General features: G+C 69.4%; 52 protein-coding genes, 7 pseudogenes and 2 CRISPR repeat arrays (2 of these 61 cut by a window edge). Of the genes and pseudogenes, 32 read left to right on the top strand and 27 right to left on the bottom strand.

Annotated features, from left to right (window positions below):
- The 4 genes and pseudogenes from casB to IE326_RS20300 all read right to left on the bottom strand — a co-directional run.
- On the bottom strand, nt 1-198 hold the start of the coding sequence (gene casB / locus IE326_RS20315) for a type I-E CRISPR-associated protein Cse2/CasB (RefSeq protein ID WP_190042511.1). Its footprint begins 519 nt before the window's first position; only the first 198 of its 717 coding nucleotides appear in the window; it begins with the start codon at nt 196-198; the stop codon falls past the left edge of the window.
- A complete protein-coding gene (casA, locus tag IE326_RS20310) occupies nt 195-1,883 on the bottom strand; it encodes a type I-E CRISPR-associated protein Cse1/CasA (RefSeq protein WP_229915527.1) in 1,689 nt (562 codons plus the stop codon). Before casA ends, casB begins: the two co-directional genes overlap by 4 nt.
- Nucleotides 1,876-4,734, bottom strand: a complete 2,859-nt coding sequence (cas3, locus tag IE326_RS20305) for a CRISPR-associated helicase Cas3' (RefSeq protein ID WP_506417385.1) — start codon at nt 4,732-4,734, stop codon at nt 1,876-1,878. Before cas3 ends, casA begins: the two co-directional genes overlap by 8 nt.
- A 643-nt stretch (nt 4,735-5,377) precedes the next feature.
- A CRISPR array of direct repeats spans nt 5,378-6,023; the repeat unit is 29 nt; unit sequence GGGGCCATCCCCGCGCGAGCGGGGAGCAG.
- A 596-nt stretch (nt 6,024-6,619) separates the two neighbouring features.
- A pseudogene (locus tag IE326_RS20300) lies at nt 6,620-7,623 on the bottom strand (IS5 family transposase).
- Between the two features lie 100 nt (nt 7,624-7,723).
- On the opposite strand from IE326_RS20300, the gene IE326_RS20295 reads away from it, so the two are divergent.
- On the top strand, nt 7,724-8,893 hold the full coding sequence (locus tag IE326_RS20295) for a hypothetical protein (protein WP_190042509.1): 1,170 nt from the start codon (nt 7,724-7,726) through the stop codon (nt 8,891-8,893).
- Here IE326_RS20295 and IE326_RS20290 read toward each other — a convergent pair.
- The gene (locus tag IE326_RS20290) at nt 8,802-10,211 is read right to left on the bottom strand and encodes an NsdA family TPR-like regulatory protein (RefSeq protein WP_190042508.1); all 1,410 of its coding nucleotides are present in this window, start codon (nt 10,209-10,211) and stop codon (nt 8,802-8,804) included. The genes IE326_RS20295 and IE326_RS20290 overlap by 92 nt on opposite strands.
- Nucleotides 10,212-10,476: 265 nt before the next feature.
- On the opposite strand from IE326_RS20290, the gene IE326_RS20285 reads away from it, so the two are divergent.
- The 6 genes and pseudogenes from IE326_RS20285 to IE326_RS20260 all read left to right on the top strand — a co-directional run bounded on the left by IE326_RS20285 (nt 10,477) and on the right by IE326_RS20260 (nt 16,875).
- Nucleotides 10,477-10,980, top strand: a complete 504-nt coding sequence (locus tag IE326_RS20285; protein WP_190042507.1) for an RpiB/LacA/LacB family sugar-phosphate isomerase — start codon at nt 10,477-10,479, stop codon at nt 10,978-10,980.
- Between the two features lie 2 nt (nt 10,981-10,982).
- Entirely contained in the window at nt 10,983-12,194 is a 1,212-nt protein-coding gene (locus IE326_RS20280; RefSeq protein WP_190042506.1) for a DegT/DnrJ/EryC1/StrS family aminotransferase, read from the top strand.
- 16 nt (nt 12,195-12,210) lie between these two features.
- Nucleotides 12,211-14,010: a B12-binding domain-containing radical SAM protein gene (locus IE326_RS20275; protein ID WP_190042505.1), complete on the top strand. Its 1,800-nt coding sequence runs from the start codon at nt 12,211-12,213 to the stop codon at nt 14,008-14,010.
- Entirely contained in the window at nt 14,007-14,795 is a 789-nt protein-coding gene (locus tag IE326_RS20270) for a nucleoside phosphorylase (protein ID WP_229915526.1), read from the top strand. Before IE326_RS20275 ends, IE326_RS20270 begins: the two co-directional genes overlap by 4 nt.
- Nucleotides 14,796-14,873: 78 nt before the next feature.
- A complete protein-coding gene (locus IE326_RS20265; protein ID WP_190042504.1) occupies nt 14,874-15,746 on the top strand; it encodes a glycosyltransferase family 2 protein in 873 nt (290 codons plus the stop codon).
- 320 nt (nt 15,747-16,066) lie between these two features.
- Nucleotides 16,067-16,875, top strand: a pseudogene (locus IE326_RS20260) (transposase family protein).
- Here the strand turns inward: IE326_RS20260 and IE326_RS20255 are convergent.
- The 4 genes and pseudogenes from IE326_RS20255 to IE326_RS20240 form a co-directional block, all read right to left on the bottom strand.
- Complete coding sequence (locus IE326_RS20255; protein WP_229915525.1) at nt 16,867-17,244, bottom strand: hypothetical protein; 378 nt, start codon at nt 17,242-17,244, stop codon at nt 16,867-16,869. The pseudogene IE326_RS20260 and the gene IE326_RS20255 overlap by 9 nt on opposite strands.
- Before the next feature lie 186 nt (nt 17,245-17,430).
- The gene (locus IE326_RS20250) at nt 17,431-18,282 is read right to left on the bottom strand and encodes an IS5 family transposase (RefSeq protein ID WP_190043429.1); all 852 of its coding nucleotides are present in this window, start codon (nt 18,280-18,282) and stop codon (nt 17,431-17,433) included.
- Between the two features lie 76 nt (nt 18,283-18,358).
- A complete protein-coding gene (locus IE326_RS20245) occupies nt 18,359-18,940 on the bottom strand; it encodes an HNH endonuclease signature motif containing protein (protein WP_190042503.1) in 582 nt (193 codons plus the stop codon).
- A 75-nt stretch (nt 18,941-19,015) separates the two neighbouring features.
- Nucleotides 19,016-19,568: pseudogene (locus tag IE326_RS20240) on the bottom strand (hypothetical protein).
- A 542-nt stretch (nt 19,569-20,110) separates the two neighbouring features.
- On the opposite strand from IE326_RS20240, the pseudogene IE326_RS20235 reads away from it, so the two are divergent.
- From IE326_RS20235 to IE326_RS20225, 3 genes and pseudogenes are all read left to right on the top strand, one after another.
- Nucleotides 20,111-21,351, top strand: a pseudogene (locus tag IE326_RS20235) (IS110 family RNA-guided transposase).
- A 52-nt stretch (nt 21,352-21,403) separates the two neighbouring features.
- The gene (locus IE326_RS20230; RefSeq protein WP_190042502.1) at nt 21,404-21,697 is read left to right on the top strand and encodes a hypothetical protein; all 294 of its coding nucleotides are present in this window, start codon (nt 21,404-21,406) and stop codon (nt 21,695-21,697) included.
- Nucleotides 21,698-21,742: 45 nt separating this feature from the next.
- Nucleotides 21,743-22,477 (top strand): transposase, encoded by a 735-nt coding sequence (locus IE326_RS20225; protein WP_190043428.1) that lies wholly within the window; start codon nt 21,743-21,745, stop codon nt 22,475-22,477.
- 74 nt (nt 22,478-22,551) lie between these two features.
- On the opposite strand, the gene IE326_RS20220 is transcribed toward IE326_RS20225, so the two are convergent.
- Entirely contained in the window at nt 22,552-24,009 is a 1,458-nt protein-coding gene (locus IE326_RS20220) for an NF041680 family putative transposase (RefSeq protein ID WP_190042501.1), read from the bottom strand.
- A 224-nt stretch (nt 24,010-24,233) separates the two neighbouring features.
- Here IE326_RS20220 and IE326_RS20215 point away from each other — a divergent pair, with 224 nt between their 5' ends.
- Nucleotides 24,234-24,911 (top strand): hypothetical protein, encoded by a 678-nt coding sequence (locus IE326_RS20215; RefSeq protein ID WP_190042500.1) that lies wholly within the window; start codon nt 24,234-24,236, stop codon nt 24,909-24,911.
- Here the strand turns inward: IE326_RS20215 and IE326_RS20210 are convergent.
- Both IE326_RS20210 and IE326_RS20205 read right to left on the bottom strand, forming a co-directional pair.
- Nucleotides 24,903-25,711 (bottom strand): annotated as a pseudogene (locus tag IE326_RS20210) (transposase family protein). The gene IE326_RS20215 and the pseudogene IE326_RS20210 overlap by 9 nt on opposite strands.
- A gap of 92 nt (nt 25,712-25,803) precedes the next feature.
- Nucleotides 25,804-26,553, bottom strand: a complete 750-nt coding sequence (locus IE326_RS20205; protein ID WP_190041439.1) for a transposase family protein — start codon at nt 26,551-26,553, stop codon at nt 25,804-25,806.
- A 94-nt stretch (nt 26,554-26,647) separates the two neighbouring features.
- Between IE326_RS20205 and IE326_RS20200 the strand changes: the two genes are divergently transcribed.
- Complete coding sequence (locus IE326_RS20200; RefSeq protein WP_190042499.1) at nt 26,648-26,842, top strand: hypothetical protein; 195 nt, start codon at nt 26,648-26,650, stop codon at nt 26,840-26,842.
- A gap of 74 nt (nt 26,843-26,916) precedes the next feature.
- Here IE326_RS20200 and IE326_RS20195 read toward each other — a convergent pair whose 3' ends face one another.
- Entirely contained in the window at nt 26,917-27,666 is a 750-nt protein-coding gene (locus IE326_RS20195; protein WP_190042498.1) for a transposase family protein, read from the bottom strand.
- Nucleotides 27,667-27,782: 116 nt separating this feature from the next.
- Here IE326_RS20195 and IE326_RS41505 point away from each other — a divergent pair, with 116 nt between their 5' ends.
- Nucleotides 27,783-27,917, top strand: a complete 135-nt coding sequence (locus tag IE326_RS41505) for a hypothetical protein (RefSeq protein ID WP_268983031.1) — start codon at nt 27,783-27,785, stop codon at nt 27,915-27,917.
- A gap of 290 nt (nt 27,918-28,207) precedes the next feature.
- Here IE326_RS41505 and IE326_RS20190 read toward each other — a convergent pair.
- The 10 genes and pseudogenes from IE326_RS20190 to IE326_RS20145 all read right to left on the bottom strand — a co-directional run.
- Nucleotides 28,208-28,561, bottom strand: a pseudogene (locus IE326_RS20190) (VOC family protein); the annotation flags it as partial.
- Between the two features lie 200 nt (nt 28,562-28,761).
- A complete protein-coding gene (locus IE326_RS20185) occupies nt 28,762-29,991 on the bottom strand; it encodes a Fic family protein (RefSeq protein WP_229915524.1) in 1,230 nt (409 codons plus the stop codon).
- Between the two features lie 679 nt (nt 29,992-30,670).
- Complete coding sequence (locus IE326_RS20180) at nt 30,671-31,708, bottom strand: SGNH/GDSL hydrolase family protein (RefSeq protein ID WP_190042496.1); 1,038 nt, start codon at nt 31,706-31,708, stop codon at nt 30,671-30,673.
- 140 nt (nt 31,709-31,848) lie between these two features.
- A protein-coding gene (locus IE326_RS20175) for an IS5 family transposase (protein ID WP_190042495.1) occupies nt 31,849-32,663 on the bottom strand; the annotation gives its coding sequence in 2 pieces (ribosomal slippage) (nt 31,849-32,321 and nt 32,321-32,663; 816 coding nt in all).
- 290 nt (nt 32,664-32,953) lie between these two features.
- The gene (locus tag IE326_RS20170; protein WP_190042494.1) at nt 32,954-33,145 is read right to left on the bottom strand and encodes a hypothetical protein; all 192 of its coding nucleotides are present in this window, start codon (nt 33,143-33,145) and stop codon (nt 32,954-32,956) included.
- A gap of 560 nt (nt 33,146-33,705) precedes the next feature.
- Nucleotides 33,706-34,266, bottom strand: coding sequence for a hypothetical protein (locus tag IE326_RS20165; RefSeq protein WP_190042493.1), 561 nt, complete (start codon nt 34,264-34,266; stop codon nt 33,706-33,708).
- Between the two features lie 1,304 nt (nt 34,267-35,570).
- A CRISPR array of direct repeats spans nt 35,571-35,904; the repeat unit is 29 nt; unit sequence GGTCCATCCCCGCGGACGCGGGGAGCAGG.
- Between the two features lie 460 nt (nt 35,905-36,364).
- A complete protein-coding gene (locus IE326_RS20160; protein WP_190042492.1) occupies nt 36,365-36,778 on the bottom strand; it encodes a DUF6093 family protein in 414 nt (137 codons plus the stop codon).
- The gene (locus tag IE326_RS20155) at nt 36,778-37,182 is read right to left on the bottom strand and encodes a DUF6093 family protein (RefSeq protein WP_190042491.1); all 405 of its coding nucleotides are present in this window, start codon (nt 37,180-37,182) and stop codon (nt 36,778-36,780) included. The genes IE326_RS20160 and IE326_RS20155 overlap by 1 nt, the downstream gene beginning before the upstream one ends.
- Nucleotides 37,183-37,336: 154 nt before the next feature.
- Nucleotides 37,337-37,876 carry a GNAT family N-acetyltransferase gene (locus IE326_RS20150; protein ID WP_190042490.1) on the bottom strand — a complete coding sequence of 180 codons (540 nt, stop codon included), beginning with the start codon at nt 37,874-37,876 and terminating at the stop codon, nt 37,337-37,339.
- On the bottom strand, nt 37,873-39,147 hold the full coding sequence (locus IE326_RS20145; RefSeq protein WP_229915523.1) for an NsdA family TPR-like regulatory protein: 1,275 nt from the start codon (nt 39,145-39,147) through the stop codon (nt 37,873-37,875). The genes IE326_RS20150 and IE326_RS20145 overlap by 4 nt, the downstream gene beginning before the upstream one ends.
- Before the next feature lie 201 nt (nt 39,148-39,348).
- Here IE326_RS20145 and IE326_RS20140 point away from each other — a divergent pair, with 201 nt between their 5' ends.
- From IE326_RS20140 to IE326_RS20070, 15 genes are all read left to right on the top strand, one after another.
- Nucleotides 39,349-39,888: a hypothetical protein gene (locus tag IE326_RS20140; RefSeq protein WP_190042488.1), complete on the top strand. Its 540-nt coding sequence runs from the start codon at nt 39,349-39,351 to the stop codon at nt 39,886-39,888.
- A 314-nt stretch (nt 39,889-40,202) separates the two neighbouring features.
- A complete protein-coding gene (locus tag IE326_RS20135; protein ID WP_190042487.1) occupies nt 40,203-40,787 on the top strand; it encodes a class I SAM-dependent methyltransferase in 585 nt (194 codons plus the stop codon).
- A gap of 131 nt (nt 40,788-40,918) precedes the next feature.
- Nucleotides 40,919-41,116 carry a DUF5999 family protein gene (locus IE326_RS20130; protein WP_190042486.1) on the top strand — a complete coding sequence of 66 codons (198 nt, stop codon included), beginning with the start codon at nt 40,919-40,921 and terminating at the stop codon, nt 41,114-41,116.
- The gene (locus tag IE326_RS20125; RefSeq protein ID WP_190042485.1) at nt 41,106-41,630 is read left to right on the top strand and encodes a GntR family transcriptional regulator; all 525 of its coding nucleotides are present in this window, start codon (nt 41,106-41,108) and stop codon (nt 41,628-41,630) included. The genes IE326_RS20130 and IE326_RS20125 overlap by 11 nt, the downstream gene beginning before the upstream one ends.
- Nucleotides 41,631-41,754: 124 nt before the next feature.
- Nucleotides 41,755-42,306: a DUF6082 family protein gene (locus IE326_RS20120; RefSeq protein ID WP_190042484.1), complete on the top strand. Its 552-nt coding sequence runs from the start codon at nt 41,755-41,757 to the stop codon at nt 42,304-42,306.
- On the top strand, nt 42,299-42,511 hold the full coding sequence (locus IE326_RS20115) for a helix-turn-helix domain-containing protein (protein WP_190042483.1): 213 nt from the start codon (nt 42,299-42,301) through the stop codon (nt 42,509-42,511). Before IE326_RS20120 ends, IE326_RS20115 begins: the two co-directional genes overlap by 8 nt.
- A gap of 75 nt (nt 42,512-42,586) precedes the next feature.
- The gene (locus IE326_RS20110) at nt 42,587-43,606 is read left to right on the top strand and encodes a thymidylate synthase (protein ID WP_190042482.1); all 1,020 of its coding nucleotides are present in this window, start codon (nt 42,587-42,589) and stop codon (nt 43,604-43,606) included.
- Nucleotides 43,603-44,643 (top strand): nucleoside-diphosphate kinase, encoded by a 1,041-nt coding sequence (locus IE326_RS20105; RefSeq protein ID WP_190042481.1) that lies wholly within the window; start codon nt 43,603-43,605, stop codon nt 44,641-44,643. Before IE326_RS20110 ends, IE326_RS20105 begins: the two co-directional genes overlap by 4 nt.
- Before the next feature lie 13 nt (nt 44,644-44,656).
- Nucleotides 44,657-45,832, top strand: coding sequence for a radical SAM protein (locus IE326_RS20100; RefSeq protein WP_190042480.1), 1,176 nt, complete (start codon nt 44,657-44,659; stop codon nt 45,830-45,832).
- Nucleotides 45,829-46,431: a 3'-5' exonuclease gene (locus IE326_RS20095; protein ID WP_190042479.1), complete on the top strand. Its 603-nt coding sequence runs from the start codon at nt 45,829-45,831 to the stop codon at nt 46,429-46,431. Before IE326_RS20100 ends, IE326_RS20095 begins: the two co-directional genes overlap by 4 nt.
- Nucleotides 46,428-47,018 (top strand): AAA family ATPase, encoded by a 591-nt coding sequence (locus IE326_RS20090; protein WP_229915522.1) that lies wholly within the window; start codon nt 46,428-46,430, stop codon nt 47,016-47,018. Before IE326_RS20095 ends, IE326_RS20090 begins: the two co-directional genes overlap by 4 nt.
- A gap of 2 nt (nt 47,019-47,020) precedes the next feature.
- Nucleotides 47,021-47,788, top strand: a complete 768-nt coding sequence (locus IE326_RS20085; protein ID WP_190042477.1) for an aldo/keto reductase — start codon at nt 47,021-47,023, stop codon at nt 47,786-47,788.
- On the top strand, nt 47,785-48,303 hold the full coding sequence (locus IE326_RS20080) for a hypothetical protein (RefSeq protein ID WP_190042476.1): 519 nt from the start codon (nt 47,785-47,787) through the stop codon (nt 48,301-48,303). The genes IE326_RS20085 and IE326_RS20080 overlap by 4 nt, the downstream gene beginning before the upstream one ends.
- Nucleotides 48,300-48,590: a hypothetical protein gene (locus tag IE326_RS20075; RefSeq protein ID WP_190042475.1), complete on the top strand. Its 291-nt coding sequence runs from the start codon at nt 48,300-48,302 to the stop codon at nt 48,588-48,590. Before IE326_RS20080 ends, IE326_RS20075 begins: the two co-directional genes overlap by 4 nt.
- Nucleotides 48,591-48,704: 114 nt before the next feature.
- A complete protein-coding gene (locus IE326_RS20070) occupies nt 48,705-49,340 on the top strand; it encodes a helix-turn-helix transcriptional regulator (protein ID WP_190042474.1) in 636 nt (211 codons plus the stop codon).
- A gap of 834 nt (nt 49,341-50,174) precedes the next feature.
- Here IE326_RS20070 and IE326_RS40775 read toward each other — a convergent pair.
- Nucleotides 50,175-50,840: a hypothetical protein gene (locus IE326_RS40775; RefSeq protein WP_229915521.1), complete on the bottom strand. Its 666-nt coding sequence runs from the start codon at nt 50,838-50,840 to the stop codon at nt 50,175-50,177.
- Between the two features lie 618 nt (nt 50,841-51,458).
- Here IE326_RS40775 and IE326_RS20060 point away from each other — a divergent pair.
- The 3 genes from IE326_RS20060 to IE326_RS20050 all read left to right on the top strand — a co-directional run bounded on the left by IE326_RS20060 (nt 51,459) and on the right by IE326_RS20050 (nt 54,805).
- Nucleotides 51,459-52,199 carry a hypothetical protein gene (locus IE326_RS20060; protein WP_190042473.1) on the top strand — a complete coding sequence of 247 codons (741 nt, stop codon included), beginning with the start codon at nt 51,459-51,461 and terminating at the stop codon, nt 52,197-52,199.
- Between the two features lie 283 nt (nt 52,200-52,482).
- The gene (locus IE326_RS20055) at nt 52,483-53,454 is read left to right on the top strand and encodes a protein NO VEIN domain-containing protein (RefSeq protein ID WP_229915520.1); all 972 of its coding nucleotides are present in this window, start codon (nt 52,483-52,485) and stop codon (nt 53,452-53,454) included.
- Nucleotides 53,455-53,512: 58 nt separating this feature from the next.
- Nucleotides 53,513-54,805: an IS256 family transposase gene (locus tag IE326_RS20050; RefSeq protein ID WP_229915230.1), complete on the top strand. Its 1,293-nt coding sequence runs from the start codon at nt 53,513-53,515 to the stop codon at nt 54,803-54,805.
- A gap of 15 nt (nt 54,806-54,820) precedes the next feature.
- Here IE326_RS20050 and IE326_RS20045 read toward each other — a convergent pair whose 3' ends face one another.
- The 3 genes from IE326_RS20045 to IE326_RS20035 all read right to left on the bottom strand — a co-directional run bounded on the left by IE326_RS20045 (nt 54,821) and on the right by IE326_RS20035 (nt 56,571).
- Nucleotides 54,821-55,795 (bottom strand): IS481 family transposase, encoded by a 975-nt coding sequence (locus IE326_RS20045; protein WP_190042471.1) that lies wholly within the window; start codon nt 55,793-55,795, stop codon nt 54,821-54,823.
- 23 nt (nt 55,796-55,818) lie between these two features.
- On the bottom strand, nt 55,819-56,046 hold the full coding sequence (locus tag IE326_RS20040; protein WP_190042470.1) for a hypothetical protein: 228 nt from the start codon (nt 56,044-56,046) through the stop codon (nt 55,819-55,821).
- A 72-nt stretch (nt 56,047-56,118) separates the two neighbouring features.
- A complete protein-coding gene (locus IE326_RS20035) occupies nt 56,119-56,571 on the bottom strand; it encodes a hypothetical protein (protein WP_190042469.1) in 453 nt (150 codons plus the stop codon).
- A 200-nt stretch (nt 56,572-56,771) separates the two neighbouring features.
- Between IE326_RS20035 and IE326_RS20030 the strand changes: the two are divergent.
- Nucleotides 56,772-57,093 (top strand): annotated as a pseudogene (locus IE326_RS20030) (transposase); its annotated part runs 501 nt beyond the window's last position; the annotation flags it as partial.

Below are 57,093 nucleotides of genomic sequence, written 5' to 3'. Positions count from 1 at the left end.
GAGGTCCCACAGGTCGGGGAGCTGTCCGGCGGGCCTGCCGGCTCCGCGGCGCAGGCGGGCCAGGGCGCCGACGGCCTTGGCTTCGTCGTTGAGGTATCCGCGCTGCCATCGGCTGAGGTGTTCCTGTGCGAGCCGGGTGACTAGGTCGGTCACTGACTCCGTACGCGTACTCGTACTGCTACTCGTGCTGGTGGTCATGCGTGCACCTTCGGGGAGGGGTCCGCCGCGCTGTCCGTGCCGGACGGCTGGTCGGAGGAAGAGGGCTGGCCGATGTTCTTGCGCAGGCGTGCCCTGAACCATCGGTCGGCCAGGGCGGAGTTGAGCCATACGCTGCCCTGCTTGGCGGGGATCGGGCGGCCCTGCCAGGCCGCGTCGCCGGCGTCGGCGACCATCTGCCGGCCGAGCCGGGTGATGATCGTGTGGACCTGGGCCTTCCACGCCTCACGCTGCTCGAAGGGGTCCTCGGCCTGGCCGAGGTCGGTGAGCCAGGCGCGGTAGGGGCCTTCGAGCTCCGCGAAGGCGCGGTCGCGGGCGGTTAGGCGGGGGCTTTCGTTCTCCGAGCCGGCGGCTCGCTCGAGGTCGGTGGCGAGGTCACCGAGGGTGTTGACTGCGAGTTCAGCGTCCTTGACAGCGTCGATGGCCTGGGTGGCGTAGTCGCGGTCCTGCTCGTGGAGCAGGATCACGTCCATGGTCAGGTGGTCGTCGACGACCTCGTCGACGACGGACTGCTGGGTGCCGTAGACGGTGCCGATGATGCGGGCTCGGATGAGGAATCCGCGCTGGAGTTTGCGGCGTGTGACCAGGCGGGCGGTCCAGTCGAGGATCCCGGGCCGCAGCTGGGAGGGCGGGTCGGAGCCTTCGGGCCGGTTCTGTTCGCGGTCGGCGACCAGGGAGGCCAGGCCGCGCCAGGCGGAGCGCTCTGGGGCGTGCTCGCGCGGCAGGTAGACGAGGGGTTCGCCGTGTTTCTTCTCCTGGGCCAGGCTGCGGCGCCAGGCGGTCATCGGTTCGCGGGTGTGCATGTTGCGGGAGGTCAGGGGGTCGCCGTAGCCGAGGACCACTCCGGTCACTCCGTCAGCGTCGGCGTGCAGGCGCAGGCGTCGGCTCTGCCAGGTGTACAGGTCGCACAGGCCGTCCGGGGGCCGCTCGGCTCCTTGGGGGCCGTGCTCGCGTCTCCAGGCGGGCAGGTCCCGGCGTCCCTTCGCGCCGAAGTCGACCGCGTCGGCCGCGACCAGGTTGAGCAGCAGGGTCTCGCGCAGGTTGCGCCCTTCGGCGAACACGCCGCCGAGGTTGCCGGCCCAACCCACCCCCAGGGGGTAGACCTTGCCGCCCTTGGACCGCGGGTCGCCCGCCATGGCGCTCTTGATGCCGGAGGTGTCGTAGGCGTGGGCGTGCACCACCCACCTGGCGGCCTCAGCGAATCCCAGGCGGCCGACCGCGGGCAGGCGGGCGGAGAAGAACGGCTCGCCGTTGGGCACGTCCGCGACGATGCGGTTGAGCGAGGCCACTTCATTCTTCTCAGTGCGCAATCCGGCCGTCTGGAAGAAGGGCGTCTGCTCGTCGAGGAGGTCGAAGCGGCCGCGGTGGTCTTCGAGATAGCCGGCGATAGGGGCGAAGCAGTGCGGATCGCTCCACAGCCGGGCCCAGTGCTCGATGTCGCGGGGACCATCGAGGGCGTCGTGGGCGATGGCCAGCAGGAGACGCAGCAGGGCGAACTCCTGCGTGGGCAGGTCGCCGGTGATCCGGCGCACGTCTTTGGCCTGCGCGAACACCTCGCGCAGCGACAGTTCTTCCTGCGTGCCGTTGGGGCGGAGGACCCCGATCCACGGCTGCCGCGTCAGGTCGAACGACAATGGTTTCTGGTCCGCCTCGTGCGTCTCAGGCACGGGTCACCTCAAGTCCGTCGGTCGTGGAGTACCGCAGGGCGAAGCCTGCCAGGCGGGTCTGACAGTCCTGGTCGAGTGGGAGGATCAGTTCGCCGGCGAGCCAGGAGCTCTCCTTCGTCTGCCAGGCATCGACGACGAGTTCTTCGAGTTCGGTGATGGCCCGGTCCATCACCTCGCCGGAGAACTCCTGCGGCAGACGCAGTCCGCACGCTGCGGCCGCGCGCGCGGCGAAGGCCACCGGCACCTGGTCCCGCGGCAGGTCCAGTCCGCCGAGCCGGCGGCCCTTGCGGTCCTGTCCCAGCCACGGAACGGTCGTCAGCCCCCCGTCCGCCCGTTTATGGACCACGATGACCTCCAGGCTCTCCTGGCTGTCGCGGACCTGGGCCCGGCCCGCCGGGGTGTCGTCCGCGTCCCCGGTCCCCGCGGCGACCCATCCGAACAGGGGCTCTCCCGGCCCTGCGACGTCACCGAGCCGGAACGTGGCCGCCTTCTGCTGCTGCCGGGCGCGCTGCGCCTCGTGACGGCGCCGGGCATCGTCCAGGGCCTCCTGCCACCCGGCGGGGGCCTGTACGTCGTCGGCGTAGGCACCCTGGACCAGCGGGCTGATGTCCCAGGGCAGCCGCACAGGCCTTTCGCCGCCCGTCTGCAGATGCGGCAGCAGGACCGCGGCCGACCTGAGCAGCGGGTACTTCTGGTAGACGGCGACCGATCCTTGCACCGGCACCGGCACGGGCGCCGACCAGTCGGCCCCCGTCACCAGGCAGCGGGGACGGCGCAGCCGGGCAGGCCGGTCCTGCTGACCGGTTCCGCGCTGGTGCCGGTGCAGACGGCCCATACGCTGCAGCAGCAGGTCGACCGGGCACAGGTCGGTGACCAGCAGGTCGAAGTCCACGTCCAAGGACTGCTCGGCGACCTGGCTGGCGACCACGACGTGACGTCCCGCAGGGCGGTCGACGGCTGGTCCCGGCGGCCCGAAACGCCGCAGGAGCTCCTTGTCGTTGGCCGCGCGGTCCACGTCGAGGAAACGGGCGTGCGCGACGGTGACGTCGTCGCCGAACCGCTGCCGCAGCACCCGTGCCGTCTCCACCACCCGCTTGACCGTGTTGCGCACCACCAGCGCGCACCCGCCGTCGGCGAGTTCGGCCTCCAGGCGGTCCGCCAGCACGTCGAGATCGTCGTCCAAAGGCTCCAGCTGCACCGACACCGCCCGCCCGGACGCCGCAGGCCGCCGCACCAGCGGTGTCCCGCCGGGCGTCACAGCGGTCAAAAGCGGGTACTCCCCCGCAGCCGCGACCTCGTCGAAAGCCGCCCCAGCCTCTTCAACGGTGCCGGCGTAGGCCTCGACGAGCTCGCGCCGGCGGGCCGCCGGGAGCGTCGCCGACAAGATCACCACCGGCACCCCGTAAGCACCCAGCCACGACAGGACACGGTCGAGGTAGACGCTCATGTAGGTGTCGTAGGCGTGGGCCTCGTCGATGACGACGACCTTGCCGGCCACCGCGAGGTGACGCAGCGCCAGGTGCTTGCTCTTCAGCCCGGCGAACAGCAACTGGTCCACGGTCCCGGCTACGAACGACGACAGCATCGCCTTCTTGCGGCCCCTGAGCCACGTGTGTGCCACCAGCTCGGCAGGGGCTTCACGGTGTCCCAGGGCCTGCTTACCGTTGCGGACGGCGTCCACGTCCACGCCCGCCACCGGCCCGGCGCCCCGCATCAGATCGGTGAAATCGTCGTTCAATGCGGCCTTCGAGTGCGCCAGCAGCACCGAATGAGGCCGCCCCTCCAAAGAAGGCAGCCGCTTCAGCCACTTCAGCAGCCGCGGGAACATGGCGTTACCCGTGGCCATCGTCGGCAGGGCAAAGAAGACACCCCCTGCGCCGGACCGGGCTGCGAAGATCTCCGTCACCGCCAGAGCGGCTTCGGTCTTCCCCTCGCCCATCGGCGCCTCGATCACCATCAGGCCCGGCGCTTCCATAGACCGGGCCAGCTCCACCGCCTCCGCCTGCACAGGCCGCACCGACGACCCCGCAGGAAGCGCGAACCTGGACTCGAACAGCTCCTGCACCGTCCCGTCGGGGTCGACGGGACGCCAGGCACCGGGCAGATCGAGCTTCTGCCACGCCGCATCCGCCCTCGCCGCACCGAAACACGGCACTTCCATCGGGTGGTAGGGGAACAGGTCCGGGTTGCTGGCGATCCAGTCCGCGACGATCACCAGCGCCGTCAGCAGGACCTGCACTGGCTGCGGCAGCTTCACCTCCCGCCACAGCCCCAGCCGCCCACGCACCCCATACTCGTCGGCGCACGCCTCCAGCAGCTCCGTCTGCACCCCCTGCCACACCGCCCGGCTTCTGCCCGGCGTCCGCAGCAGATGCCCACGGCTGTCCAACGCGTAAATCTGGGAGTCCTCCGGCGGGATCCCGTGATGACCACCCGCCACCACCGTGAACGGCCAGCACTCCTCCGGGTCCCAACCGCACGCCTCCTCCAGCCACTCCCCCAGCAGCACCTGCCCGGCCAGCGCATGCGGCGCAATCGCCCGGTCAGGTCCCATCGCCGTCCGCGACCGCATCTCCAGCCCCGCAGCACGCATCCGGTCGGCCAGCCCCTCGACCTGGCAGGCGAACGCCGGAGTCGCTTTCCCGATGTCATGCACCGCAGCCAGCCACACCGCCAGCAGACGCCCGTCCCCTTCACCCCCCGGCAGCGCCCGCCCGATCAGCCGGCGCACACTCCACGGCAGCCACCGATCCCACAGCATCCCGGCCACCGCCGCGCTGTCCTCCATGTGCTGCCATAACGGCAGCCACCCGTCCGAGTCCCGATCATGCTTGCCCCACAGCTCAAGCACCGGTCCCTCAAGACGGCTCCGAAGGCCCGAACGGCCCTCCCCCTCACGTGCCATGGAAGAGGAATACACCCCACCTCCACACCACGGACACAAGATCCAGAAACAAGACCAAAAACCCCAGCAGATCCCACGAACAACACCGAACACGAAGCCCAATGACGTAACGTCATGCAGTTGCCGACCAACCCGGACACAGCACGAAAACAAGAAACACAGCCGACCCACGCAAAGACCACCACAAGCCCACCCCAGCACGCCCGCAGAACAACCCGCGCCGGACAAGACCCGACCGGCGAAACCAAAGCCACCCGCCTGGAGACGAGAAACAACACGACCGACTGCCACCGAGCGACACACATGAAGAACAACCAGGACCCCCAGGAACAGCGAGCAAGATTCCGACTCCATCCCCGCAAGCGCGGGGAGCAAAGTGTTGGCCCTGTCTCGTTGGTCCAGCCACTGGGTCCATCCCGCCCAGGCGGGGAGCAGCCGAGCCCCGGTGACCAGGTGTTCGAGTGCTAGGGTCCATCCCCACGCAGGCGGGGAGCAGGATCTCGGCGAACATCCCGCGCTCCTGCCCGGGGGTCCATCCCTGCGCAGGCAGGGAGTAGTCGGCCCGCTCCTCGACGAGCTTGTGGCCGCCGGGTCCATCCCCGCGCAGGCGGGGAGCAGCGCCCCGAGGGCTACGGCAGCTTCGAGGCCTGGGGTCCATCCCCGCGCAGGCGGGGAGCAGGCACGCGTGGCCGTCGCCGTCGCGATGGGCACGGGTCCATCCCCGCGCAGGCGGGGAGCAGCTGCTCACGGCGGAGCTTGTCGGTCCGGGCCCAGGTCCATCCCCGCGCAGGCGGGGAGCAGACGACGACGCCGTCACCGCCCCTCGACTCGACGGGTCCATCCCCGCGCAAGCGGGGAGCAGCGAATGCTCGTACCGGCCGCCCACCCGGGAGAGGGGCCATCCCCGCGCGAGCGGGGAGCAGGCGGTCAGCCCCGACCGGAGCCGGGCGTAGATGGGGCCATCCCCGCGCGAGCGGGGAGCAGCCGCGGTAGGCGTAGTGGCGGTGGTCGACGAGGGGGCCATCCCCGCGCGAGCGGGGAGCAGGACGTCCCCGAGCCCGTCCTCACGGAAGCGCAGGGGCCATCCCCGCGCGAGCGGGGAGCAGATGGAGACAGCGCCCGTCCCGTCCGCGCGGCGGGGGCCATCCCCGCGCGAGCGGGGAGCAGCGTCCTCCTCCGCGAGGGACTGATCGGGCTGCTGGCCCGGGGGCCATCCCCGCGCGAGCGGGGAGCAGTCTTGCTGACCAGCAGTTCTACCTCACACCAGCCCCCTCCCAAGCAACTTTCACCGAAACAGACAAACCACCCACCCTCTCCAAAGGCCCCGAGCGGCCCCTACCAGCCCCGCGCCACCCCCGGCCCTCTTGGGGCCCGGGCACGTCGCCGGCCGTTCGCTGGAGCTCCCGGTGGCCTTGAGAGCCGCTCCCGCCAAGGAGAACCGGGCGGACGGGGAGGCTGACCGCGCCCCCGCCCGCAGACCTGAGCGGCACCACCCTTGGATGTTCATGTGTGGTGGACGGAGGCAACCTCAGCCCCGGGTGCTGTTGCTGAAAAAGTAACTGCAGCGCTCAAGGGATGTCGCCTGACCGGCCACGAGAGGGCGGAAGGGGCGGGAGAACGCGCCGCTCCCCACGCTGGTGCCGCCCTCAGCTCCCTCCTCCAGCGCCTGGCCGGCTTGTTGGCCGTGGGGCGCTGTACAGCTTCCTCGCGACCTTGGAGGCCGCGGCGAGAGGCAAGGGTTGGCAGAAGGTGCGGGTGGGCTTTCGAGCGGTGCTGAACGGCCCGTCGCAGAGGTCTCGGAGACGGGGCTAGGGAGCGTATTTGGTCGTGATCAAGGGATGGCCTTGGTGAGGTCCTTGATCCAGATCATCGATGCGCGGAGGTGGAGGCCGGCGAGGTAGCTCTCGGGTGCCTTGTCGAACCGGGTGGCGATGCCCCGCCAGGCCTTCAGCTTGTTGATCAGGCGCTCGACGGTGTTCCGCTCTTTGTAGAGCTCGGCGTCGTGGGCGACGGGCCGGCCGCCCCTGCTGCCCTTCTTCTTTCGGTTGGCGGCTTGGTCCCGCTTCTGCGGGATGACGGCCTTGATGTCCCGTTCGCGCAGGTGAGAACGGTTCCCGCGGGAGGAGCAGGCCTTGTCGCCGGCTACCGCGTCGGGCCGGGCGCAGGGTCGGCCGGCGGGCCCGCGAACCCGGACCTTCGCCAGCACGGGAATGAACTGCGGGCTGTCGGCGGCCTGCCCCTCGGTCAGGACGATTGCCAGCGGGCGGCATTTGCGCTCGCCGGCGATGTGGACCTTGCTGGTCTGCCCGCCTCTGGACCGTCCGAGCAGTGCCGCCTTCAGGCGGAGCTTGCGTCTGCGTCGGACCCGTCGCCGCTCGTCCCGTTCCGGGTCGTCTGCGGTGTCCTGCCCGTCTTGTTCCTTCGGGTCGCCCCCTTTTGCCGGGCCACCTCCGCCTCCTCGGCGGCCTTCTCCAGGTCAGCGAGGGTGTCGGGGCCGAGGTGCATTCCGGCGGCGTCATGGTGGGCTCGGACGGTGGTGGAATCCACGCTGACCAGCGACAAGTCCACCTCACTCCGTTTCGCGGCCTCCGCGATCGCGCCTTCCAGCAGGGCCTCGAAGACCCCGGCATCCCTCCACTGCCGGAAGCGGTTGTGGACCGTCGACCAGGCGCCGAATTCCTGGGGCATCTCCCTCCACTGGCCGCCCGTCCGAAACCGCCAGATCACGCCCTCGAACTGCCGGCGCAGCCGCCCGGGGTAGGGGCCGTACTCGCCGATCGGCAGGTATGGCCCGATGAACTCCCACTCTGCGTCAGTCAGTTGCACTCGCGTCACACAACATGATCTACCGGATCAGGCGCGACCACGAGGGCGCAACCCGCAAATTGATCACAACCCGATACGTGCCCTAGACCTCGACGACCGCGGCCGGCCGGTGGAGTGCGCCCAGGACGACGAGGAGGGGGAGGACCTGGCGCGGATGCTGATCGCGGCGGCCTGGTGTCAGGTCCATACCCGCAGTCCGCTCGGGTTCGCCTACACGCCGCTGTCGCTGTCCGCTCACGAGGATCCTGCCGGCTTCACCCTGGAGCGGCTTCTGGCGCTCCCGCATCCGGACATGGTCGAGGACGTTGTCGCGCAGGTGTACCGGGCGGCGGACAGTGCGCTGGCCGGTCTGCGGGCCCGTACGTCCCCGCGGGCCTGCACGGCCGGGCCGACCTTCCCCGACTTCGGGCGTCGGCTCACGGCGGACGCCGATCTCGCCGCCGACGATGTCCTGCTCGATTTCAAGTCCACCCGCTATCCCCAGACCCTGCGTCAGGCCGATGCCTGGCAGTTGCTCGGTTACCTCCTCCTCGACGCCTCCGACGGTTACCACGTCGATGCGGTCGGGGTGTGCTTCACCCGCAGCGGGGTGCTGGCCACCTGGAGCGTGGAGGAGTACCTCGACCTCCTCGGCATCTGCCGGCGTAACCTTGCCGAGCTACGCGCCGTCTTCGCCCGGCTCCTCAACGGCTGCACCGCCGGCCTCGAACCCTGGGAGCCCGACGACATCAACCGCGTCCAGCGTCTCCTGGCCGAACTGGAACCCCAGGCCGCCCCCGACCACTGCCTGGTGTGCACCCGGCCTCTGCCCGCCGGCTCTCGGAAAAGTTTCTGCACCGCCTGGTGCGCCACCCGCGCCGCCACCCTGCGCAACCACGGACACCTCTCCCCCACCCACAGCCCCGTCCCGCCCGAACACCATTGCCGGCCCGCCGAACCGGGCCCGGAATGGGAAGTCGTCAGCATCACCCGGTCACACACATCCGGCGCACCACCGGACCGGAACAGCCCGCCTCCTGGAGCGACAGCCCCGGCCTCCCCCAGCGGTGAAGCCAGAGGAAGGAACGGGGCCGGGCCGCCCCTCTGGCGGCCCATCAGGAACTGCGCCCCGGGTGCGGAGTTCGTACGGTCGCGGTGGGGCGGCGTACAGGACCGCCGCCCCACCGGCCGGGGCCGGGCGGTGAGGGCTATTTGTGCGGTGAGCCGACCGCAGCGTGTACACGTACGGCGAAGTCCCGCACGCGGGGGTCGCGTGGCCATCGCTGGAGGTCGGCGGTGACGGTGTGGAGGTAGGTGTGGGCGCGGGTGGACTGCACGGTGCTGAGGATGCCAAGCGCCCGGTCTGCTGTGGTGAGCGCGCGGTCGAGGTCGCCCGCGTGGATGTGGCTGCTGGCCAGGACGGCGTGGCGGATGCCGACGGCGCGGGTGAAGCGGTCGGCGGGCATGGGTTCGGCGAGGCGGTTCCAGTTGAGGGCGGCCTGGGGCTGGCCGAGGTCGCGGTGGATCTCGATCGCGTCGGCCGCCAGGCGTTCGGGGGTGAAGTAGGCCAGGTGCTGGGGGTCGTGGGCGCCGGGCTGGATCGTGTCGAGGAGGAGTTCGGCCTGGGCCAGGGCGGCGCCGGCGGCCGCTCCGTCCTTCATGCGGCCGTGGGCGCGGGCTTCGGCGAGTTTGGCGAAGGCCAGGACACGGGGGGCGGCGTGGCCGCGGCCGCGCTCGTAGGCACCTTCTGCCATGTCGGCGGCCTGCTCGGGAAAGCCCCGGAGCATGGCCTGGAGGGCCATGGTGGTCAGGACGTAGCAGCCGGTCTCGATGTCGCCGGCAGAGCGGGCGAGGCTGAGGGCCTGGATGAAGTGGCGCTGGGCGACGTCGTGGTGGCCGGCGTCGAAGGCGGCCCAGCCCACGACGCGGGAGAGCTCGGCGGTGGCGGCGAACAGCTCGCGGCCGACGCTCTCGGTGTAGGCGCCGCGGAGCATGGGGGCGGCCTGGGTCTGGAGGCAGCGGGTGACCGAGCTGTTTTGCCAGTGCCCGCCGCCGAAGCGGGAGTCCCACACGCGGGCCTCCTCCGATGCGGCCCACAGCCCGTCCAGGTCGGTCTTCCCCACCCGGCGCGTGCCGGGACCGGTAGGCATGCTGGGCGGGGTGGTGGCGGTGGCGGGTTTGGCGAGCCAGCGGGTGACGGGCATGGTGTAGGCGCCGAGGGCGAACCCCGTGGTGAGGAATCGTCTGCGGCTGTCCACGGGGGTCCTCCAGTACGTTGACGCGACGCGTACGGCATCGACGGGGTCGCGGGGGAAATCCAACCCCATGGTCGGCACTGGCGTTGACGTCGTGGACATGTCGATGTCGTCGGTGCTGACGGGCCGTCCGAGGCGTTCTGCCAGGACAGCGGCCACGAACTCCGGCGTTCGCCCGCGCGGGACCATCCCTGAATTCACCCATCTGGTGACACTGGTGTGCTCGTAGCGCAGGACGATCCCGGCCAGCCGCCCGCGCTCGTTCACCAGCCGGGCCAGAGCCTTATGGCTCAGGTGGGCCTCGGCGAGGAGGCGGGCCAGGTCCGCGTTCGGGACGGCCTGACGCCGTGAAGTTGCTGCCACCGCGACCTCGCGTTCAGCCGGTCGCCGCCGTCCCCTTCGGCGGCAGGGAAGACGAGCGTAGGGCCGGGAAGCCACCGGCTGGAGACGAACGGATTTGTTCGCCCCCCGAGTTCGCCCCCTGGAAGTTCGCCCCCCGAGTTCGTCTCCCCGCGGCGGGCGAGCGGCGCTTTCCTGATCCCCCCGCCAGCGAGCCGGACGTCGGCTCGCCTTCCCCGGCCGGCTGGCCGGACGGGAAGAAGCGGTCGGTCTCCCCTGGAGGTAGTCCATGCCCCACGAGCCTGAGCAGCTGCGGATCGTCGTCGGCTCCGACGACGCGGGCCGCCCGTACAAGGATCTCCTCGCCGAGGCGATGCGGACCGACGGCCGTGTGGCGGAGGTCCGGGACGTCGCAGGCGGCCTCCCGGCCGGGGCCGCGTATCCGGCCGTCGCGTTCGCCGCGGCCGAGCGCATCGCGGCCGGGCGCGCGGACCGGGCGCTGCTGGTGTGCCACACCGGGCTGGGGATGGCCATCGTCGCGAACAAGGTGCCCGGTGTGCGGGCCGTGACGGCGCACGACGTAGTGTCGGTGCGGGCGTCGGTTCTCTCCAACGACGCTCAGGTCCTCGCGCTCGGGCAGGGCGTCATCGGTCTCGCCCTGGCGAGGCGTCTGGTCGGCGAGTGGCTGGCCCACCGCTTCGCGCCCGGCACCTCGGCGGAGGCGAAGCTCGCGGCGATCCGCGACTACGAGCAGCACCGCGCGAGCACCGCGGTGGCGGGGCGGGGGTGCTGACGATGGCGGTGGATACGAGCACGGTCCCGGACGTCGCACCGGAGCTCCTGCGGTGGCCCATCGAGCCGCAGCAGGGCGGCTGGTACACCGCCGCCGAGCACGCGGCGCTGGCCCGGGTCATCGAGGAGTCGGATGACTGGCGTACCGGCTGGCGGCAGGCCGCGTACCTGGTCCGGTTCGAGGAGGCGTTCGCGGCGTACTGCGGCGCCGGGCACGCGGCCGGGTTCAACTCCGGCGGCACCGCTCTGGAGATGGTCCTGCGCGCCTTGGAGCTGGAGGCCGGGGACGAGGTGGTCTCCTGCGCGGTGAACTTCGTCGGCCCGCACGTCGCGGTCGTAGGGCAGGGCGGGCGCCTGGTGCTGGCCGAGCCCGACCCGACCACCCTCGGCCTCGACCCCGCCGACACCGAGCAGCGTCTCACGGCGCGCACCCGGGCGATCTTGCTGACGCACTGGAACGGGGCCGTCGCGGACGTGGCCCGGTTCGTGGAGCTGGCCGCGCGGTGCCCGCACCCGGTGCACGGGCCGCCGAAGGTGATCGTGGACGCCGCCCGCGCCTGCGGCGGCCGGACGCCGAGCGGGGCGCGGGTCGGTGCCGAGGGCTGGGCCACGGTCTTCTCCTTCGAATCGAAGAAGCTGATGACGACCCTCGGGCAGGGCGGGATGGTCACCACGAGGGACCCCGCGCTCGACGAGCGGTTGCGGCTCCTGCGCGGCTACGGCGGCCTGGGGGAATCCTGGGGCACCAACCAGATGCTCTCCAAGGCCCAGGCCGCGGTCGGCCTGGTCCAGCTCGGACGGCTGGACGAGATGAACGCGGCGCGGATCGCCCGCGCGCACGCCCGTACCCGGGCGCTCGCCGATGTTGCCGAGCTGACGCTGCCGCCGACCTGGGAGGAGGGGCGGCACCTGTACTACCGGCACAACCTCCTCGTGCCCAACGCGTGGGCCGGGGCCGGCCGCGACGAGCTGATGCACGTGCTCGCCGAGCGGTACGGCGTCGGCAGCATCATCAGCGACCCCGTCACCCCGCACAGCAAGACCCTGATCCGCCGCCATACCGCCGGCCAGGACGTTCCGCGCGCCGAACGGCTTGCCGCACGGCTGCTGTGCCCGGTCTTCCACCCGAGGATCAGCGACGCCGACGAGGCCGCCATCTGCGACGCGATCCGCCGGGCCGTCGCCGACGTCGCCCGCACCCACCCCACCATCTGACCCGGAGGAGGCCCCGATGTCCCTTCTGACGCAGGAGACCGCCCGCATCCGTGCGGACGAGATCTTCCTCGCCGACCCCTACGAGCCGAAGGACCCCGCCGGCCGGCTCCGGGTCGTCCTGGCGATGCCGTACGGGCACGCCTACAGCCTGATGTGCAGCGGCCCGATGGCCCTGTACGACCTGATCAACCGTGACCCCGGGGTCCCGGCCGTCGCCGAGCGGGCCGTCGAGTACGAGGGCCTCGTCCGCGACGGCGCCCGGCTGCGGCCGCCCGCCGGGGAGGCGTACCGCAGCATCGAGTCGGCCGCGCCGGTCGCGGGCGCGGATGTCCTGGGCGTCTCGGTGACCCACGCCGGTGGCCTGCACCAGGTGCTGCGGCTCCTCGACCTCGCCGGGATCCCTCGCCGCGCCGCCGACCGCGTGCCGGGCCGTCACCCGCTCGTCGTGGGCGGCGGCCCGGGGCTGACGAACCCCGAACCGCTCGCCGCTTACCTTGACGCCGTCGCCCTGGGCGAGGCCGAGCGGTCCGTCCCCGAGCTGCTGCGCGTGGCGCACGCGCACCGTCTCGACCCCGGCCCGGTGCCGCTGCACCAGCAGCTCGCCCGGATCCCCGGCCTGTACGTTCCCGCCGCCTACGAGCACGACCCGGCGCCCGGCGGCGGCGTGGCCGCGGTGCGGCCCGTGGCGCCGACCGTCCCAGACCGCGTCCACGCCCCCTACCTGTCCGTCGCCGAGCTGCCGGCCGCGCACTTCTGCTCCCCGGTCAGCGACGGCAGCACCGCCGTCATCACCCCGGTCCTCGGCTGCCTGCACGACTGCCACTTCTGCACCCTGGGCGTCCCCGACTTCCGCCAGGCCCCGCTCGACCTCCTCACTGGCTACATCGACCGCCTCGAAGCCCACGGCATCCGCCAGATCATCATCAGCGCCCCCACCTTCACCCAGTACCGGCACAAGCAGGCGCTGCTGGAGCACATCCGGGCCTACGCCGACCGCGCCGCGGCCAAGGGCGAGAAGGTCACCGCGATCATCGGGTCCGTCCGCGCCGACGAGATCACCGCCGACTACCTGACGGCCCTCCGCGAGCTCGGGGACTTCGGGCACCTGTTCACCGAACTCGCCCTCGACCGGCCCCGGGGCATCGTCACCATCGCCCCCGAGTTCGCCGCCCCGGATCTGGTCGCCCTGTACGGCAAGACCCTCAAGCGCGAGCGGGTCGACAAGGCGATCGACCTGTGCCGCACCAGCGGGCACGTCAGCGCGGTCATGCTCTACTTCATCGTCGGCGCCCCCGGCGAGACGGCCGCCGACCGGCACGCCATCGCCGACTACGCCCGCGACGTCCGCACGCGCCTCGGCGACGGCGACACGGCCGTCATCGTCAAGCTGACCCAGTTCCAGCCCACCCCCGGCACCCTCGGCCAGCGCCTGGCCATGGCCGACCCTGACACCGTCCAGGAGTACGTCCGGCAGATCACCGAGACCTTGCGCGACCTCGTCGGCCCGGCCGCCTTCGGCCGGCACTACCGCGTCGAGGGCCCGTCCGCGGCCCGCATGCACCTGGAAGCGGTGTGCCTGCGCGGAGACTGGCGCGTGGGCCACGTCCTGGAAGACCTCTACGACACCGGCACCGACCCGGCCACGATCACCCGCGGCCGTCTCGCCGCCGCGCTCGCCGCGCACGGCCTGGACTACGACCACCACCTGCGGCACATGGACGAGCCCGTCCTGCCCTGGCACACCGTCGACTCCGTCAACCGCGACGCCGAGCAGCAGCTGGCGAACGCGCTCGCGAAGCGGGAGGCCCGCCCGTGACCCACCCCGTCCTGCCGCTCCACCCCGGCAAGCACGCCCTGCCCGCCATCCCCGACCCGGCCGACCACGCCCGGCACGTCCGCAGCCGCGCCCCCGGGGCGACCCTCGCCGACCACGACGGAGCCGTCCTCGTCTACCAGGACCGCGTCCTGGCCCATGCGGTCGCCAACTACGGCGGCCGTCGCACCGACTGGGTCCGCGGCAACCTGCGCCTGCTCGAACGCCGCGGCCGGCGCCTGGCCGTCTGCGGCGGCTTCGGCCTCGGCGCACCCGCCGCCGCCCTCGTCCTCGAACAGCTCATCGCCCTCGGCATCCGCCGCGTCGTCACCGTCGGCACCGCCGCCTCCCTGCACGCCAGCCTCGCCCCCGGCAGCCTCGTGGTGTGCACCCGCGCCCTGCGCGACGACGGCCTCTCCCATCACTACCTGCCGCCCGCCCCGTACGCCGAGCCCTCACCCGAGCTGACCCGGCACCTGACCGGGGCCCTGGCCGCGCGGGGCGCCGACACCCGGCAGGGCAGCGGGTGGACGACGAGCGCCATCTACCGCGAGACGGCCCCCGAGGTCGCCCGGTACGGCGCCCTGGGCGCCCTGACCGCGGACATGGAGGCCGCCGGTGTCTTCGCGGTCGCCGAGCACCGCGGCATCGACGCCGCCGCGGTGCTCGCCATCGCCGACAGCCTCGCCGACCGTAGGCCCCGCCGCGACCACCCCCGCACCGAGACCACCCTGCACACCGCCGTCGAGGCCGCGCTCGCCGCCCTGACCACCGCCGCACGCGAGTAACCGCCCGGCTAAGGTGGGCCGTCCCCCAGGTGACGAGACGGCGACGGGCAGGGGCCCGGCGCGGAAGAGGACCGGACCTTGAGCACTGGCGCGCCCCGCGTCGGGGCGGTCGTTCTGACAATGAACGACCGCCCCGACGAGTTCCCCAAGGCCATGGACTCCCTCCTCGCGCAGCAGGGCGTCGACCTGGACGTGGTCGTCGTCGGCAACGGCTGCACCCCCGCCCAGGTCCCGGCCGGCGTGAAGACGATCGCGCTGGCGGAGAACGTCGGCATCCCCGAGGGCCGCAACATCGGCGCCAAGGAGGTCGAGGGCGAGCTGCTGTTCTTCTTCGACAACGACGCGGTCCTGCCGCACCCCGACGCCCTCGCCCGCCTCGCGGCCGCCCTCCTGCGAGAGCCCGCCCTCGCCTATGCCCAGCCCAGGATCGCCGACCCCGACACCGGCATCACCGTGCGCCGCTGGGTCCCCCGCCTGCGCGCCGGCGACCCAGCCCGGCCCGGGATCGTCACGGTCATGGCCGAGGGCGTCGTCATGATCCGCCGCAGCGCGTTCGACGCCGCCGGCGGCTGGCCTGGCGACTTCTTCCTCTTCCACGAGGGCATCGACCTCGCCTGGCGGCTGTGGGACCAGGGCGGCATCGGCCGCTACCTGCCGGACATCATCGTCCATCACCCCGCGACCAACCCGGCCCGCCACGACCGCTTCTACCGGCTCAACGCCCGCAACCGCGTATGGCTCGCCCGCCGCAACCTCCCCGCCCCCCTGATCCCGCTGAACCTCGGCGCCTTCATCCTGCTCACCCTGTGGCGCTTCCGTGACCGGGCCGCGCTCCGCGCCACCGCAGCGGGCTTCCGCGAAGGTCTTAGTGGTGGCCACGGCCTTCGCGCGCCTATGAGCTGGCGCACCGTCGTCCGCCTGACCCGCGCAGGGCGCCCCCCCATCGTGTGACCCGCCCGACTCGTATCGCTTAGGCAGCCTCGACACGAAGCCGGGCGCACGGTCGCAAGTTCCCCGCGAGGTACGTTTCCAGCATTCTCAGGCGCGCGAGGCCCGGCGGAAGCCTGTAGCCCAGAGCACGCTTATCGCGCTTGTGTTCGAGCTTAGGTTTCTCGGTCCTCCCGTCGCGAGCACGAGGGACCCGCCATGACGACGCCCGCCCCCCCTGGGCCGCCCCCGCGTCCGCCACTGAGCCTCTTTCATCCTGTGCTGGAGGGTGAAATGGGCTGGTCAGCGCGGGTGGTGACGAGACAGGGCCCCTGGTCGTTGGCGTGGTGATCTCACTCAACACGCCGGCGACCGAAGGGGCCCTGAAGGTTTCCGTATCCTGCCACGCTCGACGTCCCGCACGAGCTGGTTGAGCATGTTTCCTGGCTGCTGCACGAGCACCGCCGGGCCCGCAACACCCGCTGGCGCAGGCTCGGCTGCTTCCAGCAAGCGCTCCTTACGCTGGTCCATCTACGGAAGAACGAGACGTTCTCACAGCTCGGAGCAGGTTTCGGAATATCGCAGGCCACTGCCTGGCGGTACGTGGACGAGACCCTGGACGTGCTGGCCGGCTGGGCGCCCGGCCTTCATGAAGCGCTCACCGGCCTCGGTGAAGGCGATCACGTCATCGTTGACGGCACCCTGATCCCCATCGACCGGATCCGCGCCGACGAGCCGTACTACTCGATGAAACACCGCAAGCACGGCATGAACGTGCAGGTCATCGCCCGTCCCGACAGCACACCGCTGTGGTTCTCCCGCGCGACACCGGGCCGCACCCACGATCTGACCGCGGCACGCACCCACAGCCGTCGTCCATGCCTTCCTGACCCGGCAGATCCTCGTTCTCGCGGACCGCGCCTACCAGGGCACCGGTGCGACCTTCCGCACCCCCTATTACCATCACCGCGAACAGCCCGAGCACTATCAGCAGTTCAACCGCGACCACGCCCGGCTCAGAGCCCCCGGAGAACGGGCCTTCGCCCAGCTGAAGTCCTGGCGGATCCTCCGCCGGGCCCGATGCTCCACCCGCCGTATCAGCATCATCGTCCGAGCCGTCCACGCGCTGCTGACCTGCAACTATTCAGGATGAAAGAGGCTCAGTGGGCTCTGGTATTGCCCGGGAGCTGGAGGTGAACTGTTCGCCGATGTTGTTCCACATGAAGCCGTCCTGCCAGTTCGGCTTCGCTGCTGCCCACCCGAGCAGCGCCGCGAGGACCTTCTCCTGGGAAACGGTCATGGTCTGGAAGTGCTTCTCGGCCACGCCGTCCCGGTATTCGAGCTGGTAGGCGTTGTTCTCACGCAGCAGGACCTGGATGTACCAGCTGCCGGACAGTTCCTCGTCCACCCGCTCCACGATCAGGTGGGCGTTGCCCCGGCGCAGGTTGGCCAGCATCGTTCCGATGGCGGGCTTGGTGGCGCGTTTCACCACGTGGCCCAGCTCGTTGGTTGCTATCAGCATGGCCGGATCATCCACCAGGAGACTGACACCGCCCCCGCGAGGCTCTGGCCTGGGCGGTCAAGGTTCGATGGCACGAACCGCCAGCGCAAAGCCCACGCCGACGGCACCCTCCCCGACCAGCACGTGCACGCCCTCGCTGCCCTCGGCAGCCGCTGGACCCGCCCTAAGAGGGCATCTGATCAACGTTCACGCCGGTGTGGGCGGGATGCCCGTTTCAATTCGCCAGGTTGGTGCAGATTCTCCGGTGAGTTCGCGGCTCATTTTGTTAGCCATCGCCCAGTGGATCATCGTTCGGGATCTCTGCGGCAGGGCTTCGTAGTCGCGTGCCAGGCGACGGTGCTGCATGAGCCAGCCAAAGGTCCGTTCGATTACCCACCGTTTGGGCAGCGGCTGGAAGCCCTTCACGCGCGGTCGCTGCACCACCTCCACATCGATCCCGAGGCCGGCGCCGTGCTGGATGACGCTGGTCTGGTAGCCGCCGTCGGCCCACACCTTGGTCACGCTCGGATGGGCCGCGGCCAGCTCGGTCAGTGCCTGCTTGCCGCCGGCGGAGTCATGCACGGAGGCAGCGGTGACCAGGACGGTCAGGACCAGGCCGAGGGTGTCGGTGATCAGGTGGCGCTTGCGCCCTTTGATCTTCTTGCCGGCGTCGATGCCCTGACTGGCCTCGGCGACATTGCCCGAGGTCTTCACGCTCTGCGCGTCCACCACGGCCGCAGACGGCTCCACCGTCCGGGCGTTCGCCCGGCGGGTCCTGTCCCGCAGCAGGTCGTGGACCTGCTCGGTGGTGCCGTCCGCCTCCCACTTGGCGTAGTAGTCATAGACGGTCTTGAACGGCGGGAAGTCGTGCGGCAGGTACTCCCACGGGATCCCGGTGCGGTTGACGTAGAGGATCGCGTTCACGATCTCTCTCAGGTCGTGCACCCGCGCTGCCGTCCCGGGCCCTGACCGGGCGGCCCGCCAGGCGGCGAACACCGGCTCGATCAGCGCCCATCGGGCATCGGAGACGTCACTGCGATACGCACGTCGAGGTGTCACGTCCCGGACAACGAGCACGACGACCTGCCGTCACAAGAACATCCCAAAACACCAACTACATAGATCAGATGCCCTCTTAGAGCGGCTCGGCCGCAACCATTCGCCGGATGAGTTCAAGGCCCTTGCCCGTCAATGCAACCACCCCTCCCGGCGGAGCGCCCTCAACTCCCGAATAGTAAGGGGTGATTGTGACGATTTCGTCGTCAATGAGATTGGACAGAAGCCACCACATTCCATCACTGACCGAGATATCACCGAAGCCGAACGTGTGATGGTTTTCGCCCATTGCCTCACGGAACAAATCCAGAAGCGAGCCCTTCTCGGAATGCGCCTCTTCCATCGGCACCCACATTTTGGCGTAGACCTTCAGAACCTGACGCTCGACTTCCGTGTACCGACCGTTCAGCACCGCCAAATTCTGTTTGTACTGAAGCATGGACTTTCGGTCGATCTCCTTGGTGTTGTCGTAACGCGCATGGCACGTCGGACAAACCACGATGATGTTCTCGAACGTATGCTCAAGCACCTGTCTGTACGGCTTGATGTGCGCGAACTCGGTCGGCCACTGCCGACAGGTTGGGATGGCGCAGCGATGCCCCGCCTCGACAAGTAGGGCTCTCTGCAGGGGCATTGGGATGTCCGGTCTTCCTTCAGCCATAACGCAGAGCATAAGGGCTGTCCCGCAAAGATCTTGGCTGCGGGTCCGGAGCGGTCTGAACAGCTGGCGGGGTGCTCAGATGGTGGTTCGTGAGGTGCTCAGGGACTGGGCGAAGCCGGCGAGCGTGTGGAAGTCGTTCTCCCGGAGGCCGATCCGTGGGTTGACGTGGTGCAGGAGCCCGGTTCCCTGGTGGTGGGCGGTCACGTACGTCTGGTCCAGCTCGCTCTGCTCGTCGTCCACCCAGGCAAAAGGACGGCCGTCTGCGTAGTTCACCAGTGGTCCGGTCTTCCAGTGGACTCCATCGGGGCGTTCTTGAAGTAGAACGTCACCGAAGTCGACGAAGGGAAGTTCCGGAAGGCCGAGGACCGGCGCGATCCATCGGTTGGCGTCGTCCATCCATGTGGTGGCCCAGCACAGCTCGAAGCCGAGCTGGAGCAGATTTCGCCCGTGCTCCGGGTTGAGCCAGACTCGCAGGGGGCGCCGTCGGGACGAGAGGCCCGTGTCGTGCCCATGGGCGTCGTTCCTGGGGACTCGGATTGTGGTGTAGCCGTCGGGGGCGTCTCTCCGGCTTGGCTGCGTAAGGGTTGAGCGGCCCGTCCACGTCGAGGAACAGCAGCGGTCGGTTCATGGTTTCCCCCGGTCTCACTCACTGTGGACTGCCCTGGTCAGGGTAGCTGCGGGATTTTCACGGCATGGAGTCAGCTCGGGTGATGATCATGAAGTGGCGAGTGTGATCACGGCGTCGGAGCCGTCCTAATCCGGTGGTAGCGACAGCCCTGAGGGGCGTACACCGTGGCTGTTCGAGCAGCCACGGTGGTCGCGATGGCGGTCACGTGAGTGTCGGGCTGACGCCTTGAGTCGTCCTGGGACTTGATCCCTATATCCAGAGCGGTGATGCCCGACGCTCTCGTGACCACCATCATCGTCAGCCCTGCCCGCTTGATCACTCGTTGGTGTCTGTGGTGCGAGCCCGCTGCATGGTGACCCCTCGTGATGCCCGAGCCACTTCAGCTCTAACGCAGACCGGGGCCCGTGCAGTGAACTGGTGCCACGAACAGCTGCTGAGGTGGCGGACCGATCTCTTATCGAGTCCTTGGATTAGGTCGCTGCGTGGTTCCGCATGAGCTCGTGACCAGTACGAAACACCCGAGCACGGGGAGGGGAAAGACCTTGATCTACTGCGGCATCGACTGGGCGGAAAAGACGCACGACGTCGCCCTGGTCGACGACAGCGGCCAGTTGGTGGCCAAGCGGCATATCACCGATGACGCCGCTGGCTACAAGATCCTGCTGGACCTGCTCGCTGAGTACGGCGACACGGCGGAGGCCCCGATCCCGGTCGCGATCGAGACGTCCCGGGGCCTGCTGGTCTCGGTGCTGCGGACCGGCAAACGACAGGTGTTCGCGATCAACCCGATGGCCGCGGCCCGCTACCGAGACCGGCATTCCGTCTCGCGCAAGAAGTCCGACCCGGGCGACGCCCTGGTCCTGGCCAACGTGCTGCGGACCGACATGCACGCTCACCGGCCGCTTCCACAGAACAGCGATCTGGCCCGGGCGGTCGGCGTTCTCGCCCGCCTTAGTAGGACGCGACCTGGAACCGCCAGCAGATCGCCAACCAGCTCCGCTCCCTGCTGCGCGAGTACTACCCGGCCGCTCTCACGGCCGTCGAATCCTGGAAGAACGGGCTCTGCCGACCCGAGGCCCACCAGCTCCTCAAGCTGGCCCCGACGCCAGCCAAGGCCGCTCGCCTCACGCGCACACAGTTACAGACCGCCCTCAAGCGGGCCGGTCGTCAGCGGGGCATCGCCGCCGACGCCGAGCGGCTCCGCGAGGTCTTCCGAGCCGACTGGGCTCACCAGCCGCAGCTGGTCGAGGACGCACTCGGCAAGCAGATGCTTGCTCTCCTGATTCAGCTGGAGGCCGCCTGCACAGCTGCCGACAGCCTCGCTGAGGCGGTCGAAGAGGCATTCCCGCAGCACCCGGACGCTGAGATCATCCTCAGCTTCCCCGGCCTCGGCACCCAGCTCGGCGCCCGGGTACTTGCCGAGATTGGGGACGACCGACAGCGATTCGCCGACGCCCGCGGCCTGAAGGCCTACGCTGGCGCCTCGCCTACCACCCGGGCGTCTGGCAAGAAGTCCAGCGTCACCCGACGCTGGGTGAAGAACGACCGCCTCAACCATGCCGGATACCTCTTGGCATTCTCCGCGATCACCGCCTCGCCCGGTGCCAAGGCCCACTACCGGCGACGACGCGACAACCACGCAGACTGGCACGCCTCCGCCCAGCGCAACCTCTTCAACCGCATGATCGAGCAGCTCTACCACTGCCTGCAGAACGGCGAACGGTTCGACGAGCTGGCGGCCTTCCCCACGCCATCCCCGGTGACGGAGACAGCTGCCGCCTGACCTGTGGCAACGCCCCTTGATCTGGTCGCCCACAGCGGTCGATCATTCACAGATGAGACCCGAAGTTCAGACGTTCGTCGCCGCCGGCCCCCTCCCTGACTGGGACGCCGACGAGGAGGAGATCGACCGCCGAGTCAACCAACTCGAAGCCATCTCGGCGCCCGTCACAGCCGACGAGGCGCATGCTTTGGCTACCTGTTTCGGCCCCGCCGACTGCTACGGCGTCGCCTGGTCGCTATTGCACCTGATCGAAACCAGCCCAGGACCGGTGCCGCCGGTGACGCTACCCGGAGCCGATGCCACCGAGTGGCATCACACGCTCTGGAACCGCTGGGGAAACCGGTGAACTCAACGATGGGGACTTGACGCGTTAGCGCCCTGAGGTGTCTGGATAGCCCCGTTCGCGGGACTGAGCCCGCGCTGCTTCGGCAAGCTGCTGACCATGCTGCGTCGGGATGGAGCAGATGTGGTCCACCGAGGCCGGCCGTGGAGTCTGCCGCTGGAGGACAGGGTTCTGCTGGTCACGGCATACTGGCGCACCAATCTGACGTTGCGACAGCTCGCCCCCCTGTTCGGCATCGCGAAGTCCACGGCCGGCCGGGTCATCAACCACCTCGGCCCCCTGCTGGCGCTCCGGTCTCGCGAGCGGTTCGCCAAGAACACCGTGTTCATCGTGGATGGCACCTTGGTCCCCACCCGGGACCACACCATCGCCGAGCGGTCGAAGAACTATCGGTACTCCACCAACCACCAGGTCGTCATCGACGCCGACACTCGTCTGGTCGTCGTGGTCGGCTGGCCCCTCGCCGGGAACCGCAACGACTGCAAGGCATGGGAGGAATCCGGCGCCAAGGCCGCCGTGGGCAACACTCTCACGATTGCCGACGGCGGCTACCCGGGCACCGGACTCGTCATCCCGCACCGTCGCAAGAGCGGCCAGACTGAACTGCCAGCCTGGAAAGAGGAACACAACAAGTCCCACAAGCAGGTCCGCGCTCGCGTCGAGCACGTCTTCGCCCGCATGAAGACCTGGAAGATACTCCGCGACTGCCGCCTCAAAGGCGACGGCGTCCACCACGCCATGCTCGGCATCGCCCGTCTACACAACCTCGCCCTCGCCGGATAGGTCGCACGCGGCACGGTGAGCCGCTACGTCCGGCAACTCCAAGATCCTTAACAGGACAACCCTTAGCTTGATCTTTAACCTGTGCGGCGGGGCCGTGGGGTAGTCGATTTCTTCTTCTGAGACGTGGTGGTACCCGTCTTGTGGATTGTGTGGACGTCGTGGCGTGGGGTGGGCCGGCTGTTCTTTCGACCCGGTGGCCTGCCGGGTCCGGGGCGGACGTATTTCGGTGCTTGGGCGGGGCAGGCGGCCTTCGGGCGGATGTGCCGAAAGTCGCGGCGGACACGTGCGGGCGTGAGCCTGTCGGCGGGAACGGGCCTCTCCCAGGGGCGGCGCCGATCGGCCGCCAGCGGTCGGGCCAGCCGCAGTTGGGTGTAGGCGGCCAGGATCAGCCAGGTCCATCGGTCGGCCGCCTCGGGAGTGCGGATCTTCGGGCAGGTCCAGCCGAGGGTCTGCTTGAACAGGCGGAAAGTGTGCTCGATGTCGAAGCGACGCAGGTATGCCTGCCAGAGCCGGTCGGTGTCCGCTGCGGTGGCGTCGGTGCCCGACCACCACAGCCAGACCGGCTTCGGGGTGGCTCCGCTGGGCAGATGGTCGATGTCCAGGCGGATCACGGTGCCTTCGACGATCGGGAGGGTGCCGTCGGCCGCGGCCCAGGACGAACGGTGGGTGAGCTTGGGGTGGAGGCGGTCCCAGGAGCGGGCCAGCGCGGTGCCGTAGAGGCGGGTGTCGGTGACGGTTTCGGTGTCCGGGGTGCCCCAGGTGCCGGGCTGTCCGAAGACGAACTCGCCGCCGTGCCGGGGCGGCCGGCCCTTGGTGTGTGGCTCCCGCGGCGGTGCCGGCCTGCGCAGGACACGGTCTGAGCGCATCCTGGACAGCACCTGCACCGGCAGGTCCTTCAGCAGGAAGGCGAGGCGGGGTGCGTCGTATCCGGCGTCCGCGATGATGAGGATGTCCGGGTCGCCGGTCTGCCACTGACCTGCGGTGATAAGCCGCTCGACCAGGTCGCGCAGCTGCCGTGCGGTGACGGTGGCCGTGTCGTCCCCAGGCGCCAGACGGCGGGCATCCAGGGGCGCGGTCCACGAGCTGCGGCCCGGTTCCAGCGCGCAGATGATCGAGTAGGGCCAGCCGGGGACCGGGATGTGCTGGTCCTTGCCCCGGCCGTAGGTGTGGCAGAGGATCCGCTGAGGTGAGGTGTGGGCGTCCGGCCGCAGCCAGCAGGTGACGTCGACGGCCAGGACCAGCCGGCCGTCGACCGACCGAGGCAGCGGCACCGATGTCAGAGCCTGCCGCATCCGGTCTGTGTCGACCCGGCCCTCGGCGAGGGCGGCGTAGAGCCCGCCATGCCCGCGGCGGTGTTCGCCCACCAGCGACAGCTCGGCCAGTGATCTCACCGGCCCGTTCCCGCACAAGACCGCGTCGGCCAGCTCGAACAGGGCATCCGAACGAGCAGTCAGGCAGGAGTAGAACTCGCCCCGGAAGCGTGACAGTTCCGCCAGATGCGCTTGCCGGGCATCGTGATGTTGCAGACTCATCCTCACGGCCTTCGTGCTGGACGTGTGTGTTCCTTGGTCGGAGCACATGATCCAGACGAAGGCCGGTTCCATGTACGGCGGATACCGAACCGGGTGATCAAGTACGACGCACCGTTCGACGGCGCACGTTAAAGATCAAGTTAGGGGATAACCCTCAGAATGTGTGCAGCGGTTGTGGGTATGTAAGCGGTAGATGAACCCTGCTTGCTCCGAGGAGGCTTGGCGTGCCGTCACCCCGCGTTGCAAAATCTTTTGAAGCGGCGTTCGAGGCATTCAAGAAGCACTGTGAAGGCGAAGCGGAGAACCTCGGTCACCGCGCTCGACTGGAGGCTGATGCCAGACGAGTGCAGGACGCTGCGGGGCGACTGGAGGAAGATTCTGGACGACTGGAGGTCGTCTTTGAGGTGATGGCCACTGCGGGCTTCAAGCCGTACTTTCTGATAGCCCTCAGGGGAATGAATCCGTGGGGAAGAACTTTCTCTTCCTACGAGGGCCAGACGGTGCTCTCGATACAGGAGCCCGTGTTGACGCCGGGAGTTCCGCAGGGCGCCCCCTATCTGACTGTTATGGGGGGAGCCACGCCGGAATGGAATGCCGGGGACGTTCTCGGAAAGCTGGCGGCAGATGCTCGCGCTGCCGGCGTCCCCCTTCGCGAGGACCTGCCGCTGAGGACGCTCACCGCGGGAGGGACGGAGCTTCTGTGGCGTGAGGTTCAAAAGCACCATCACCTTGCCCAGGGCGAGGAGTTCCAAATAAAGTGCCGTGAAACGATCACCACAAAGGGTTGGTTTCAGAAACCCAAGACCCGTCACGCCATCTACTACCGCGTTGCTGCAACGGAGGGCGGATATACCGACCACGGATCCAGCTGGAACGACCACAATGAGCCTCTTTCATCCTGAATAGTTGCAGGTCAGCAGCGCGTGGACGGCTCGGACGATGATGCTGATACGGCGGGTGGAGCATCGGGCCCGGCGGAGGATCCGCCAGGACTTCAGCTGGGCGAAGGCCCGTTCTCCGGGGGCTCTGAGCCGGGCGTGGTCGCGGTTGAACTGCTGATAGTGCTCGGGCTGTTCGCGGTGATGGTAATAGGGGGTGCGGAAGGTCGCACCGGTGCCCTGGTAGGCGCGGTCCGCGAGAACGAGGATCTGCCGGGTCAGGAAGGCATGGACGACGGCTGTGGGTGCGTGCCGCGGTCAGATCGTGGGTGCGGCCCGGTGTCGCGCGGGAGAACCACAGCGGTGTGCTGTCGGGACGGGCGATGACCTGCACGTTCATGCCGTGCTTGCGGTGTTTCATCGAGTAGTACGGCTCGTCGGCGCGGATCCGGTCGATGGGGATCAGGGTGCCGTCAACGATGACGTGATCGCCTTCACCGAGGCCGGTGAGCGCTTCATGAAGGCCGGGCGCCCAGCCGGCCAGCACGTCCAGGGTCTCGTCCACGTACCGCCAGGCAGTGGCCTGCGATATTCCGAAACCTGCTCCGAGCTGTGAGAACGTCTCGTTCTTCCGTAGATGGACCAGCGTAAGGAGCGCTTGCTGGAAGCAGCCGAGCCTGCGCCAGCGGGTGTTGCGGGCCCGGCGGTGCTCGTGCAGCAGCCAGGAAACATGCTCAACCAGCTCGTGCGGGACGTCGAGCGTGGCAGGATACGGAAACCTTCAGGGCCCCTTCGGTCGCCGGCGTGTTGAGTGAGATCACCACGCCAACGACCAGGGGCCCTGTCTCGTCACCACCCGCGCTGACCAGCCCATTTCACCCTCCAGCACAGGATGAAAGAGGCTCAATAAGGATCTTCAGCGTCGTCTCTCGAGGGTGAGGACGGCCTTGGCGATTGACGTGAGCCGGTTCGGGCTGATCCGCGCTTTGCGGAAGATCCGCCAGGCCTTGAGGCGGGCGAAGGCTCGCTCGACGGGGAAGCGGAGCCGTGCGTGTGCTCGGTTGACGGCTGCCTGTCTGGTGGTGAGGGGCCGTCCGAGGTGGCGTTTGAACGGGACCTGGAACGTGCCGCCGGCTCCGGCGTAGGCCTTGTCGGCCAGCACCGGGATCCGCAGTCGCTCACAGATCGTAACGATTCGATGGGTGCGGGCGGCGGTGATGTCGACCGTACGACCCGGCAACGCCGGCGAGTACCAGATCAACCCGCCCGCGGGATCGGTGACGACCTGGATGTTCACTCCGTGCCGTCGGGCCTTGCCCGAGTAGTCCCGTTCGTGGTCGCCGACCCGGTCGCACTCGGCGATGGTGCCGTCCACCAGGACGTACTCGGGACGTGTGCGACGGAGCGCCTGCGTGAGGGACGGTGCCCTGGAGGCGAGGAGTTTGATCACGCTCTGTACGTAGGCGTGGGCAGTGCCCTCGCTGATCCGGAAACCCGCGGCGAGCTTCGCGTAGGTGGTGTGCTCGCGCAGGTAGACCAGGGTGATGATCGCGCGTTGCGAAGGTCGCAGCTTGCACCGGCGATCACCTTCACGGGTGACGATCAGCATCGTGACCCACTCCACGAGCGCGTGCGGCAGGTCGAGTGCGGCAGGATAGATGACCAACGAGGCCTCCGGTCGCAGCGGTTGAGACGTCAGACATCTCGAACCACTGCCCGAAGGCCTCGTCTGCTATCCACCTTTGGCCGTCACCCGATCGGTGACCACTCTGAAGAAGCTCAATGACAGTATCGGCGCAGGAGCCAAGGGAGCGACCCCGTCGAACATCTCGTACCGCTCGCCAGGCAAATCCTACGACGGCGTCACCGACCGGGCTCGGGATCGCAGAGGCCTGGAAGTGGTTGTCAACGGCCTGGTGGTGGCGATCAGTACCCTCCACCTCCAGACGTACTGACAGCCCCCTTACTGAGCCGTCCACACCCTGCTGACCTGCAGCTATTCAAGAGGAAAACGGCTCATTAAGGATCTTCAGCGTCGTCTCTCGAGGGTGAGGACGGCCTTGGCAATTGACGTGAGCCGGTTCGGGCTGATCCGCGCTTTGCGGAAGATCCGCCAGGCCTTGAGGCGGGCGAAGGCTCGCTCGACGGGGAAGCGGAGCCGTGCGTGTGCTCGGTTGACGGCTGCCTGTCTGGTGGTGAGGGGCCGTCCGAGGTGGCGTTTGAACGGGACCTGGAACGTGCCGCCGGCTCCGGCGTAGGCCTTGTCGGCCAGCACCGGGATCCGCAGTCGCTCACAGATCGTAACGATTCGATGGGTGCGGGCGGCGGTGATGTCGACCGTACGACCCGGCAACGCCGGCGAGTACCAGATCAACCCGCCCGCGGGATCGGTGACGGCCTGGATGTTCACTCCGTGCCGTCGGGCCTTGCCCGAGTAGTCCCGTTCGTGGTCGCCGACCCGGTCGCACTCGGCGATGGTGCCGTCCACCAGGACGTACTCGGGACGTGTGCGACGGAGCGCCTGCGTGAGGGACGGTGCCCTGGAGGCGAGGAGTTTGATCACGCTCTGTACGTAGGCGTGGGCAGTGTCCTCGCTGATCCGGAAACCCGCGGCGAGCTTCGCGTAGGTGGTGTGCTCGCGCAGGTAGACCAGGGTGATGATCGCGCGTTGCGAAGGTCGCAGCTTGCACCGGCGATCACCTTCACGGGTGACGATCAGCATCGTGACCCACTCCACGAGCGCGTGCGGCAGGTCGAGTGCGGCAGGATAGATGACCAACGAGGCCTCTGGTCGCAGCGGTTGAGACGTCAGACATCTCGAACCACTGCCCGAAGGCCTCGTCTGCTATCCACCTTTGGCCGTCACCCGATCGGTGACCACTCTGAAGAAGCTCCATGGACCTCGGTGTGATCCGCGAACGGCGCACTGCTGCCGTCCTCGCCACGCTCGGCGTGGACTACGCGTACGGATACGCGGGCGACCAGTTCGAAACCCTCGCCGGTCTCGCCGCTACGGGGGCGACCGCATGACCCGCGAAGCCCTCGCTGCCGAGTCCGCCCCCGCGAGGCGAGGCGCGCTCTGCTGCCGCTGCAAGCGCTGGACGTACGCGCCCGTGGAAGTCGGCTACATCGAGCGCCAGAGTGGCCCCGGAGTCGTCCTCTGGGGCTGCCCGAGCCACGCCGTGGCCGTGATCCCCGACCCGGCGCCCGGAGGGGGCCGGGTCGGGCGCGTAGCCCCCGCAGACAGCAAAAGGCCCCGTGCGGCTCAACTGCCGTGCGGGACTTCTGTGTTCTCTGACGTGCGCGTATGCTCAGAACTGGTAGTCAGAGGTGTTGGGGTCGGCGAGGACCGTCCACGGCACCTCTCCCTGGCCCACGTCGGCGGGCGTCGCACCGAGAGCCCTCAGGCGCGCGACCAGTTCCGCCTGATGGGCCGCGGAGGTGGTGGCGAGATCGAGGTGTACACGGTTCTTCGCCGGTGTCCCGGGTTCGGGGACGGGGACGACGTCGATGCCGACGAAGACCGGGTCCGGCCAGACGAGGCCGCCGGGAGGTCCGACGTAGACGGTCACGCCGGGGCTGTAGGCACTCCAGCCGAGCGCCTCCGCCCAGAACCCGCCGACCGCCGAGGGATCAAGAGCCTTGATGTTCACCATGACAGGTCGCAGCGCCATGCCGACGATCCTATGCAGCCGCCCCGCACCGGCATCTGCGCCGTCGCCAAACAGAGAGCGACTCGCTCATAGGTCGCCAGGCCCAGCTCGCCTACGAAGGCTCAACCTCGCCAAGTGAACTACTCACTCGCCAGGTGGAGCGCTCAACCACACGGGGGCGACTGAGCGCTTCAGTTGGCGGCGTTTGCCAACTGAAGCGCTTACCTTGATGCTGAGCCGGTCGGGTCGGTGGTGCGGCGTCGGGTCTCCGCGAGATGGATGTTGATGTAGCGGACGAGGATCAGCGGGTCCTGGGGGTCTTCTGCCTCGAAGGTGACGCGGCGCAGGAGGCTGACTGCGTCGAGTGCGATGCCCTCGCGGGCGAGGACGAAGACGAGGGTGAGGAAGGCGGAGCGGGCGTTGCCGTCGGCGAAGGGATGAAAGAAGCAGACGTCGAGGTAGGCGCGGGCGGCGCGGGCGGTCAGGCCGAGAGGCAGGCCAGCGCCGGATGTGCTCTCGGTCAGGCAGGTATCGAAGCGGTCACGTGTGTCTGGTCCGATGCCGTAGCGCTCCCGGCTTCTTTTGGCGAAGGCGGGCGAGTTGCGGAATCGCGGTGGCTCCAGGGTGCCCAGGACGTGCTGCTGCCAGCTGCTGAGCAGGGCGAAGTCGAGCCGCGCTCCGCGTGCTGCGTCGGCTCGGAGCAGTTCGAGGGCGCTGAGCAGGCCGTCGGCTCGGGCAGGGTCTATGGCGCCGTCGAAGGTCCGGATGTCCTCCGCCGCGCCGTCACGAAGGGGCACCACCGGTCCGTCTGTACCGCTGTCCGGGATCTCGTGCCATGGCACCTGTTCGCGTACCGCGAGCCAGCGCTGCAGGTGGTCCTGAGTCGGCGCGTCTGCGCAGGTACGGCTGTCGGGTGGCTGCAGAGAGAGCGCAAGCTGTTCCGCTACGTCGTCGACCACTACCGTGTCAGGGCCGATCCAGCTGTGGAACCGTCCGCCGATCGCCTCGTCGACCAGGCTCCGGGCCACGTCGGGCGCGACTCCCCACCGGTTGAGGAACCAGGTGAGCACTTGGCGGCAGTGGCCGTGCCAGCCGCTGCCGCATCCGGTGCGGTCGACGACCTGCAAGATCAGGTTCCTCGCCGCGCGCTCCCACAAGATCCGCTGGTCCTCGATGTCGGCCAGGTCCAGGGGGTACGCCTCGAACCGGTCGGCGAGGTACTCCAGCCACTCACGCCACTCACGCAGAGCCGCCGCGACACGGTCCAGTGTCTCTTCCGGCGTCGTGATCGAGTCCCGTGGGCAGCACCAGTGCCCTACCGGGCCGCCGTCGACATCACCCTCGTCGTGCGACCAGCGCCACCCGACGGTCCAGCGCCCGTACTGCTGAACGAGGGCGTACGACATGGCGTCGGCCCAGGACTCGGCCTTGCCGCGACTCCAGGTACTCATTGCGGGGTCCCCGAAAGGAATGTCCGGGCGGACAGGCACACACCGAGCCGGCCCAAGCGAACGCACCGTCTGTGCTACGGACGTAACGTCGAAGGCTTGACGAGTGGGATCTACGTCGTCCCAGGTCAGGAAGCGAGGAGCCAACTCAACGATCACCGCGCAAGCCTGCCACGCTCACCCGACGCCCCCAAGTGGTTTTCCCCCCAGGAGTGCGACGTCCCCTATTGCCACCTCCGACGCACAGCCCCGCCAACTCAAGCGCTCATCCGCCAAGTGTGATGCTCAGCCACAAGGGCCAGGACGGAGCACGGCCCGGCCCGGGCGAGGAACAGCCGAGGGGGGACGCGAAACCCTGAAACGCCCGCCTGCAGCCCCAAACGAGGCGCAGGCCCGGCGGAGGCAACGGACGAGCCCAGAGGACGCCAGAACGGTGCACAGAGCCGGAAACGGCCGGACGGAGGGCGGTACGGGGAAAGGGAGCGACCCCCGCCCGGGGATGCCGGGCGAGGGCCGGTTGATGGCCGGCCCACACGCAGTCGGGGGGAATGATCCGCGCGCAGCCGGTCCAGGAGGTGTCCACTTCGCTCCACCACACCGCCTACCCCCACACGCCCGGCACACACCCGCCGTCCCCGGGCGGCTTCCCCCGGACGCCCGGCGAGGGGGCGGGGCCGGGAGGTCAGCTGAGGAGGGCGATGCGGATGGCTCGTTCGACGTGGTTGGCGGTGTTCTGGTGTCCTTCGGCGTTGGGGTGGACGAGGGTGACGCGCTTGTTGATGATGCCGCAGTTGAGCACGCCGAGCTTGGCCGGCCAGTAGTCGGCGGCGTCGCCGCAGATTCCCTCGACCCACTTCTCACCTGCGGGCTGGCAGGCGTCGTGGCCCGCGCTGGAGGAGTACACGTCGACATAGCGGTCACCGAAGAAGTTGGTGACCTGCTGGATGCTGGTGTTGAGCGGGATGAGGACGCTGTCGCGGAGCCAGTCGATGTCGGCGTGCTTGATGGCGCCGACCTCCCTGATGTCGGTGCGGTTGCACTCGTTGCCGTCCTCGGGCAGGACGGCGGGGTAGCCGACCGTGATCACCTTGGCGTTGGGGGCGGCTTCGTGGACCTGGGCGAGCATCTGGATGTACTCGTCCTGAACCCGGGCGAGCCTGTCCTGGAGGCTTTCCACGCCCTCCGGGGGGTTGGTGTAGTAGTCGCGGCAGTTCTGGCCGAGCACCGGGCCGCGCTTGAGGCATTCCTGGAGCATGTCGCCGAAGGGCAGGCTGTTGCCGCCGACGCCGATGGTGACGACGTCGGTCTCATCGTTGAGCTTGGCCCGCTTGATCTGCGTGTCGACCGTAGTCCAGCCGCCCTGGGGCGGCTGGACGGGGCTGACCGGGGTCTGCTTGTCCGCGGCGATCTCGGCGATGGTCGCGTTGCTGCAGCTGACGTTGGTCAGGTTGACAGGCTTGCCCGGCGGGAACTCTTCGAGTTCCCGCTCGATGAGGCCGGGGTAGGCGTCGCTGGTGCGGTCGCAGCCGTCCCGGGACGTGTCACCCAGCGGGGGCTGCGGGTCGCCGACGAAGCCGCCGGCGGTGTACGAGTCGCCCAGCGCGGCCCACTGGTACTGGTCGGCCGCGCCGGCCGAGCCCGAGGGCAGGAGAGCGGCTGCTGCCAGAGCGAAGGCTACGGTCAGCGCTCGGGTTCGTCGGCGGGATACGGGGTGTCGCATGGATTCTCCAGGGTCGGTGAAAGGCACCCGGAGCCGGAACGGACACCGGGCAAAAGCACCTCGGCCAAGATCATCCAGGCTGCCGACAGACCTTTCTGATGTATCGCGCCTACCGTCCCTGATCGGGCTAAGACCGTGTCCTACATGGTCAGTTTGAGGAGCCGTTTGTAGCAGCAGAGGGCTGCGGCGAGGCCGAGAAAGGCCAGGTAGTTGCGGGGGTGTCGTTCGTAGCGGTGGTTGAGTCGGCGGTAGCCGGTCAGCCAGGACATGGTCCGCTCGATCACCCACCGGCGGCGCCCGAGCCGTTCGCTGGACTCGATGCCCTTGCGGGCGATGCGGACGCCGATGTGCTTACCCCAGAGCCATTTCCGCAGTTCAGGGATGTCGTAGGCCTTGTCGGCATGCAGCCGCTGGGGCTTGGAATCGGCTGCGTGGGATTCGTGTCCCATGTGGAAATGGGACAGCATCGGCTTCAGGGCCTGGCTGTCGTGGGTGTTGGCCGCGGAGAGTCCGACGCGTAGGGGCAGTCCGGCCGCGTCGGACAGGACGTGCATCTTGGAACCCGGCTTACCTCGGTCCACGGGGCTCGGACCTGCAAGTTCGCCCCCTTTTTAGCGCGGACGTGAGCGGAGTCAAGGACCGCCCGGGACAGGTCGATCAGGCCGTGGCCGTCCAGGAGCCCGAGCACCTTCTGGTGCAGCTGGCCCCAGACCCCGGCACGGGACCAGATCAGGAACCGGCGGTGCACGGTCGACTTCGACGCCCCGAAGCACGGCGGCAGGGCACGCCACGCGCAGCCGCTGACCAGGACGTAGATGATCGCGGCGAACACCGCCTCGTCATCGATGTTCGCGACCCCACCGCCCTGCGGCCGCACCCGAGCAGGAGGCAGCAACGGCTTCGCGATCTCCCACAATCCATCCGGAACGATCCATCCCCACCACCCACTCCCCATGACCAGCCCAACAGACCACCAGCCATGTAGGACACGGTCTAAATGGTCAGATCTTTCATGCTGTCAAAGCCGCGGCCCCCGCCCGGTCGTCCGGGCGGGGGCCGCTGTCCGGCCGGTCAGCGCGCAGCCGAGGGGATGGTCCGCGCAGACCGGTCCGAGAGGGGTTCCACTCCGCTCTGCCACACCGCCTGCCCCCGCGCGCCGCGCACACACCTGCCATGTCACACGGGGCTGTCACACAGCGGCCGGGACGGGCACCCGGGGGCGCAGATGCAGGTGGGGCCCGTCTGTCACATGGGCGGGCACGAGGCCGCCCACGCCGCAGCCGCGGCCCGCAGACCGGCGCGCTCCAGGTCGGCCGCGAGGCGGAGGGCGGCCTCGGCCGGGGGCACCTCCAGCGTCCCGCCGAACGCCCAGAGCTCCAGCTCCTTCTCGCGCTCCGGGCCCGGCCGCATCGAGTGGATACACAGCACCCACGCCACCTGACGCTCCTACCCGGCGCGCACCAGCCGCCGCAACTCACCCACCGGCCCCGCCGTCCCGGCCGGCACCACCACCGCCACCGTCGTCGTCTGCTCCATGCCCAGACCAACGAGCAGGCGGGCGCATGAGCACGGCCCCAGCAGTAGCGCAGAGACGGGGCGGCGGGCGGCTCGGAGGAGGAGCTGGCCGACGACGGCGCGGAGGACCAGACGCAAGGCCGGACCGCCGAGGAGGCCGGGGCGCGGCCCCGGTTACCGGTTCGGTACTACCCGGACACCGTCCTGAACAGCACGGACCGGCGCTCGCGGCGGCCTGTAACCGATAACCGCGGCGGCGGGCTGCTGGGGATTGGGGCGGCCCGGCGGTACTGCCCCCGGGGGTGCACCCTGGGCGCCGGGCCTCACCCGCGCACGCCATATCGGCACGGGCTGGCCCCGACCCTACCCAGGCGTGGCTGTGTTGGTGCGGCCTGGCAGCGAATGCCGGTGGCTACTGGCAACAGCTGCTGCCTGGCAGCCGTGGATGTGTCGGCGAGAATTGAGAGCGGTCCGCTCTCGTGTCAGGGGAGGACGGCGCGGACGTGGTCGGCCGAGAGATGCAGTTCGTACGGACAGCAGCAGTCGGAGCAGAGCGTGGCGACGAGGGTTCCGCAGGCACACCGCTGATTCAGCCCGCCGGTCGGGGCCGCTCCGCAGCAGGCGGAGGACGCGTGGTGGTACTCCAGGCCGTGGGCGTCGTCCGGGTTGATGACGATGTTGCCGCGCGGACCTCGTGACACGAAGTACCTGCCGTGCCCGTCACTTATCGGCCCGTAGCGCGGCATCGCCTCCACAGACACCTCGGAGACCACCAGGGGAGCACCGTAAGGCTCTGTCTCGATGGCGTAGCGGCCCGACGGCACGGTCGGCGGCGACGGACCGGGTTCCTCGGCGTCCCACCACGCGTAGTACGGCAGTTCGGGAACCGCCGGCAGCCGAGTGAGGGGCCCTGTCAGCGGGGCTTCACATGTTATGCAAACGAAGACCACCGCCTCGGTCTCTGCGGCGCTCTCGGCAGAGGCGGCACGGCGCTCGGGCGCCGCATTGCCGGTTTCCTGATCCTGGACTCGTCGGTCGTGCATGCGCTGACCGTACGAGGCATCCTGCCTGGCTTTGCAGCCGCCCCTGCCAGGGCACTACACGCCAGTCACCCACAGTCAAGCGACCAAGCACTGCTGAAACTCGTCAACACCGCCCTCCTCGGGCACGGAGCGCTCTCATACCCTGGCGCTAGACGCTCTCGCTACCCACCAACAAAGCCACCAGGCGAGTAGGGCCGGTGCCCGGGGCGGCGGGCCCGTCACCAAGCGGGCGGCGGCCGGAGCGCGGCGCGGACGGCGCGGTGGTGTCGGGGGGGGGCGGTCCACTCCCCCGCGGCTGCGACACCGGCGGCCGTACGCGCCCACGGGTCACGCACGGGGCAGTCGGGGATGTTGGGGACGCCGGGGCCGGGACCGAGAGAACGACGGTGCGGTGCGGTGCTCACCCGCACCAGTCTCCCCCGACCCTGACGGGACACCGGCACCTTCCAGCGGCCCGGGCCGCCGCCCGCCCGCCGGAAGGAAGAAGGGAGGAACCTCTCCTGGTATCCAGAAGAGGTGTCGGCGCAGGAATCGACTGACCCACACCCCCTGACCAGTCCGAACACGAGGGGCGGGCGAAAGGGCCCGCAACCGGTGACGCAACCCATGACGCAACCGGTGACACAACCTATGGCACAACCGGTGACGCAACCTCGGCGGGACCCCGAGCTGTTCACGAGAACGGGAGGCACCCACCTGCGCTTCGCGCCGGACGGCCGACGCGAGGCAGGGGGCGGCCCGGCCGGGGGTGGGTGGTGTCTGCGACGGTCTCCGGTGGCCCCACCGGAACGGTGAGAAGTGGCTCCGCCAAGCGTTCGACTGGCGGGCCTGCGGGTGGCCCGCGCACAAGCGCAGCCAGCGACAAGAGGCCGTCTGGGGTCCGGGCGAGCCGCCGGCTACCCGTTCGAGAGGTGGGGCCACTTCCCGCCGTTCGCCCGGGTCCAACGGAAGCCGTTCATGACAGGGCGGCGTCCTGGCGGTCGAGGAGCGGCCCCGGCCGGGGGCGAGCGGAGGAGTGACCCAAATACTGACCCTCGCAGGTCACAGCGGTGCGGGCCACGGCTTGGTAAGTGCGGTGGTAAGTCCGGCGGTAAGCACGGCCAAGATCATTCTGCTCCAATTGTGCGAACGGCCCGCTTCCCTTGTGGGGCTTGGTCAGGGGGCGACGTTGACGACCTGGACCTCGACCACGCGGACGGTGAACAGGGGCTCGCGGAGGGCCGCCGGGGTCCATCCCCCGCGGACGCGGGGAGCAGCGCTGGGCGAGGCCCTGGAGGGCGCCGATCGCGGGGGCGCACTCCAGGGGTCCATCCCCGCGGACGCGGGGAGCAGTCCCCGAAGAACCGGGCGGACGCCCCGTAGCTGGGTCCATCCCCGCGGACGCGGGGAGCAGTTCTCACAGGTCGGCCCGGCTCGCATATGAGAGGGTCCATCCCCGCGGACGCGGGGAGCAGGCTGACCCCCGGACCAGGAAGCGCCCGCCCTCAGGTCCATCCCCGCGGACGCGGGGAGCAGGGGTGAGTGATGTACCTTCGTGAGAGCGGTAGGGGTCCATCCCCGCGAGCGCGGGGAGCAGGTCCTGGTCGTCGCCGCCGGCGCCAGCGGCCGGGGTCCATCCCCGCGAGCGCGGGGAGCAGCTTCCTGACCAGCAGTTCTACCCCACACCAGCCACTCCACAAGCAACTTCCGCCGAAACAGACAAAACACACGCCCATACCCCCGCCAACCACCCGCAGACGTGGGGAGCAGGCGGCCAAGCAACTCCTCGCCATGGAACGGGAGGATCCCTCTCCGCGCGAGCAGGGAGCAGGGAACCGCGAAGGGGAATGGGTAGGCGGCCAGGGGTCCGTCCCCCGCGCGCGGAGAGCAATCGAGCTCCTCCTGAGCCGAGTTCGCAAGACCGGATCCATCCCTGCGGGCGCGGGGAGCAGCTGCTCCGCCGGCCAGCGGCCGGAAACCTCCAGGACCACCTGAGGGTGCTGCCCGGCGCCGTGGTAGGCGCTGATCAGGCTGGACACGCCCACGCCATCGATCTCGACGGTCGGCTGCCCCACCAGGGTCACGATCCGCACCCGGTGCAGCGCTTCAGCCTGCTCGCTCATATGCCCACCGCCACGGCGCCGCTCTGCTCGTCCAGCCGGGTCGCCCGCACCACCTCCACCGTCGACACCTGCGTCCGGGCCTCCACAAACCAGGTCCGTCCGACGAATGCCGACGCCGACTGCTCGTCCTCACTGATCACCTGCACCTGGTCGACGGGGTCGGCGACGGGCCCCGCCAGCGGGGTCATCAGCTGGTACCAGGCCGACGCCTCCCCCAGCCAGTCCGCCCCCAGCAGCTGCCGGACCATGATCTGCCCGCGCGTCGACAGCAGCGAGTCCGCACCCTCGTAGACCGTCGCCCACACGGGGGCGCCGTCATCCGGGTCGGACTTGCCGGCCAGGCGGCGCACCCGCACCGTGTCCGTCATCAGGGCCTCCAGGGAGGCCCTGACCTGCGCCAAGCCGGCCATCAGTTACCGCCGTTCGCCGTCGCGTCGTACCGCAGCCAGGTCAGACGGAGCACCGGCATGCTGGACCTCTCGGCCAACTCGTCCCTCCACATGCGGCCCGCAGCGTCCGGGTCTCGCGCCACCGTCAGCGTCACGGTGTGCTCCGGCGCGGAGACCGGGGTGAGCAGCCGGTACCGGCCGGACCTCGACATCGGGGTCCCCTGACCGTCCTGGACCGTCACTGCCACGTCCGCTTCCCGGTCCGGGAGGATCGCTCCAGGCCCCTCCCACAGCACCACGTGGGGCGTCGACTCCCACGTATCGGGGTTGAAGACGCCCGGGGTGTAGATCTTGACGGTGTCGGTGCAGATGCGGGCCTCGGCCAGCTCACGGGCTCGTGCGAGGGGGTCGACCGGGGTCGTCATGGCGGCAGTATGCGCAGGTCAAAGCCCATTCTGCATGGGCCGGTTACCGATGCTTCCCGACCGGCCTCCAGGCTTCCCGGTATTGAATCGACTTTGTGGTCTACCTGGTGACTTCTCTGCCGGGTTTCCGCTCTGCGCCGGCCTCATCTGGAAATCAGCGCGTCGGACGAATCATGACCGTAAGCCGGGGCGACGCCGGCGACGGCTGGCTGTGCCCGAGGTCCTCGTAGCCCCACGATCGATAGAGCTGGTGGACCTTTCCGTCTCCGGCTTCCGGGTTGACCATCAAGGTGACGTAGGGCTCGCTCCGCCCCGCAAGGAAGGCGTCGTGGATACGAAGGGCTATGCCCTTGCCCCGCCAAGCTGGCCGCACACCGATCTCCTTCAGAGCCACAGCGGCATGCGCCGTGTACTTCTCGGACGGTGTCGGCTCGGTGCGCTGCCAGTAGCGGTCGCCGTCTTTGATCTGGTTGCCGTACACGTACCCCACCGGCTTCTCGTCCACGTATGCGAGCACGGCCTGGAAGCCGTCTTCAGCCCCGTGCCGGTCCAGGCGCTCCCCGAAGGCGCTCACGGCGTAGTTCGCCAGGTGGAGGAGTGGTGCACGAACTTCGGCGTACACGTCGAGGAGGTCGCCGCGGACGGTCCCCAAATCAGTGAAGGTGCGAAGCTCAAGGTGGTGTGCCGAGGTCATGCGGGCGTCCTCCAGGCGGCGGTGTGCTCGGTCCAGATGTGGGCAGTGGTGCTGCCCGGCGCCATCGCGCGGAGTGCGGCGCCGAACTCCTGAAGCATGCGGGACACCCTTGGATGTTGGGTAGCCGCCTCGGCCTTGACCTTCATAGCGGTGTGGGTGGCGGCCTCGACGTCTTTCTGCGCGAGCTGCGCCAAAGCAAGTCGACTGGTGGTGATGGCGCGAGAGCGTTCCATATGCGGCCGGAGCGAGGCCAGGCACTGGTGCGCGTGGTACTCGGCTGTTACCCAGTCCCCTGCTGCAAGGTGTGCGCTCAGGGCGAGGGAGTGGAGTTCCGCCTCATCCCAAAAGGCCAGGAGCCATACGGGGCGGGGAGCACCTGGATCCGCCCTGTCCATGGCGTTGCGGGCTTCGTCAAAGGTCCGCGGCAGGCTTCGGAGTTCGTGGGCTGTGCCCTGGATGGCCAGCTGTCGGGCCAGTCCCAGCGACGCGAACATGGGGTCGCGGCGGGTGAGGTGCAGCTGGCGGGCCACGTCGTTGGCTGCGCGCGCATCGGCGGGACGTCCCATGTGCCGGTAGAGGGTGCCGGCGTGCGACCAGATCCGGAACTTGATCGCCTGGTCGCCGGAAAGTTCGGCCAGGAGCTGGGCTTCCCGCATGTGGGCGAGGGCGTCTTTGAACCGTCGCCCGTCGATCGCTGCCCACATCGCCGACGAACGGAAGCTGGCCGCGGTGGCGTAGAGGCTGCTGCGTACACGCTGGGTGGCGCTGCCTGCGTTCTGGAGGTTCAAGGCCGTGTCCGCGAGGGTCGTGGCCCTCTGCTCAATGTCCAGCTGCCCTCCGCGCTTATGGTCGCTCGCGATCACGGCGGTGAACTTGTCGCGAAGCCGTTCGACATCGCTCATTCCGATGGTGCGCGCCGAGGTGGTCTTAGGCGAGGCGGCAGCCACAGCAGCCGAAACGGCGCCTACGACGAGGGTGCGGCGATACATCGGGTCCTCCTGTGGTGCGGCTGCCCTGGGGGTTCGGCTCGGCGGAATGAACCCTAAGGCGGTCGGCGGCTTTCCGGAGAGGTCCGCAAGGATCCTTCTGGTAGCTGCGGACGGCCACCGGACGCGGCCAGCACGCCAGTCCCGAACGCGACGTCCGTCATAGGTGCCAACCTTCCCGGTCAGCTCTTCGAGCCGTGAATTTACCTCTTTCGCAAGGTCGTTGGAGCTGTACCCCCGCTCCTTTATCCACTCCTCAAGCGCCACGTTGCGCGCGACTCCCATGCGCGCAAGGTAACGCAGCGGGCACAGAAGGCAAGGTAAAGCAAAAGTCAAAACAGCCTAGGTGGCACACCGCGAAAACAGTCACAAGCGCCTAACCCCAAGCCTTCGACAAGGGGTTGTCTGGTTACGCGGCGTCGCTCCGGGCGCGCACCCAGAAGTGACGCCGCGTGAACACCTTCCCCGACCTTGCCGAGGCAGACGATGCCGACGAGTCACAGAAGCAACCAGTACCGCCCCGTCCGGCTGCCCCGCGCCTACCCGTATGAGGACTGGATGGACAAGGAGTACGCCGACCGGACCCTGCGGGGAGGTACCGGTCGGCGGTTGCCCGTCGGGCAGCGGCTCTTCCTCCTGCGTCAGAGGCTGAACACCTTCAGCTTCACCCGCGAGCGGACCGTCCGTCCCGAACGGGCGGTCGCCCTCTACGTCCGCACCGTCCGGGGCGAGGACGTCACCCCCATCCTCGACAGCCTCCAGCGCGAGGCCGGCAGGCGGAACTGGCGCGTCGCCCGGATCTTCCACGACCAGGCGGAGCTGGAACCCGGCGCCCACCCCGTGCCGGAGCACTGGCCGGGGTGGAGAGCGGTGCGTGACCTGATCCGGAGAGGCCAACTCGACGGCGTCCTCGTCCCCGACCGCACCCACATCAGCACCAACCTGGCTGCCTACACCGCGGAGCTGAAGGAGATCGCCAGACTCCAGGGGTTCACCGAACTCCTGGTCCGCGAGGCCGACCCCTGAAGGAGGCCGCTGCACTGGCTCGACGCCCGCGGGGTCGGCTGGCGGCAGATCGCCGCCCAGATCCTCCTCGTGCTCGTCGTCGGCACCCTGGTCCCCCTCCTCCTGCTCAGCAACAGCCCCTGAGAGGACACCATGAACCCCCTCGCCACCCGCGTACCCGGCCAGGCCCTCGCAGCGGGCACACCCCGCCTGCCGGCGCCGTTGCAGGTGGACCTGTTTGTCCCGAAGCCCAGCCCCGTCCACGGCAGGCTCGCCCGCCCCCGCAGACCCCCGTCCCTCCCGGCTGGCACCGAGCAGCAGCAGGAGGCCACGGCATGAAAGCACCCGCCCCGGGCCGCCCCCAGGACCTCTGGGAGCGCATGCGTTCGCTCACTGACACGGGGTACATCCCGATCTCGGACGAAGAGGTCCGCCTCTTCCAGAGCCACTCCGGAGCCGCGCCGGGCCAGACCGCTGTGGACATCGGCACAGGCACCGGGGAGTGGGCGTGCGAGATCGCCCGCCTGGGGCTGGCCGTCGCCGGCTACGACAGCGACGGCGCCGTGATCGAGTGGGCCCGGGAGGTTCACACGGAGCACACCGCCCGCCTCCACTTCGCCCGGCACGACTTCACCGCCGGCGCGATCCCGGCCAGTCTCCGCCCCGGGAGCGCCGACATCGTGTCCTGCCGACACTCCCTCCACCTCATGGACGTCCCGCGCCTGATGACCGACATCCGCCGGTGGCTGCGCCCGGACGGCGTCCTCCACGTGACCACGTCCGTCTCGGACGTCCGCGCGGCCGGCTTCCCCGACGCCCAAGTCCGCGCCCTCGCCCAGGGATGGCGCGAGCACCACCAGTACACCGTCGACCCCCATCAGCAGGTCATCGCCGTCGTCCTGCGTGGGCCCGGCGGCTGATCTGCCCCGCCTTCCCGACCATCCGCGGCGCCGTGCCGCGCCCCGATCTCCTGGTACATCGGCATGGGATTGACGCGCCGCCTCCCGGGTGCCGGTCCGGCGTACGAGGACCCTCCTGGAGGAACCCCGTCGTGTGTAGCCACGTCCCCCGCTGTCCCGCCGCCGACTCCAGCGACCGTGAGGCGGCCCTGCCGGTGGCCCCCCACCCGGAGCAGGGCTGGAGCCTGCTGTGCAACGGCGTCCTGCTCTTCGAGGACACCGGCGAGCTGCTGCCGGACGGGACGATCGTCCCGCCGCACCGGCCCGAGGAGGCCCTTCGTGCCGCCTGAGACTCTGCCCATCGAGTTCTTACGGGCGGCGGCCGAGCACCAGGCCCCTGAAGCCCAGCTGCACGCGCTCCACCTCGCTATGGTCCGCGCGCACGTGACGGCGCTTCCCGCCGGGACGAAGCTGCCGACGCTGGCGGATCTCTCGGCGGTCCTCGGCATCACCGAGACGTCCCTCACGTCCGCTCTGAGGCGGCTGGACCTCGAAGGCGAGATCGCCTACAGCTACCGGGGCCACCGCTACCGCCTGGGCCCTGGAGAGCAGCACCCGTTCGACGTCGCCCTCGACCGGGCCGTCCGCGACGGCATCCGGGAGGGCAAACACCGGCCGGGCGACGCGCTGCCCACCGGCATCCTCGCCCAACGGCACGGCCTCGACGTCGAGGCGGTCCCCCGGGCGCTGCACGGAGTCATCCGGGACGGCCTTGTGACCGACCGAGACGGCCCTGCCGGCCGCGCCTTCTACGTCCGCGACCCGCAGGAAGCCGTCCTGGACCAGGTCCGCACCACCCTCTAGACCGCCGCGGCCTGCCGAAGAGCAGTCGCGTGCCGCCCGCCCGCGACCGATGCCACGGCACCGTCCCGCGCTCTCTCCCCGTACCAGCTCCACCCCAGCAACCCGACCCACGGAAGGCCGAATCATGAAGCTCAGCCACGCCATCGCCTTCGCCGCCGGAGCGACCGTCTTCGCCTCTCTGAGTGCCGAGCGCCGGCACCAGGAGCGCCAGGACCTCGCCGACAAGCACCACAGGGAGGCGATCCAGCACGCCACCGAGCGGCACGGCGCGGAAGCCGCGCTTTCCAGGCTCCAGCACCAGCAGCGGCTCCAGCTCGGTATCGCGGCTCTGCACCAGCGGCTGCTCGCCGACATCGCGACCGACCCCCAGCACCAGGAGATCTGGGCCAAGGACGACAGGTCTGCCGAGCAGATGGCCGAGTACGTACGGGTCAACCGGCAGATCAGTCTCACCCAGACCTTCTACGAGCTGGGGCTGTGCGACCTGGACGAGCTGGGCGTGCGGGCCCGCGCCCTCATGGAGCGTCCGGCCGTCCGCCCCTTCTGGACCGTCACCCGGGCCTTCCGCTCCCAGGAGTCCCAGAGCCCGGAGAGCCGCGAGTTCATGGAGGTCCTCGACTACGCCCACGTCACGATCTCCGCCCAGACCTCCGAGAAGACGCCCGCGGATGCCTGACCGGGGCAGCCGGAGGAAGCCCCGCAAAGACCCCCTGCCCAAGGGGCCCGAACGGACACGGGTCGCCGCCGAGCTGCGCGAACTGTACGAGAAGGGCATCACGATCCGCGGCATCGCCGCAGTGACGGACTGGTCGTACAGCACCGTCCACCGGCTCCTCACCGAGGCCGGAACGAAGTTCCGCCCGGCCAGGAGAAAACGCTGACTGCCCCTGCCCTGGCCGCATCACGCCCATGTCGGTACCGGCCGTAGCCACGGCCCTGCACAGACTTGGAGACACATGCTCACCCCACCCACCTATCAGTCGGTCGAAGGCGCCTACCTCGACCTCCTGAGGCTGGCCTCGCAGTCCCCCGAGCACCACATCGACGCCCGCGGGAACGCGGCCCGCGAAGTCCTCGGGGTCACCTTCCGGCTGCCCGACCCCCGCCAGCGACTCCCCTACCTCGCCGAGCGCAAGGCCAACCCGGTCTTCCAGTTCGCCGAAGCCCTCTGGTACCTCGCCGGCCGCCGCGACCTGGAGATGATCGGCTACTACGCCCCCTCCATGCGGTCCAGCTCCGCCGACGGCGTCCACCTCGGCGGCTCCGCCTACGGCCACACCCTCTTCACCCCAGCCGCGGGTGACACCCTGTCCTCCTTCGACCGGGTCCTCGACCTGCTGCGCACCGAGAGCGACAGCAAGCGCGGCTACCTCCCCGTGTTCTCGCCCGACGAGCACGCCATCCCCGACAACATCGACATGGCGTGCCTGGCCGGCCTGCACCTCCTCGTCCGCAGCGGCCGTCTGCACATGGTCTGCCACATGCGGGCCAACGACCTCGACTGCGGCCTGCTCTCCGACGTCTTCTCCTTCACGATGATCCAGGAGTACGCGGCCATCCAGCTCGGCCTGGAACTCGGCAGCTACACCCACACCATCGGCTCCGCACACGTCAACGAGGCGAACATGGAGCGGGTCAAGCGGGTCCTGGACGAGGCGCAGCAGCGCCCCACCGCGCCCGACTTCGACTTCCCGGTCATGCCGCACAGCACGAGCCCGGACACCATCACCGAGCTCCTGGTGCACGAAGAGCTGCTGCGGACCAACACCCGGGACTACAGAGCCGCCGAGATTGCCCACCTCGGCTTCCCCGCCTACTGGCAGCAGGTCCTGCTCCTGTTCGAGGCGTACCGGCAGATCCAGTACGGCGAGCCGGAAGCCGTCACCCGCGACGTGCTCGACGCCCTCCACCCGGGCCTGCGCTGGCTCCTCGCCCACCGCTGGGCCGCCTGTAGGAAGGCGGTGACCGCGCTGTGAGCCGGAAGCCCCCGAGTGGTGCCGTGGTCGGCGAGGACATCGACTTCACCCGGCTCGCCGTCATCCTGTGCAAGCCCGACGCGGTCGAGCGCAACCTCGTGGACGGCGTTCTGGAGCGGATCGCCGCCGCCGGGGTCTCCGTGAGCGCCCGCACCGACGTCGTCGCCGAGCCCTGGCAGGTCCACGTGGCCTACCGGGACACCCTCACCGACCCCGGACGCGCGCCCGCCGACCGGCCCGCTTACCTCGAAGCGGCGTTCGTCGGCCGGCCGGTCGTCGTCGCGCTCGCCCATGGCGGCCCGGACATCCACGCGCGGCTGCGGCGGCTCATCGGCCACACCGACCCCGCCCAGGCGGTCACCGGCACCATCCGCGGCGACCTCGGCAGCGACAGCATCGCGGCGGCGACCGCCGAGCGGCGACTTGTCCGCAACCTGGTTCACACCTCGGACGACCCGGCCGCCGCCCGCCGCGACCTCGCGACCTGGTTCGGCGCCGGGCGCCCGGCGCCGGTCTGCGACTTCGAGAACATCTCGGTGGTGCTGTGCAAGCCCGACGCGGTCGAGCGTGGCCTTGCCGACGACGTCCTGGAGCGGATCGCCGCCGCCGGTGCCACGGTCACCAACCGGCAGCAGGTCACGGTCCAGCAGTGGCAGATCAACGTGCACTACTGGGACCTGCTCGTGGACGCCGACTGGTTCCCCGGCCGGGACATCCCCGCGTGCCTGGAGGCGGAGTACGCCGGCCGCCAGGTCGTCGTCGCGCTCGCCCACGGTGCCCCCGGTATTCACTCCCGGCTGCGTGACCTCCTGGGCCACTTCGACCCGCCGCACGCCGCCCCCGGCACCATCCGCGGCGACCTCGGCACCGACAGCCTGACGGCCGCGTCCGCCGAGAAGCGGCTCGTGCGCAACCTGGTCCACACCTCGGACGACCCGGACTCCGCCCGCCGTGACTTCGGCACCTGGTACGGCGCCCGCCGCAGCGGGCTCCTCGCCCCGCTCCTTCCCGCCCAGATAGCGCCCGCTGACGCCTGACCCTGGAGACGCTATGAGCACTTCCGCCCCCGGCCGCCGCGCGCTGCCGATCCTGCCCGCCGAGGCGATCAGCACCATGAAGCCCGAGCTCGCAGACGTCATCGAGTACCGCAAATCCGGCCTGTCGGCGAACTGGATCGTCGGCTGCCCGCTGGAGTGCGGGTACTGCGTCCGCCACCTCTTCGACAACTTCGCCATGAAGGTGCCGCGCCGCCTGATGAGCGACGAGGACGCCGTCGCCCGCCTGGTCGGCCACCCCTACTTCCGCGAGCACCGGACCCCGATCCAGCTCCTGAACCGGGCCACCGACCCGATGCTGCCCGTCGTGAAACCGCACCTGTTCAACGTGCTGCGGCAGCTCGACGGCCGGGGCCTGACCAACCACGTCCTGGTCATCACCCGCTGGCGCGTCACCCCCGAGGACTGCGCCGTCCTCAACTCCTTCACCAACCTGCGCCTGACCGTCCTGGTGACGCACTCGAACATCTCCAACCCGAAGATCGAGCCGGTCGACTCCGCCATCGCCGCACAGAGCCTGCGGACCCTCTACGAGCACGCCGAGCGGTACCGCACCGTCCTGTACTGGCGTCCCATCGTGCCCGGCCTGAACGACTCCGACGCCGACATCGCTCGGGCCCGTGAGCTGTCCCGGCATGCGCACGCGACCGTCTTCACCGGCCTGTTCTTCCGCAACGAGATCGCCTCCTACTACGAGGCGCACGGCCTGCCGATGCCCTACGACGAGACGGCCCGGCGCAAGATCATGCCGGCGGAGGCCGAACAGCGGATTCTCGGCGCCTTCGAGGGCGACGGCTCGTGGGGCGCCCTGTTCCGCAAGACGTCCTGCGGCGTCGCCTACGCCCACGGGGAGGCGGACTACAACGGCCACTACGGGATCCGGGAGTTGTGCGACATCTGCCCGCCCGAGCAGATCGCCCGCTGCGCCGGCGCCTGGACCATGCCGGACCCGCAGGCGGTGACGCGTGAGGCCCGCGGGCTCGGCGCGGTCGGTGAGGTCGAGGTCAACGAGCGTGCCATCGTCGTGGAGGGACTGGACGAGCCGCCGCGCTACTACCTCCAGCACGGCTTCGGCTACCAGTGCCACGACCGCACGAAGCCCCACCACCACCGCCAGCACGGCCGGGCCCCCATCGGCTGGGAGGCGGAGAACGGACCGACACCGGCATGAACTTCTCTTCCTGGCCCGCGCTCCTCGTCGTCGACGTCGAGGGCAATGGCACCAACCCGCCCGACCTGGTCGAGGTCGCTGCCCTGCCCGTCCGCGACGGCCACCTGGACAAGAGCACCGCCGGCTGGTGGCTGAGCAAGCCCCACCGCCCGGTGACGCCGTTCGCGGCCCGGGTGCACGGCCTGACCAACCAGGTCCTCGAAGGGAAGCCGGGCTGGGAGGAGATCGCCGACGAGATCCACGCGTTCCTCGGCACCGCGTGGATCGCCGCCCACAACGCGCACGTCGACTACCGCGCACTCGCCGCACACCTGCCGAAGTGGCGGCCGGCCGGAGTCATCGACACCCTCCGGCTGGCCAAGGTCACCTACCCGGGCCTGCGCAAGTACTCGCTCGACGCCCTGATCGAGCACGCCCGGCCCGACCTGAGCGAGGCCCCCGGCCAGCGCCACCGGGCCACGTTCGACGCCTTCGCCACGGCGCAGCTCCTCCTCGCCATGGCCACCCACTACGACACCTGGGGCCAGCTCATCGCCGCGGCCGTACCGCCCGGCCTGCCGGGCGCCCCCGAACCCGAACAGGAGCCCACCCTGTGGTGACCACCACCCCCTTCCGCATCGGCGTCCTGGGCACGCACTCCACCGGCAAGACCACCCTCGTCCAGCGCATCGAGATGGAGCTGCGAGGCCAGGGCGTCACTGTCGGCCGCACCGGCGGCTTCGGCCGGCGGGCCGCCGAGATCGGCCTGCCGAAGATGCAGCGGCACACCGAGACGTCCACCGAGTGGATCATCGCCACGGCCATCGCGAACGAGATCGAGATCGGCATCAGCGCAGAGGTCGTCCTGGCCGACCGCGCGGTCCACGACGCCCTCGCGTACTACATGGCCGCCCTGGAGTACCGCGGCGAGCCGGTCAACTCCGACGCGGTCGAGCGACTCCGGATCCTCGTCGCCACCCAGACCCCGAAGTACGACCTGTGCATCGCCACCCGCCTCGACCCCGAGATGCCCGTCGCCACCGAGCACTTCTACGACCCCCGCTACCGGGCGCTCGTGGACGAGCACGTCCACCGCCTGCTGGCGGAGGATCACGTGGACCATCTGGTGGTAGGCAGCAGCGCCGACGAGCAGCGCCTCGTCGTCCAGACCGCCGTCGAGGCGGCCCTCAAGGCGGTCGGAGCGTGACCATGACCCCGCCTGCGGGCTCCATCGACATCGCCGGCAAGACCGTCTCCCGCCTCGGCTTCGGCACCATGCGCCTCACCGGCCCCGGCACCTGGGGTGACCCCGCCGACCGCGGCCGCGCCCTCCGAGTCCTCCACAAGGCTGTGCACACCCACGGCATCAGCCACATCGACACCGCCGACGCCTACGGCCCCCACACCGTCGAGCACCTGATCAAGGACGCCCTCCACCCCTACCCCGACCAGCTGCTCCTCGCGACCAAGGTCGGCATGGTCCGGCCGGCACCCAACGAATGGGTGCCGCTCGGGCACCCGGCCTACCTGCGCGCCGGAGTCGAAGCGAGCCTCCGCCGTCTCGGCCTTGAGCGTCTGGAGCTGTGCTACCTGCACCGCATCGACCCCCACGTCCCCATCGCCGACCAGATCGGCACGCTCGCCGCGCTCCAGAGCGAAGGCAAGATCGGGCACATCGGCCTGTCCAAGGTGACCGTCGATGACTTCCAGCTCGCCAGGAAGCACGCCCCGATCGCCGCCGTGCAGAACGTGCTCAACGCCGCCGAGCCGGACGACCCCATGGTCATCGTGTGCCGGGACCAGAACATCCCGTACGTCCCGTACCGGCCGCTCAACGCCGGAAAGCTCGCTGCGGGCAGGGGCGCGAGGGCCGCTCTGTCCTGGCTCCTCACGCTCGGCCCCCACGTCGCCCCGGTCCCCGGCACCAGCAGCCCGGAGCACCTGGCCGAGCTCGTGGCCCTCACGAAGAGCCGGTGACAGCCGTGCTGCCCGAATCGCCCCCGGCCCCTGTCCGGCAGCGGGTTCCCTACGAGAACTGGCGGCCCCCCGTCGTCGGCGTCGGCGTGCTGGTGCCTGTCGGCGCCGACCGTCTCGTCCTCGTACGGACCTGCGGCCTCCTGTCCATCCCCACCGGCGCGGTCGAGGACGCCCAAGACGTAGAAGATGCAGCCCGAGCGGTCCTCACCGGCCTACCCAGCGGCCTGCCGATCCAGCGCCAGGCAGCTGTGCAGTACGTCCAGACGCGGCGCCGTCAGGTCATCACGCACACGGTGGTCACCCGGCCGCTTCTGGCCGAGGAAGCGGCTCGCCTCGTCTACCGCGATCGGCGGGCCGAGGTCTGCGTCCTGCCGACGACCGCCGCAGCAGCAGCCCTTACCGAGCGAGGACGGGCCCGCGTGCTCCTGAGCCTGCAAGCCCTCGCGATCGGCGCCACAGCATTCGTCCACGACAACCAGGTCCGCCTCACGCCTGAAAGGACAGCCCAACGGTGACCGCGAAGGCAGGACAGCGGTGGTACAGCCTCGGCATGCTGATCGGCGGCCACGCCCCGATCGGGAACGATGCGCGGTACTACCAGCGAAGCCCCCAAGCCTCCTCCGAACAGCGAGACGAGGCATGGGCCGTCATGGAAGAAGCCGGTCTCACCCCCACCTCGCGATACCCGGAATCCTGGACCAAGCCCTGGCAGAGCGAGTGCATCACGTGCGGCCTCCCCCGGATCTTCACCGTCCAGCAGGTCTACGACGGGCGCAGCTGTTCGCACAGGCCCCCCGCCTGACCCTTCGGGCAGCCGCCACCCGCCATCCTCCGGCGAGTACGCCCTCACCGCACTGGGGCCCGCCACTACGGCGGGCCCCAGTCCTTTGCCGCCCCTCCACCGAAGAAGCCCCTCATGACCACGAAACGCATCGCCGTCGCCGTGCACACGCGAGACCCGATCACGCAGGCCGGGGTGACCAGCCAGCTACGTCCCCGCCCCGAGATCGCCCTGACGGAATGGAGCGAGACTGCCGACCCTGCGCCCGAGGTCGTCGTGCTCGTGGTCGACGCGGTCGACGAGGACGTGCTGCGGCTGCTGCGGCACATCACCCGCACCGGCACGGCCCGCCCCGTCCTCGTCGCCGCCGTGATCGAGCAGAAGTCCATCGTGGACCTGGCGGAGTGCGGGGCCGCGGGGGTGATCCGGCGTGCGGAGGCGACCCCCGAGCACCTGGTGCACGTCATCGGCACAGTCGCGAAGGGCAACGGGCACCTCCCCTCCGACCTGGTCGGGCGCCTCCTGGAGGAGGTCGGCCGGCTCCAGGGGCAGGTCCTCGCCCCGCGCGGACTGCACCTGACCGGCCTCGGAGCACGCAAGGTGGACGTGCTGCGCCTGGTCGCGGAGGGCTACGACACGGCGGACATCGCCGCGAAGCTCTCGTACTCCGAACGCACCATCAAGAACGTGCTGCACGCCGTCATCACCCGGCTGCAACTGCGCAACCGGTCGCGCGCGGTGGCCTACGCGATGCGACAGGGGCTGATCTGACAGACGCCCACCACCCGTCACGCCACGTCAGGGCGGGGACCGAACGCCCGGCGGCACCGCGGGTGGGAGATCGGCCACCGGGCGGCGTCCTCCACCGTCCTCACCGAACCGGCCGCCACGTCCGGGTCGTTGTGCCGCGTCCACCCACACCCGACGCCGTCGAACACCTCGACGTGACTCACGCCGGCCTCCCGAGTCCGATTCAGCGTTCACGCGTTGCTGGGTCCATCCCCGCGAGCGCGGGGAGCAGCCCCCGCGCCGACGGTTGGGGCGTCGGCCCAGGACCATCCCCGCGTGGACGGGGAGCAGGTTCTGCCCTTGAACATGGCGGGGCCGGACTTGGGGCCATCTCCACGGGGGCGGGGAGCAGTCGAGAACTAGGATCCGGTCGGCCACGGCGACGGGTCCATCCCCGCGGGCGCGGGGAGCAGCCTGTGACCGGCTCGTCGGTGAAGCCGTCGGAGCCGGAGATGTGACGTTGACGGCCTCGGCCTGGCGGTCACGGACTGCTGGAGCGCGCCCGGACGGTCGCCCTGCCAACACGACTGGCTAATGGACATCAGCAGGTCTGTGGTGCGGCCTGTCGGCGGTCGCCCGGGCGGCCGGTCAGGGGTGATCGGAAGCGGAGCCCGTCCGCGCCCCTTTCGCACGTGCCACGGACGGGCCGCCTGCTCCACCTCCCCTGTCACCGTGGGAGGCACGGTTCCCAGGGCCGCCCGGGAAGTCACCGCCGTGGTGAAGCCTGCTGCGTTCAGCCGTGGGCGTGTCGGCAAGGCATGCGTCGCCAACGGGCCGGGAGAGGCCCAGTAACCGGCTCTGCCGTCAACGGCGGGGTCACCAGTCGACGTGGTCGGTAATCCAGCGGTTCAAGGCGTCGGTGTCGTGTGCCGGCGGCAGGTCCGGTGCGCAGGCCAGCGCTGTGAGGGACAACTGAAGGTGGGTGAGGTAGCCGTAGGGGCCGTTGTCGGCGTGGGGTCCGAGGACAAGGGCATGGGAGGGGGTGCGCCAGATCCGGTGGGTCATGGCGGGACCGGTCACGACGGCAGCGTCCGACACGATCGTGCGTTCCGGGGTGGAGCCCAGGCACACGGTCACGGCCTGAGCGGCGCGCGTCAGGACGCCCTCGCAGTCCTCCACCGTGGCCGGTCGTTTCCCGGTCCAGCCCGGCTGCTTCTGCCAGTCGTCCAAGAGGGGGAACAGCCACGGACCATTGGCCATCTCGTCGTCGTCCTTGTCGACGGGGTAGACCTCGCCGAAGACCAGAAAGTGGCGTGTGCCAGGGAACCCGAAGGGCACGTGACGCTCGCTGAACAGTACGTGGCCGTGATCAGTGAGCAGGGATTCACAGACAAGGTCGTCCGCCCAGCTCCATCCCCGCCGCTCCACCACTTCCTCGACGGCTTCCTCAGGGACCTGTGGTTCGGATGGGTAGCCGATGAAGTCAGCGACCGCTAAGACTGTCAGCGGTTTGTGGGCCAGGGCATGAACGTGAGCAGACACCCCCACAGACTAGACACCTGCTCGGCAGGCTTCCTGCGGCCTGGGGAGTTCGTTGCCGGTGTCGGTGAACCCACGCACTCGGACGGGGAGACGCCAGCAGAACGGCGTGTAGGGCGGCCCGGTGGTACTGCCCCCGGAGCGCTGGGCACCGGGCTTTGCAAGCGCACGCCATATCGGCGCGGGCTGTGACCGACCCTATCCGGGCGAGGCGGGCGCCTGCGACGAGTAGCCAAATGCAGTTGCCGCTTTGTGCCGCACGGGATCTCTGGGCAGCTTGGGGGCCCGTTCCCTTCTGGCGGCGGCCGGGACAGTCTTGGTCGCTGTGCCCTCCCCCGGCTACTTCACTGCGCCTGCTCCGTGAGGCGCCGGCCGAGGCAGCCGAAGACCGGCCACACGGCACGCGTGGCCGGTCCGGCCGACGAGCCAGAGGGCGCCCCGGGCGGGACGTACGGCTGGCCCTATTGGACCAGCGGACTCCACTCCTCGTCCGCGAATCGCGGACGATCTTGTGCAAGGCCGTTGGCGTGCAGGGTCGACGCCGTTCCTCGGCTCGACGGCGATCATCAACCCGCGTCCGCGATTCGCGGACGCATGGATCCTGCTGTCATGCTGCGCCGCATGGCAGCGATCGATCCTGAGGCCCGTGAGCAGCTCCGGCAGCATGCGGAGGGCCTCCTGCGGGCGAAGTACGGCGAGGGGCGGACCCTGTTGGACCCGGTCCGGGTGATGCATGCCGTCCGCACGGCCGCCGAGGAGCAGGTGGAGGTGCCCGCCGGGGATGTCCTCGCGGCGCTCACCCTCCTTGACGAAGCTCGGGCGGCCCTCGACACCCTGGAGCGCGGCCTGACCCGGGCCGCCCGCGCCCGTTCGGCGTCCTGGCAGGAGATCGCCGACCATCTCGGCCTGACCAGCCGTTCCAGCGCCAAGTCCCGCTATGTGCGGCTGCAGCGCGACGCCGCGTCCTATCGCGGCGACCGCTATCCCGAACTCCAGCGCGCCGACCGCGCCCGTGACCGGGCCGCAGACGAATGGGCCCGCGAAAACGAGCGGCGGCTTCGCGGAGCCGTCGCGGACCTCACCGCTTTCAACGACACCTGGCCCTCGCTCACCACCCTCGCCAGTGCCAAGACGCTGCTCTCCTGGACCGCCCGGCTCGACGGCCCAGCCCTCGCCGCCAAGCTGCACCGTCTGCACCCGGCCCTGTCCGGCGACATCCCCGCCGGAGCGGCGGTATCCCCTCCTCACACCGCCGCCCAGATCCGCAACGGTGCTCTCGCGCTTCTGAACGAACTCGCCTCCGTCCGTAACGCCGTGAGCACCAAGGCACTGTCCCCCGATAGTCAACTTGCCGCGGAATGAACGGGGAGGCGAACCGTGCTGCTGCACGTGCCGCTGTCCGTCCGGACCCCACCCGTCCGCGATTCGCGGACATGGTTCGGCGGCCCGGACTGGCTCTCGTACAGGGGCCCTTACCTGCGCGCGCCGCTTGTCTCCGGACCATGGGGTTGTGGAACAAGGGTCGACCGCCGTGTGGGCGATGCCCGACCCAGGACAGGCCGGCGGTCCAACCACCACCCTAGAGCAGGCTGTCAAAATAAAAAACTACCCAGCTTTCGATAAGACTGCGTCTATGATGGGCTGCATGGGTATGAAGAGTTCGACGTTCGTCATGGTCCACGTCGGCCAGAGCACCGAGTCGCAGCGCAACCTCGTCCACGGCATCGAGACCCTCACCTGGGGATTCCCCGAGAAGAAGCCCGAGTACGAGCACGTCACCCCCCAGTTCGCCGTCCTCGCCACCGGCGCCTCCCCGCGAGTCCAGCTCCCCGTCTGGCTCCAGGACACCGCCACCCTCTACCTCTTCCAGGTCCGCGGCGGCTTCTACGAAGGCACCTCCTGGCACTGGCCCGACGAGGAAGCCGAACAGCGCCTGAAGTACCCCCAGCGCTTCGGCATCGAGCCCCTCGCCAAGCTCGACCACGTCCCCCTGGGCCCCACAGGCCCGCTCACCGAGGCCGGCAGCGACGCGATCCGCCGCTCGGGCACCGACCGCGGCATGGGCAAGATCGTCCAGATGCCCGCCCAGCGCCTCCTCGACCTCGCCGGCATCCCCTTCGCGACCGACCAGCCCGACGACGTCCCCCTGGACCGCTCCCCGGGCTTCACCGCCGAGCAGGTCGAGAGCAAGAACAAGCCCCAGCGCCGGCGCCGCGGAGCCGGCTACATCTCCGACCCCAAGAAGCGCAAGAGGATCGAGGAGTACGCCGAAGACCTCGCGATCGCGCACTACGAAGCCCAGGGCTGGACGGTCGAAAAGCTCGGCAAGCCCTACGACCTGCACTGCACCCGCGGCACCGAGGAACGCCACGTCGAGGTCAAGGGCACCACCGGCGCCGCCACCAGCGTCGAACTGACCATCAACGAAGTCCTCCACGCCCGGAACAAGGACAACACCGTCGACCTCTACGTCGTCAGCGACATCAAGATCGACACCACCACCGACGACTACCTCCCCAGCGGCGGGACACTCACCCACTACACCGACTGGGAACCAGCCGAAGAAGACCTCCGCCCCCGCAAATACGAGTACCGCCTCCCCCGCCCGACGGTCTAGGTGTATTGACGGGACTGTAAATCGTTCGGTGTAACTCCCGATCATGGAGGATGCACCGATGACCAGTGAGAACGTGGCCGAGACCGAGATCAGCGAGGCAGACGGGCCTCAGCCGGCGAAGGCGGTGGACGACCGGCTGATCGACGAGCTGGTGTCCCGGGCCCAGGCCGAGGGAGTGCAGCTGACCGGCGAGGGCGGGCTGCTGCAGCAGCTGACGAAGCGGCTGCTGGAGTCCGCCCTGGAGGGTGAGATCACCGACCATCTCGGCTATGACAAGCACGATCCGGCCGGGAAGAACGGCGGCAACTCCCGCAACGGCACCCGGTCGAAGACCGTGCTGACCGATGTCGGGCCGGTGGAGATATCCGTGCCCCGTGACCGGGACGGCTCGTTCGAGCCGAAGATCGTCAAGAAGCGGCAGAAGCGCCTGACCGGGGTGGACGAGATGGTCATCTCGCTGTCTGCGAAGGGCCTGACCACCGGTGAGGTGCAGGCCCATCTCGCCGAGGTCTATGGCGCCGATGTCTCGCGCCAGACGATCTCCACGATCACCGACAAGGTCCTCGACGGGATGGCCGAGTGGCAGAACCGGCCCCTCGACCCGGTCTATCCGGTGGTGTTCATCGACGCGATCCACGTGAAGATCCGCGACGGAGCCGTCGCCAACCGGCCGATCTATGTGGCTCTGGCCGTCACTGGGGAGGGCCGGCGCGAGATTCTGGGCTTGTGGGCCGGGGACGGCGGTGAGGGCGCCAAGCACTGGATGCACATCCTGACCGAGATCAAGAACCGCGGCGTGAACGACGTCCTCATGCTTGTCTGCGACGGGCTGAAGGGCCTGCCCGACGCGGTCGAGACCGTCTGGCCGAGGACGGTCGTGCAGACCTGCGTGGTCCACCTGCTGCGGAACTCCTTCCGCTATGCAGCCCGCCAGGACTGGGACAAGATCGCCAAACTCCTCAAGCCCGTCTACACCGCCGCGACCGAGGAGGCCGCGCTCGAACGGTTCGCCGAGTTCGCCGACACGTGGGGAAGGAAGTATCCGGCGATCGTCCGGCTCTGGGAGAACGCGTGGGAGGAGTTCACGCCGTTCCTCCGCTTCGACACCGAGATCCGCCGCATCGTCTGCACCACGAACGCGATCGAGTCGGTGAACGCCAGGATCCGGCGGGCGGTCAAGGCCCGCGGACACTTCCCCAACGAGACCGCCGCCCTGAAATGCATCTACATGGCGATCATGTCGCTCGACCCGACCGGCAGGGGGCAGACCCGCTGGACCCTGCGCTGGAAGACCGCTCTGAACGCCTTCGACATCACCTTCGACGGCCGGCTCTCCGCAGTCCGACAGTAACCCCAACCACCCTCGTTACACCGTTCGATTGACAGACCCGTATTGACCCGCAGGGTTGTTGACGCGGCTGATGGGCGGGTGTCCGTCCAGTGCGGTGTGGCAGCGGTGGTGGTTGTAGGTCTGGAGGAAGTCTGTCAGGACCGCTGTGCGCTCGTCATTCGAGGTGTAGGGCCGGATGTAGGCCCATTCGTCGAGCAGGGTGCGGTTGAAGCGTTCGACCTTGCCGTTGGTCTGTGGCCGATAGGCAGGGGTGAGTTTGCCGGTCGCGCCGAGGCCGGCCAGGACGTTTTTCCAGGCCAGGCCCTTGCGGTAGGCCCAGGCGTCGTCGGTCAAGACCCGTTCGATGCGGGTGATGCCCTGGGCCTGGAAGAACGCGGCCGCGCGGGCCAGGAAGCCCGCGCAGGTCGCGACCTTCTCGTCTGGGTGGATCTCGCTGTAGGCCAGCCGGCTGTGATCGTCGACGGCGGAGTGCACATAGTCGAAACCCACGCTGCTGCGGGTGACCCGGTCGGCCTGGCGGCCCAGGACTTTGTGACCGCCGCCGTCGGGGATCCGGCCGAGCTTCTTCACGTCGACATGGATCAGCTCGCCGGGCCGGTCTCGTTGGTAGCGGCAGATCACCGTGCCGGTCGGGCGATCGATGAAGACCAGGCGGTTGAGCCGGTGACGGGTCAGGATCCGGTGGACGGTCGAGGCGGGCAGGCCCAGGATCGGGCCGATCCGGGCCGGACCGAGTTTGCGGGTTTGCCGCAGCTCGCAGACGCGGGCTTCGACCGCGGCCGCGGTCCGGTGCGGCGTCGTACGTGGCCGGCTCGACCGGTCGTGCAGGCCCGCGTCACCCTCGGCCCGCCACCGGCGGATCCACTTGTGAGCCGTGGCCCGGGAGATGCCCATTTCCGCGGCCACATGGGCGACCGGACGGCCTGAGCAGACACGTTCGACCAGCAGTCTCCTACCGAAGACAGTGAGCCGGGCATTACGGTGGGACACGAAGACCTCCGTGCGGTGAGTTCCTAGACAGCTCCCACCACACCGGAGGTCTTCGCCATGATCAAGAACAGACCAGTGTCAACAACGCTCGTGATCAATACAGCTAGGCCGAGCTTCTCGGCGTGGACGGTGATGGTGTAGCTGCTGCGGTCCAGGAGGCGGGCGATCTGGTCCCGCCCGAAGCCCTGGCCGTGGAGGTCCCGAAGCTGCTGCTCGTCGTCTTCTTCGAACGGGCGGGGTGTCCTGGCCATGGTCACCTGCGGGAATGCGAAGGCCCGTCCGAGGAGCCGGGCGGACGGGCCAGCCTGCATGGAGAGTTCGGGTCAGAAGTCGGGACAGAGGTGCGTATGCACGGCCTTGTTGATCGCCTTGCCGGTGGCGGCGTTGGCGATATCGGGGAGGCGGGTGTCGACGGTGAACCGTTCCAGCGCGGTCTTCGCGAGCTTGGCTTCGTCCTGGGTGGTCTTGATGCTGCCGCACTGGTTGATGCCGCGGCTCACGGCCTGGTCCTCTTTGCCGGGCTTGATGATCCGTCGGTCGATCGCGTTCAGCGCGTCGAGGTACGCCTTGCGGGCGTCAGCGGTGGGGTCCTGAGGGAGGTCGGCGGCGGCGCGGATGCTGGCCTGGGCATCGGGGGAGAGCGTGGCCGGCTTCTCGGTGGCGGCCTCGGCGCCCTGCTTGTCCGAGGGCGTCGAGGGCGGGTTGTCAGCAGTGCCGCATGCGGTGAGGGCGAGTGCAAGGGCGGCGGTGGCTATGAGCGTGGTCGTGGTACGCATCGGGCCAGCCTGCCGGATGTGGCGGCGGTGTGCAGGGTGTTCACCGTGTCGTGATGTCTGCTCCGCTGTTTCTGGATACGCCGGACTGCCGCCCATGATGCGACACGCCTCCCGGGTTTGCAGCTAGGGCCTGTGTGATGTCGTGATCATCTGCCTGATTCTGTGCTCTTCGTGGGGTGGAACCCGGTAGGACTGTGGTCGTGACGCGTAGGCAACTCACCCATGCTCAGTGGAAGTTCATCGATCCGTATCTGCCGATCGGTAGGTACGGCCCGTATCCGGAGCGTTTGCGGGAACAGTTCGAGGGGGTGATCTGGCGGTTCCGCTCCAGCGGTCAGTGGCGGGAGATGCCTGCCGAGTTCGGCCCATGGGCCACCGTCTACGGACGTTTCCGCGTCTGGCGGGACGCCGGTGTGTTCACCGCCCTGCTGGAAGGCCTGATCGCTCAGGCAGCCCGCGCGGAGCAAACAGACTTGTCGCTGGTCAGCGTGGACTCCACTACGGTCCGTGCCCACCACGACG

Origin of the sequence: Streptomyces filamentosus, assembly GCF_014654895.1 — a bacterium.
GTDB lineage: Bacteria > Actinomycetota > Actinomycetes > Streptomycetales > Streptomycetaceae > Streptomyces > Streptomyces filamentosus.
The sequence above is the reverse complement of the archived record's forward strand: the minus strand, read 5'-3'. Positions and strand labels throughout refer to the sequence as shown.

Coding starts and splice junctions, on each gene's coding strand:
- IE326_RS20285 (WP_190042507.1), top strand. CDS start 10,477: ATGCCCCACGAGCCTGAGCAGCTGCGGATCGTCGTCGGCTCCGACGAC.
- IE326_RS20280 (WP_190042506.1), top strand. CDS start 10,983: ATGGCGGTGGATACGAGCACGGTCCCGGACGTCGCACCGGAGCTCCTG.
- IE326_RS20275 (WP_190042505.1), top strand. CDS start 12,211: ATGTCCCTTCTGACGCAGGAGACCGCCCGCATCCGTGCGGACGAGATC.
- IE326_RS20255 (WP_229915525.1), bottom strand. CDS start 17,244: ATGCTGATAGCAACCAACGAGCTGGGCCACGTGGTGAAACGCGCCACC.
- IE326_RS20245 (WP_190042503.1), bottom strand. CDS start 18,940: ATGGCTGAAGGAAGACCGGACATCCCAATGCCCCTGCAGAGAGCCCTA.
- IE326_RS20230 (WP_190042502.1), top strand. CDS start 21,404: ATGAGACCCGAAGTTCAGACGTTCGTCGCCGCCGGCCCCCTCCCTGAC.
- IE326_RS20220 (WP_190042501.1), bottom strand. CDS start 24,009: ATGAGTCTGCAACATCACGATGCCCGGCAAGCGCATCTGGCGGAACTG.
- IE326_RS41505 (WP_268983031.1), top strand. CDS start 27,783: ATGGACCTCGGTGTGATCCGCGAACGGCGCACTGCTGCCGTCCTCGCC.
- IE326_RS20185 (WP_229915524.1), bottom strand. CDS start 29,991: ATGAGTACCTGGAGTCGCGGCAAGGCCGAGTCCTGGGCCGACGCCATG.
- IE326_RS20180 (WP_190042496.1), bottom strand. CDS start 31,708: ATGCGACACCCCGTATCCCGCCGACGAACCCGAGCGCTGACCGTAGCC.
- IE326_RS20165 (WP_190042493.1), bottom strand. CDS start 34,266: ATGCACGACCGACGAGTCCAGGATCAGGAAACCGGCAATGCGGCGCCC.
- IE326_RS20160 (WP_190042492.1), bottom strand. CDS start 36,778: ATGGCCGGCTTGGCGCAGGTCAGGGCCTCCCTGGAGGCCCTGATGACG.
- IE326_RS20155 (WP_190042491.1), bottom strand. CDS start 37,182: ATGACGACCCCGGTCGACCCCCTCGCACGAGCCCGTGAGCTGGCCGAG.
- IE326_RS20150 (WP_190042490.1), bottom strand. CDS start 37,876: ATGACCTCGGCACACCACCTTGAGCTTCGCACCTTCACTGATTTGGGG.
- IE326_RS20145 (WP_229915523.1), bottom strand. CDS start 39,147: ATGGGAGTCGCGCGCAACGTGGCGCTTGAGGAGTGGATAAAGGAGCGG.
- IE326_RS20140 (WP_190042488.1), top strand. CDS start 39,349: ATGCCGACGAGTCACAGAAGCAACCAGTACCGCCCCGTCCGGCTGCCC.
- IE326_RS20135 (WP_190042487.1), top strand. CDS start 40,203: ATGAAAGCACCCGCCCCGGGCCGCCCCCAGGACCTCTGGGAGCGCATG.
- IE326_RS20120 (WP_190042484.1), top strand. CDS start 41,755: ATGAAGCTCAGCCACGCCATCGCCTTCGCCGCCGGAGCGACCGTCTTC.
- IE326_RS20115 (WP_190042483.1), top strand. CDS start 42,299: ATGCCTGACCGGGGCAGCCGGAGGAAGCCCCGCAAAGACCCCCTGCCC.
- IE326_RS20110 (WP_190042482.1), top strand. CDS start 42,587: ATGCTCACCCCACCCACCTATCAGTCGGTCGAAGGCGCCTACCTCGAC.
- IE326_RS20100 (WP_190042480.1), top strand. CDS start 44,657: ATGAGCACTTCCGCCCCCGGCCGCCGCGCGCTGCCGATCCTGCCCGCC.
- IE326_RS20095 (WP_190042479.1), top strand. CDS start 45,829: ATGAACTTCTCTTCCTGGCCCGCGCTCCTCGTCGTCGACGTCGAGGGC.
- IE326_RS20085 (WP_190042477.1), top strand. CDS start 47,021: ATGACCCCGCCTGCGGGCTCCATCGACATCGCCGGCAAGACCGTCTCC.
- IE326_RS20070 (WP_190042474.1), top strand. CDS start 48,705: ATGACCACGAAACGCATCGCCGTCGCCGTGCACACGCGAGACCCGATC.
- IE326_RS20060 (WP_190042473.1), top strand. CDS start 51,459: ATGGCAGCGATCGATCCTGAGGCCCGTGAGCAGCTCCGGCAGCATGCG.
- IE326_RS20055 (WP_229915520.1), top strand. CDS start 52,483: ATGGGTATGAAGAGTTCGACGTTCGTCATGGTCCACGTCGGCCAGAGC.
- IE326_RS20050 (WP_229915230.1), top strand. CDS start 53,513: ATGACCAGTGAGAACGTGGCCGAGACCGAGATCAGCGAGGCAGACGGG.
- IE326_RS20040 (WP_190042470.1), bottom strand. CDS start 56,046: ATGGCCAGGACACCCCGCCCGTTCGAAGAAGACGACGAGCAGCAGCTT.
- IE326_RS20035 (WP_190042469.1), bottom strand. CDS start 56,571: ATGCGTACCACGACCACGCTCATAGCCACCGCCGCCCTTGCACTCGCC.